Raw genomic sequence first — 57671 nt, forward strand, 5'->3', positions numbered from 1 at the left:
TTGCTCCGGAAGATGTAATCTTCGGGGATACCGCATTGATCTTTTCGTTCACATAATACAAAATTTCGGCGTGGGTCGGGTTGTCCGACAGCACCGTGGCAATCGCGGCCGAAAAATTGTCCGGGATGATGATGCTTGCATAGTAATCCCCGTGCCGAACGCCTCTCATGGCATCCGCCTCGGAGACGAACCTCCATCCCAGCTTATGATTGTCCTTCAGCGAGGCGACGACCTCCTTGCCGAGATTCAGCGACTGTCCCTTCATCGTCGTCCCTTTGTCGTTGTTCGCGACGGCAATCGCAATATCACCGGTATTGCCGTAGGGATCCCAGGATGCCTTGATGTTGAACCAGGCGTACAGGGAAGGAAGCATAACAAGACCGGCGATGATGACGAGCGCGGCCCAGTTCGTGACAATGTTTTTCACATCTCTGCCGTAGATGGACAAGATTTTACTCATGAGAACACCTGCCTCAATCATACCATTTTGGTTAGTATTTCATTTGAGGAAGGGCGTCATACCGAAGAACTTGAATCCCGCCTTACCAGCCCATTCGTTCTTTGAGGGTCGTGATGTGCGCAAGATGGTGGTTGCCATGCCAAGCATAAGTGCATAGATGCTCGTTCAAATTGGTTTCTCCGTTCGCCGGATGGATGTATGTTCTGAGCCACTGGTCGCTGTTCAAGCTTTCCAGAACTAGCACAAACCGTACATGCAGCGCCTCCAGCAGATTCAGGGAAATCTCCGGATCAGGCAGCGCGGAATCGGCAAGTTCAGCCCATAATTGCTCCTCATAAGGTTTTATCACCGGATTATCCTCGGTTAAAGCAAGTTTAAGCCGAATCAGGCTGTTCATGTGGCTGTCTCCGATATGGTGCACGACTTGACGGACGGTCCAGCCGCCCGGCCGATAAGGCGTGTCCAGCTGCTCCTTGGACCATCCGCTGACGGCTTGCCGCAGCTTCGAAGGCAGGCTGCGGATTTCGCCGATCAATGCTGTCCGCTCATCTCCGTTCAGTTCTTTTTTCGTTACGCAAAGTCCGATAGGATATTTCAAATCATCGCTCATAGCTAATTCCTCCGTTTGCTCAGTAATATGTATTCGAGAAACCGCTGCATTCCAATATGATATAAGCCGGTTTCCCTTGTAACATTTTCGCTAAGGGCTCCTTGTCTTCCTCCAAGCCAGCTTTATGTATGCGCGGAAGCGATCTCGCTGAATTTGATCCACAGCCATTCGTCTTCAGCTCTAAACTTGATCTCTTCCAGATAGGTGTTAATCACGGTGACGAAGCCCCGGATTTCTTGTTCGGGTCCGGCACCGGCAAGGTACAGGGTTACTTTCAGGTGACGGCGGAGGGATTCCTCCAGCAAGCGGCTGGTCTGTGTCCAAGCAGCCTCTTTCATGGTAGAATTGAAACTCGCCGACGGTTCACAGGTTCGGTTGATCATCATTTCACCTCATTTATTAAAAGAGCTATGCATTGTATTATAGGCGAATATATGTTCGGTTTCAACCGTGATTGTTCAGAAAAATAAAACTGCTTGGAGGAAAGCATATGGAGACCGACCGAATGATTATGGAAGCAAGGGAATACGTGAAGGATCGTTTAAAGTCTGAGCCGTCCGGCCACGACTGGTGGCATATTTACCGGGTGGCGGAGTGGGCGAAGAGGCTGGCGGAGCAGGAAGGGGCCGACCTGGTCGTCTGCCAGCTGGCGGCCCTTTTTCATGACCTGGCCGACGAGAAAATCGTAGCTTCGAAAGAGGAGGGCATGGCAGCTATTTCCTCTTGGCTCACGGACCATGGGGCGGATGCGGCGCTCGTGGATCATGTGCTGGAGATCATCGGGACAATGTCTTATGGCGGCGGAGGCGGCAGGCCCATGTCGACTTTGGAGGGGCGGGTCGTGCAGGACGCAGACCGTCTGGACGCCATCGGAGCGATCGGTATTGCCCGCACGTTTGCCTTTGGCGGATCACGGGGAAGACTCATGTATGACCCTGACGAGCCGCCGCGGACTAGCATGACCCAGGAGGAATACCGCAGCCGGCAGGGGACGACGGTGAACCATTTTTACGAGAAGCTGCTGAAGCTGAAAGATCTGATGAATACGCCGGCGGCCCAGGAGGAGGCTGCTGCCCGCCACGCATTTATGGAGCAGTTTCTTGCGCAATTCCAACGCGAATGGCCCGGGGAGGAAGCACCAAAAAAGGGGCGCGTGTAAACGCCCCTCAAGGAATGTTGTACTCTACCAACTCCGATACGGTAACGAAGCGATATCCGCGCTTCTGCAATTCAGGCAGGATTTGTTTTAACGCGTCGACCGTTTGAGACTTGCCCTCCACGTGGTCATGCATCAGGACGATGTCGCCGTTGCGCGCGTTGTTCAGCACCTTGTTCACGATCTTGGCGACGCCCGGCCGATTCCAGTCCCAAGTGTCCTGATGCCAGGACCACATGACGACGAGATAACCCTCCTTCTTGCAAATTTGGATCATACGGTCGCTATAATATCCTCCTGGAGGGCGAAACAGGTAAGTTTTTTTACCGGTAACCTGGTATATGGCTTCCTGGGTTTCCCGCAGCTCCCGCACGATGACCTCCGGTGAGCTCCGGCGGTTAAAATACATATGGTCGAAGGTGTGGTTGGCAAGCTCATGGCCTTCGGCCACCTGCCGCTTGGCCAGCTCCGGGTGCTTCTGAACCTGTTTGCCGACGACAAAAAACGTTGCCTTTGCGTGATACTGCTTCAGCAGGTCGAGAATCTGCGGCGTATCCTCAGGATCCGGCCCGTCATCGAAGGTCAGTGCTATAATCTTTTCCCGATTCGGAATCTCCCAGATGACGTCTCCCCTTTGTTCATAGTACTCTCTGCCTTGGTTTACGGGAGAAGCCCCCGCCGCCGGAGCAGCCGTCACCGAAATCGTCAAAAGCAGCATGGATAGCGTTGCATAAAGCCTTGTGCGCATAAGGTCCTCCCGGTTGTTCGTTGTCGATGCTTCCATCCAAACGTCCAAACAAAGACAAGTTCGCTTCGTAGTATGTGACACGAACCGTTCTAACATACGCCGGGCGGGCCGTGATACAATAGAGACAAGTCTGAATATGCCGGGAGTACCCGGGGAAGGTGCGGATCAAGGCATGTCCTATAAACAAATCAAGTGGATGATATTGATTATTCCTACACTGGCTGTAGGGATATGGGAATATGCGAGGCATGCGTTTCTGATGCCTTATATATCGATGAAGGTGGGTAATTTTCTTACGCCGGTGTTTCTGTTTTTTATCAGCATGACCCTGCTCAGCATGCTGTTCCGGAGGCTGGAACAGGTGCAGGAGGAGCTGAACCGGGAGCGGGCGGAAAAAGCAGCCCTGGAAGAACGGGATCTGCTTGCCAGGGAACTGCATGACGGCATCGCGCAGTCCCTGTTTCTGCTGTCTGTCAAGATGGACCGGGCGGAGTCGCGCGGCCGGGGAGCCCGGGAATCGGCGGACTTCCAGGAGCTGCGCAAATCGGTTCATGAGGTGAACCGGTACGTGCGGCAGGCGATCGCCAATCTTCGCTATCCGGAATCGCCGGAGGAGCGGGAATATCAGGCTTCAATGCGTTCAAGGATCGAACATACAGCCAAGGAAACGCTGATCCAGCCCTGGATCGATTGGTCCATTCCGGATGCGGCCTTGAGCGCCAAGGAAAAAGTGGAGCTTCTGGCCTGCATCCGGGAAGCGCTGCTGAACATTCACAAGCATGCCCATGCCACCAAGGTGACGATCAAAGGCACGCTGGACGTCCGGGGCTGGACGGTTTTCGTCGATGACAACGGGCGAGGGATTCATACGGATCCATTTCATTTGAAGGACCGGTACGGCCTTCGGATCATGAAGGAGCGCGCCGAGGAGCTTGGCTGGAAAATGCTGATTCTGCCGATGCAGCGGGGCAGCCGGGTGGAGATCAGAAAGGAGGCCCATAACCATTGAATACGTTCAGAGTGCTGGTTGCCGATGATTCCGCTCATGCGCGCGAAGCGGTGACCGAAATCCTGTCGGCTGACCCGGCGTTTGAAGTGGTCGGCATGGCCCACAGCGGCGAGGAAGCCGTAAGTATGACCGAGTTATTGATGCCCGACCTGATCCTGATGGACATCCAAATGCAGGGCATTGGCGGGTTAGAGGCGACAAGGCAGATCAAGCTGCAGTATCCTTACGTCAAAATCGTTATGATCACGGTGTCGGACGATGTGACGCATTTGTTCGAGGCATTAAAGCAGGGAGCGCAGGGCTATCTGCTCAAAAATTTATCCCCGTCGACATGGCTTGAGTATTTACGGGGGATCATGAGCGACGAAGCGCCGCTCAGCCGGGAACTTGCCACGCAAATTTTAAGGGAATTTCCGCTTGCCCCCAAGAGTCCGGAGCATCATGAGACGTTGACTGCGCGGGAGCGCGAAATTTTAAATTGGGTGGCTTCGGGGCTCACCAACAAGGAAATTGCCGCCGAGCTCAAGATTTCTGACCAGACGGTTAAAAACCACCTGAAAAACATATTGCAGAAGCTTCATTTGGAGAACCGGGTTCAGCTGACGCGTTATGCCTTGGAGAAAGGCTTAGTAAGCCGGCGGCAGGGTTTGTTCCAGAAATTGAAAAAAGAGTAGTTGCCGTTTTTAAGCAGCGCAGGGTGTAAACCCTGCGTTTTTTTGTGCTTGCAAGGAAACCGATTTGGATGAAATTACCCTGACTTGGAAAGTATAAGCATCATAAATGGACAAGGTGGAGACCCGGATGGTTGGCAAAAAGAAATCCCGCAATGCTTCAACACAACAGCAGCCTTCAAACCAGGCTGGGAAGAACGGCTCACCGTATCAGGAATCCGTGGGGACGGATCCGCCAGAGCTGCACCCGGACAGGCTGTACCGCGAGTTGAAAAGTAATCTGGACCGGCTAAACAAGGACATGGGCGGCAGCAATGACCTGGTCATCCGCAACATTGTTGCCCGGAATTTAGGCCGGAAAGTCGCCTTTGTATATATCGACGGGCTCGTCGACACGTCATCGGTTTCAGAATTTGCGATCGAAACCGTCTTGAATGAAATCAAGCAGTTCGCATCGGAAGCAGAGCTTAACGAGGCGTGGGAACTGGAACAGAACGTCAAGGAAGGAATAGAAGGCGAAGACCCTGAAAAGGGCAGGTTCAGTGAAGATATCAATGAGGATGAGCCGGGTGCAGCGTCGGAAGAGGACGAGAGATTTTTGCGTCTGTTCAAGGAAAAGGCGCTGGCCGTCGGCGAAATCTACGAAATCTCTGAGTGGAGTAAGCTGTATATTCATCTGATGTCCGGAGATACGATTCTTTTTATTGACCGGATTGGCATTGCGGTTATCGCCAGCACCAAAGGGGGAGAACGGCGGAGCGTCAGCGAGCCGGAGTCCCAGACGGTCATCCGCGGCCCGCGGGAAGGCTTTACGGAATCGATTCGCACCAACACGGCGCTGCTCAGAAGGAAGATCAAAAGTCCGAATCTGTGGCTGGAAGAAATGCAGCTGGGAAGAGTCACGCAGACCGACGTAGGCATCATGTATATTCACGGCATCGTGGACGAAAAAAATGTGGATGAGGTCCGGAAGCGTCTCTCGGTCATTGATATCGACGGTGTCCTGGAGTCGGGGTATATTGAGGAGCTCATCGAAAATACGAACAAGACGATTTTTCCAACTATCTATCACAGTGAACGTCCTGACGTGATCGCCGCCAGCCTTCTGGAAGGCCGCATTGCTATCTTGGTGGATGGAACCCCATTTGTGCTGCTCCTTCCGACTACCTTCAACATGTTTTTCCAGGCCTCGGAGGATTACTACAACCGGTTTGATGTTGGCAGTTTGATCCGGATCCTGCGCTTCTCCTCGTTCCTTATTGGCCTGCTGCTTCCTTCTTTTTACGTGGCGATCATCGGATTTCACCAGGAAATGATTCCGACCTCTTGGCTGCTGAAGCTGGCGGTGCAGCGGGAGGGAGTTCCTTTTCCCGCCTTTGTCGAGGCCTTTATCATGGAAACGGTATTTGAAATTTTGCGGGAGGCTGGCGTGCGGATGCCCCGGTCGGTCGGGAACACCATTTCGATCGTGGGAGGCCTCGTTTTGGGGCAGGCTGCGGTCGAAGCGGGGATCGTATCCCCCGTCGTCGTCATCGTCGTGTCGCTGACGGCCATTGCGAGTTTCGTGTCCCCGGCCTATAACATCGGAATTGCCGCACGGATGCTCCGTTTTATTATGCTGATCGCGGCATCGCTATTCGGCATCTATGGGATTGCCTGTACGCTGCTTATGATGGTACTGCATTTGTGCAGCCTAAAATCCCTAAACGTGCCTTATATGACACCCTATTCGCCGATTATTCTTTCTGAGCTGAAGGATTCAATGATCCGGGCGCCTCTGGATCATATGAAGAAACGGCCAAAGCTGACTAGCAGAAATGATCCGGTCCGGTTCCGGGAAGGCACGATGGGCAATCAACAGGCGGATAGGGACGAGAATGAGCCGCATCAAACGCAGGATCCGAAAGAAGTATAACCGGATGTCATGCGAGATTCCAAAAACGGTATTCGAGATTCTGTCATGAAGGGAGAGAGCGATGATATGTTTCAACGAATCTGTCATATCACTTTATGTCTGATGCTCTTGCTTCCCCTGTCAGGCTGCTGGGATATCAAGTTTTTGGACCAGCTCTCCATCGTTTTGGGCATGGGGCTGGACGTAGATCCGGACAATCCGGATAACATTCTCGTGTCTCTGCAGGTTGTGGTGCCAAGCCAGGCTTCGGAGAGCAGTCCGGGCGGCGGAGGGGGAACCAGCGGAATTCCGGTGACGAAATATATCGGAAGGGGCAAGACGATACTGGACGCATTGCAGAATATGGACAATGTCGCGCCGCGCCGCTTTTACTTCGCCCACAACCAAATGATGATTATTGGTGAAGATTTGGCGAAGAAAGGGGTTGATGGCTTATTCGATTTAATTGACCGGGACCCGGAGATCCGGATCGATTTTTCTTTACTTGTCGCGAAACACGGAACAGCGGCCCAAGTATTGGAAACCTTGACCAATATGGAAAAATTACCGGTCAAGCAGATGTACAAAACGCTAGAAAGCTACAACAAGCGGGCGAGCGCAGCCTATCCCGTTAGTATGAAGGATTTTATTCTTAAATTGAATGACCCCGGGGAAATGGCCGTTACCGGGAGCGTTGAGTTCATCGGTGATTCGGAAAAGGCGGGAACAAAGGAAAATGTCGAGAAGATTTCGCCTGACGGCTATTTGCGGATCGGAAATATGGCCGTGTTCAAAAATGGGAAGCTAACGGGTTATTTGAACCCATTCGATTCCAAGGGGCTTGCCATTATCAAAAATAAAGTGCAGCGGCTTGTCGTGCCGATTCCCGTTGAGGAAGGAAAGGTACATATCGCGGTCCTGCACAGTAAGGCTTCGGTGAAAGCCCGGTTCAGCCGTGGAAAGCCGGAAGTCGTTGTTCGGATCAAACAAAGGGCAAGCGTGTTTGACGTTGACAGCCGCAAAATCAGGGTAGACAAAAAGGAAACGATCAGCTGGCTGGAAAAAGAAGCCGAGCAGCAGGTCAACAAGATGGTAAACGGCACCATTTCCACCCTTCAGCATGAACTGGACAGCGATGCGCTGGGTTACGGGAACCTGGTATATAAGGCCAGCCCTTCATACTGGAAGGTTCATAAGGAAGAATGGGAAACGCTATTCCCTGAAATCCGGACGGTCGTCAGTAGCGACGTGGAGATCTATTCGACGGGAGTACGCAATCAATCCTATCTGCAAAATATGAAGTGAGGTGTTTTTCGTGGGTCCCGATTATATCATTACTGCAGCAATCTTTGTGGCTGTGATCCTGAATTTTATTGCGCTCCGCCGGCAGGCGTCCAAAAAGGATCTATGGAGTTCGACGACAATCTTGCTGGTCGGAGGGTTTCTGTATATGCTGCTGATCACGGACATCCCCCTGCCGTCTTTCGTGATCGTGATGGGCCATATTTTCGGACCTCTCGCCAAGCCAGTCATGAATTGGGTGACGGAGGGCAGGGTGGTCCATGGATAAGGGTAAAATTTCGGCTCAACAGTTTGCTTTGATCATGTATTTGTATATTATCGGCACGGCCGCGCTCGTTCAGCCGCATACGCTTGTGTCCATTGCTGGACAAGACGCCTGGTTCAGCGTCATTATCGTCGGAATCATTCAGCTTGGTCTCATCACGCTCTATATGAAACTCGGCTTTCGGTATCCGCAGCAGACGATTATCCAGTACGGCCGCTTACTGACGGGAAAGTGGTTCGGATCAGCTATAGCCGTTGTATACATGTTCTATTTTTTGATTTTGACCGCATATGTGTTACGGAACATCGGTAATTTTATCGGCTCGGTTGTGCTCCCCCAAACGCCATTGGTTGTTAATATGGCGGTGATCTTGATCCCCGCGATTTACGGCTGCTTTTTAGGGATTGAAGTTATTGGAAGGACGGGGGAAATTTTGTTTCCGTGGGCGATGTCCGTTTTTATTATTACAGCGCTGCTCTTGATCCCTAAAATGCATCCTGGAGAGTTGTTTCCGATGTTTCCCGAAGGGATAACGCCATCGATTAAGGCAGGCTACCCACTGCTGGGGTTTCCCTCGCTAGAAATTGTTATCTGTCTTATGCTGATCCCGTTTGTACAAAACCAGCAAAAAATAAAAAAATATTTTTATATCACCAGCGTGGGTACCCTGATTTCAGGTACACTGCTCAGCTTGATCACGATCATGGTGCTTGGCGTGGACCTGACGGCTCGATCCCCTTATGCAGTCTATGACGTGGCACGTGAGATCCGGATTGAGCGGGTGCTGGAACGGGCAGAGGTCATTGTGGGGATTATTTGGCTGATTACATCGTTCATGAAGCTCCTGATCTGCTTGTATGTCACCGTGATTGTAACCGTGCAGTGCTTTAACGTGATTAGCTACAAGAACTTGGTGATTCCCTTTTCCTTTTTGCTGCTGCCGTTGTCCCTTTGGGTTCTTCGCAACACGGCGGAGCTGGAATGGTCCGGAATTGTTTACCCGATGATGGCGGTGTTCCCGGGATTCGTTATACCGGCAGTGCTGTTGATCGTTGGGAATTTCCGCAGTCGGAATAAGCAAGGTTCGGAGGCACAGACACAACCGCCTTCGCAGCCGCAGTCAGAGGCGCATTTACAACCACAACCACAACCTGAGTAACATTCCAGAATAAGAGCTTATCGACCAGGATACAAAATTGAATAGATTGGCTATTGACGTATCGCTGTATCTTGTTTTAATATAGGCACATAAGTGAATACTTGAAATTGGCGTGTTACCTTAACATTGGGCATGAGCCAAGAATCGATTCCTGCGTGGAGTCTATTCTTGGCTTTTTTTGTTGGTCTTTTGGGGAGGAGTGTGTGGCATTGGAGGGAGCTCCCAACGTTTTGAAATCGCTTCCGTTTCAAAGGTTGCGTTCTCAGGCAGCTTCCAACCGCAAGCATATAACAGGTTCCCACATAGTTCATCCGTTCCTGGACATAATGGAAAAGATCCTTTTTTCATAGCCCGGATGATGACAACCGATCGGAGATTCACGCAGATTTCGTCAAGGAGGAATATTCATGTTTTCAAAATGGAAATCCAAAAAACAGCAAACGCTAGAGATTACGTCCCCGCTTACAGGTACGGCTGTACCGCTTGATCAGGTCCCGGATGAAGCTTTTGCAGGCGGACATATGGGCAAAGGGCTCGCCATTGAGCCTGCCGACGGCAAGCTGATCGCTCCGTTTGACGGCGTCGTTGCTCACGTGATCAAGTCCAAGCATGCGGTCATTGTAGAGCATGAGAACGGCCTGCAGTTCCTGTTTCATATCGGCATTAACACAGTAGGGCTGAAAGGCAGCGGATTTACAAGCCATGTCAACACGGGAGACAAGGTGAAGGCGGGGCAAACGCTGATCGAATTCGACATCGAGGCGATTCGCGCGGCAGGTCTGCCGACCGTAACGCCGGTCATTATCACGAACAGCGAAGACAAAGTGGAGCAGATGGAAACGAAGCTGGGGGCCGTAACCGCCGGACAGACCGAAATCCTGAGCGTTACGCTTAAATCCTAAAGCTACTTTCGACGAGAAAGGGATGACAGAACATGCTAGCATTTCTGCAAAAAATCGGGAAGTCGCTGATGCTTCCGGTGGCGACGCTGCCGGCGGCGGCGATTCTGATGCGTTTTGGCAACATCGACTATATTAAGGACTTCCACTTGGGCAACCAGGTGGGATGGTTCCTGAACCACTACATTGCACCGTTTCTGGATGCCGGCGGATCGACGATCTTCGATAACCTGCCGCTCATCTTTGCCGTCGGGGTGGCTATCGGATTGACGGGTGACGCCGTCGCCGCGCTTTCTGCCGTCATCGGCCACATTATTCTCTTAAAGGTGCTGGTTAAGGTACCGCTTGCGTTTACGACCGTTATGGATAAAGGCGCGGAGCTTAACACAGGGGTTCTCGGAGGCATCATCGTCGGTCTGATTTCCGCCTATTTATACAACCGTTTTCATAAAATCAAGCTGCCGGACTGGCTCGGATTTTTCGGCGGCAAACGCTTTGTGCCGATTATTACGTCCGTCACGATGGTATTCGTCGGCATCATTCTCGGCCTCATCTGGGGGCCTGTCCAGGACGTGCTGGATACGTTCGGCCGCTGGATCGTCAGCCTCGGCGGAATCGGCAGTGCGGTATACTTGATCGCAAACCGACTGCTCGTTCCGTTCGGCCTGCACCATATTATCAACTCGATCGTCTGGTTCCAGATCGGGGATTATACCGACGCGGCAGGCAAGGTCGTTCACGGCGACCTGTACCGGTTCTTTGCGGGAGACAAATCCGCGGGCATGTTCATGACCGGTTTCTTCCCGATTATGATGTTCGGCCTGCCGGCAGCGGCACTGGCTATTATTCATACCGCCAAGAAGGAGAAGCGCAAGGCGGTGGCCTCGATCTTTATCGGTGCCGCAGTCGCTTCATTCCTGACAGGGATTACGGAACCGCTTGAATTTGCATTCATGTTCGTCGCTCCTGTACTATATGGTATACATGCAGTGCTGGCGGGGGTGGCCGGTTACGTGATGTATGCGCTGGGCGTGAAGCTCGGATTCGGATTCTCGGCCGGTTTTATCGATTATGCGCTGAACTATCCGCTGTCCACCAAGCCGCTGCTGCTCATTCCGGTAGGTCTGGTCTTCGCGGTCGTGTACTACGTCCTGTTCCGGGTGCTGATCGTGAAGCTCAACCTGAAAACGCCGGGTCGGGAGGATGATGTTCAGGTGGCGGACGAAGCAATAGAAGGCGGCGCAGCAGATGCGGGCGTTGCGGCATCGGACAGCAAGGCAGCCAGAGTGCTCGCGAATATCGGGGGCACGGACAACATCGAGAGTATCGATGCATGCATTACCCGTCTGCGTCTTGTCGTTAAAGACGAGTCGGTCGTCAACGATCAAGGACTGAAGCAGCTCGGTGCTTCCGGCGTCATGCGGCTCGGCAAAGGCGCCGTCCAGGTGGTGTTCGGGCCGCAGTCCGAGGTGCTGAAGGATGAAATCCAGAAGCTGATGTAAAGACGTCGGCGGTATGACAAAGAGGCTCCCCATGAAGGGGAGCCTCTTTTGGCATTCGGCAGTGCATCAGGATGTCGCCCATTTTTCTTTCAGATCGTCATAAGCGGTGCTCCAGTGATACGGCTGAATTTCCGACAACGTTTTGAAGACGAGCTCGCCGCCCGGGACCGTGACGGCGCATTTCACGTCTGGACCCCAATAAAATAAACGTTCCTGGCACACCCCGCAAGGAGAAAGCACCTTGTACGGCGACATCTCGTCATCCCGTGCCAAGCAGATGGAATGCGTTACCTTCTTGTTCAGCTTGTGGGCCTCCAATATAGCCCCCGTCTCCATACATAGATGAGTGGAGTCGTTGATGACTTCGGGAGCCACGCTGGTGAGGATCGTTCCGTCTATAAGCCGGACGGCTGCAGCGCCGCCCCAGCCTGTCGGATACCTTTTTCTGATAAGTTCAATAACTTCATCATACATTTGTTGCTCAATACTCATATCGACAGCCTCATTTCAAAAAATTGCAATCCCCGCATAAGTTGAGACTCACAACGGGTTTAACCGATAATGATTTTCCCTTCCGGATGATTGTACGGCTCCTTCTTGTTGTCCCGGGTCAGCGCGTACGCAAGGGTAAGCGGACCCAATCGGCCCAGGTACATCAGGCAGATCACCCATACCTTGCCGAAGGGGCTGAGCTCGGTGGTCAGTCCCATGGAGATGCCTGTCGTGCCGAAGGCCGAAGCCGATTCAAACAGGATTGACATAAAATCATGGTCTTCCGTCACCGACAGCAGCATGGCAAACAGGATGATCAGCAGAATGGAAAGGAGCGTCAGCGTGATGGCTTTGTACACCACATCCTTGGCGATCCGTTTGCGGAACAGGACGACATCCTCCCGGCCGCGGATCATCGCATGCACGGCACCCAGGAGCAGCACAAACGTCGTAATCTTGATGCCGCCGCCGGTCGAGCCGGGCGCCGCGCCGATGAACATCAACAGGATCATGAAGAACTGCGTTGACTGGTGAAGGCCGCCGATATCGACCGTATTGACACCGCCGGAGCGGGTCGTCACCGATTGGAACAGCGAAGCCCAAATCTTGCCGCCTGTATTAAGCGGACCCAACGTTCGCGGATTGTTGACCTCCATCAAGAAAATGACGAGGCCGCCGACGAAGACAAGCACCGCGGTCGCGCTGAGCACAACCTTGCTGTGCAGTGAGATTTTGCGGACCTTCGGGTATTCCAGCAGGTCTGACAGCACGATGAAGCCGATCCCGCCCAGAAAAATAAGTGCCATCAGGACGATATTCATATACGGGTCGCTCACGAAGGAGGCCATACCGCTGAACGGTCCCTGCACGCTTCCCATCAAATCGAATCCAGCGTTGTTAAACAGCGAGATGCTGTGATAGACACCGAAATAGACGGCCTTGCCCAGCGGCAGAGAAAGGGAAAAGACATAATGGACCGCAAGCAGCAGCGCTCCCACCACTTCGATCAGCAGGGAATACAGGATAACCTTCTTGACCAGCCGGACAACGCCGTCAATGGTGCCGTGGTTCAGCGCTTCCTGCAAAACCAGCCGCTCTCTCAGCGAAATCCGCTTGTTCAGCACGAGCGCGATCAGCGTTGCCATCGTCATGAAGCCGATGCCGCCGATTTGGACCAATAGCAGAATGACGGTTTGTCCGAACACGGAAAAAGCCGTTCCCGTGTCGACGACTGTAAGGCCGGTCACGCAGGCGGCTGAAGTTGCCGTGAACAGCGCGTTCAGGGGCCCGATCGAGATACCGGTAGCCGACGCTGCCGGCAGCGTCAGAAGCAGGGTCCCGGCAGCGATCATGATCAGAAACCCGAACACCAGAATTTTAGGGGGCGTGAGCAGCCGTTTGGACCAATGCCCCCGGGTCATACTTTTTTGTAAAATGAAACTCACCTCTTGCTGTGACTTAGATAGGTTTGGCAGACGAGCGGATCACCAGCTCCGACGGCAGGATCACCTTACGGGACTCCGGAACCGAGCTGCCCCGGATCCGCTCCACCAGCAGCTGGATGCCCATGGCGCCAAACTGGTAAGCCGGCTGTGCCGCCACCGTCAGAAACGGGTCCAGCGCCGACGAGAGATCGAGGTCGTCGAAGCAAACGACGGAGATGTCCTCCGGCACCCGGATGCCGCGCTCGCGCAGATCGCGGATTACACCGACCGCCAATACGTTGTTGGCCGCAAAAATCGCGGTCGGAGGAGAAGGCTGCTCGAGCAGCTGCTCCAGATGATCATCCGCATGGTAATCGCGGTAGTTCTGGTGGATGATGAGCGTCTCATCCAGCGGGATGCCCTGAAGCGCCAACGCCTCCGCGTATCCCTCATAACGGAGCCGGGCCGTGGAGACGTCCAGGGAACCGTTGACGAGCGCGATGCGGCGATGGCCCAGCCCGATCAGGTAATCGACAAGCTTCCGGGCGCCTTCCTTGCTGTCCCCGCAGATCATATCCGACTCGATTCCGGGCACTGCCCGGTCCATAATGACGAATGGGATGTTGTGAGCCCGCAGCTTCTCGAGATTTTTCAGCGACAGGTCCCCGGCCGGAGCAAACAGCACGCCATCGACCCGCGTGGACAGGATCATGTCGACATAATCCTTTTCCTTCACGTAATCCTCGTCGCTGTTGCCGAACAGAAGGCGATAGCCGTACTGTTTGGCACCGTCTTCGGCACCGCGGGCCAGGCTCGTATAGAACGGGTTGGTGATGTCCGTGATGAGCAGGGACAGAATTTGGGTCTGCTGCAGGACAAGGCTCCGGGCATTTGAATTCGGTATGTAATTAAGCTCTTCCATCACTTTTTTGACTTTGCGGCGTGTCTCCTCACTGATCCGCCCGGTATTGTTGATGACCTTGGAGACCGTCATGGCCGAGACGTTGGCCTTTTGCGCTATATCGTAAATCGTTACCAATGTAAACCCCTCTTTGCTGTATATTCTATCAGAACCGCCCGGATAAAAGAAAATACGGATTGACAGTAATCGCTTTCATTGTTATTTTAAAGTTACCGATAACTCATTATACATTTTTTTGAGCATTTGACCCAGCATCAATGCAGCAGATTCCAATTCAAGCAATCATGCAAGGCGTTTTGTACCTGGAGCTTAGGACGATCTAAAGAGCGGACGAGGCAGCGGGACCGGTATGTTATATAGAGCAGCAGCGTTGAAATTTCAGGAAAGCACCCTTCTTTTTTAAGAGAGCAGCACGTGTTCCGGTTTGGTGACGGTGCTCCGATCGAACCATGTCGCTTTCTTCCAGGCTTGTTCTGTATTCCCAAAATGCATGCCGATTGACGTTTTTCATAGGAACGACGGATTGGAAGGCTGTATATTTTTTTATTTTAGGGTTACCGGTAACCCCAATCGTAAGCAATGAAAAATGATAAGAAAAGCTGAGGAGGAAACAAACGATGTCTAACCAGAACGAAAGATGGAAGCACGGGTTCCCCAAGATCGGCATCCGGCCGACGATCGACGGCAGACGGAAGGGAGTTCGGGAGTCCCTGGAGGATATGACCATGAATCTGGCGAAGTCGGTCGCTGCTTTTCTGGGCGAACAGCTTCGCTACCCTGACGGCTCCCCGGTAGAATGCGTCATTGCCGACACCTGCATCGGAGGCGTGGCGGAAGCGGCGGCTTGCGCCGACAAATTTGCCAAAGCCGGCGTAGGCGTATCCATCACTGTGACGCCGTGCTGGTGCTACGGAACGGAAACGATGGACATGGATCCTTCGATTCCGAAGGCGGTATGGGGATTCAACGGTACGGAAAGACCGGGCGCGGTCTATTTGGCCGCTGTATTATCTGCCCATGCGCAGAAGGGACTCCCGGCGTTCGGCATCTACGGCCGGGACGTGCAGGATCTGAACGATCCATCGATTCCTGCCGACGTGCAGGAGAAGCTGCTGCGTTTTGCCAGAGCCGGTCTGGCCGCTGCAACGATGAAGGGCAAATCCTACCTGGCCATCGGCTCGGTGTCGATGGGCATCGCCGGCTCAATGATCGATCCGGACTTCTTCCAGGAATATTTGGGCATGCGCAACGAGTACGTGGACATGTCGGAAATTACGCGGCGGATCGAAGAAGAAATTTACGATCCGGAAGAGTTCAAGCTCGCCATGGCTTGGGTGAAGGAGAACTGCAATGAAGGGCCGGACAACAACCCTGAAGCGATCCGGACTTCGCGCGAGAAGAAGGACAAGGACTGGGAGACCGTTGTCAAAATGACGCAGATCGTACGCGACCTGATGGTGGGCAATCCGCGGCTGGCGGAGCTCGGCTTTGAAGAAGAGGCCATGGGCCATCATGCGATCGTATCCGGCTTCCAGGGACAGCGGCAGTGGACGGACCACTTCCCGAACGGTGACTTTCATGAAGCGATTCTGAATTCCTCGTTCGACTGGAACGGCATCCGGGCGCCTTATTTGGTGGCCACCGAAAATGACAGCCTGAACGGCGTATCGATGCTGTTCGGATACCTGCTGACCAATACCGCCCAAATCTTTGCTGACGTCCGTACATACTGGAGTCCCGACGCGGTGAAGCGGGTGACCGGTCATGAGCTCGGCGGAGCCGCGGCGAACGGCCTCTTGCATTTGATTAACTCCGGACCGGCGGCGCTGGATGGTACCGGGGAGCAGCTGAAGGACGGCAAGCCTGCCTTGAAGCCGTTCTGGGAAATTACGCAGGAGGACGCGGACAACTGCCTTAAAGCGACGTCCTGGCGCCCGGCGGCAGTGGAATATTTCCGCGGGGGAGGCTTCTCGTCCGACTTCCTGACGCGCGGCGGCATGCCGGTAACGATGTCCAGGCTGAACCTGGTCAAAGGGCTTGGTCCTGTCCTGCAAATTGCCGAAGGATATACGGTCGACCTGCCCGAGGAAGTGCATGACAAGCTGGATCAGCGGACCGACCCGACGTGGCCGACCACCTGGTTTGCCCCGAACCTGACGGGCGAGGGAGCGTTCAAAGACGTGTATTCCGTGATGGATCACTGGGGAGCCAACCACGGTGCGATCAGCTACGGCCATATCGGCGCGGACCTGATCACACTGGCTTCGATCCTGCGCATTCCGGTGAGCATGCACAACGTTGCAGAGGAGCAGGTATTCCGTCCGAGAGCCTGGGGGCTGTTCGGAACAAGCGATCCGGAGGGAGCGGACTTCCGGGCCTGCCAAAACTTCGGACCGCTGTACAAGTAAGCATTTTCTACGGGTGAGGTGGGCTAATGGGTTCGCAATCCTTACACATGCTGGCGGTGGATTTCGGGGCAAGCAGCGGACGCGCCGTGACGGGTGCATTCAATGGCCGAACGCTGACCGTAAACGAGGTGCATCGTTTCAGTAACGAACCGGTTCGTCTCGGGAACCATTTTCACTGGGATTTTCTGCGGCTGTTCCATGAGCTGAAGCAGGGCATTCACGCTTCCCGGCGGATGGCTGGCGGTGCCCCGGTATCGGTGGCGGTGGACACCTGGGGCGTTGATTACGGCTTGGTGGATGCCAAGGGGAGACTTGCCGGCAACCCTTATCATTATCGTGACCTGCGGACAGAGGAGGTCATGCCGGAAGTGTTCTCAGCGATTCCGGAAAAAGAATTGTTCCGGCTGACCGGCATCCGCTCCTCCTCGATCAACACGATTTACCAGCTGTATGCCGAGGAGAAGGTCCGCTCCGGCTATGGAGCGGGCGGGCTAAAAATGCTGATGATGCCGGATCTGTTTCATTACTATTTGTCTGGCGTCATGGCCAATGAATATACGATCGCCAGCACGAGCGGACTGCTCGATCCGCGCAGCCGTACATGGCATAGCGGCATTCTGAACACGCTGTCCATTCCGGAATCGCTGTTCTCGGAGATCGTGATGCCGGGAACGCTGCTGGGACAGCTGCGGCAGGACATCCGCGAGGAGCTGCAGGTGCCGGACATGGCGGTAATCGCCGCGGCGGGCCACGACACGGCGGCTGCGGTAGCGTCCGTTCCGGCGGGGGCTGCCCCGTATGCCTTCATCAGCTCCGGAACCTGGTCGCTGATGGGCATCGAGCTCGATCAGCCGGCGCTCAGCGATTTCAGCCGGGACAGCCTCTTCAGCAATGAAGGGGGAGCGGGCGGCAAAATCCGGCTGCTCAAGAACATCATGGGGCTGTGGCTGCTGCAGGAGTGCCGGCGCACGTGGGCGCTGGAAGGAACGCCGCTCACGTATGACGAGCTGACCGAGCTGGCGCTGTCGGCGCCGGAGAACGGCAGCTATATCGACGCTGCCGACGCCGTCTTCCTGCCGCCGGGCGGCATGCCGCAGCGGATCCGCGAATACTGCCGGGACAGCGGGCAGAAGGTGCCGGAGTCCCGCGCGGCCATCGTGCGCTGCATTGTCGAAAGCCTGGCGCTTCAATACCGCCAGACGCTGGACGAAATCGAGAAGCTCGCCGGAGAGCGGATGGAGCATATTCATATCGTCGGCGGCGGCATCCAGAACCGGCTGCTGTGCCAGCTGACGGCCAACGTTACCGGTCGTCCGGTGATTGCCGGGCCGGTGGAAGCCACGGCCATCGGCAATCTGATGATGCAGGCGCTGGCCCACGGCGAAGTGAAGAACCTTGCCGAGATCCGGCAGGTCGTTCTTGAGTCCTTTCCGCCGGAAACCTACTTGCCGGAGGATGCGGCGATGTGGGAGGAGCGCTATCAGCAGTACGTGAAGCTTTTTAAACGTCAAGAGACGGTATAATTACTTGTTCAAAAAGGTCGGTTTTCAGTACCGAGAAGATTGGATGAAGCTAGGGACTGAGGAGCAGAGCGTACGTGTGGGTACGTGAGCACCGGAAGGCCCGGCTGAATTCAAGATTCGATGCCGAATCAGCTTCACGATTTACTTCGTGATCAAAAGCGGACTTTTTGAACAACCTCTATAAGGAGAGTGGAGAGAAATGACTGTGCAGCTTGAACAGCAAGTCAGGGAAGAGTTGACCCGGTATGCCCGGAAAACCGTAGCCAAAGGGCTGGTAGTGGGACCGGGCGGGAACATTAGCGCGAAAGCGGGTAACATCATGCTGCTGTCTCCGAGCGGGTTTGCACTCGAAGACATTGAGCCGGAGCAGTGGATCCGGGTGGAGATCGACTCCGGTAACGTGCTGGATCAAGAGGTGCGGCCGTCATCAGAGGTACTGATGCATCTGTTTGCCTACCGGGTCAATCCGGATATCCAGGCGATCGTGCATACCCATCCGGCCCACTGCATCGCGTTGACGCTGGTCTCGAAGGAGCTGCCGATGCTGTTCCCGGACCAGGCCGCGCTTGTCGGCGACATCGCCTTTGTGCCCTACGTGCTGCCGACGACCGATCTGCTGGCCAATGCGGTCGCGGAGAAAGTCGGGGATCACAACTCGATTTTGCTCGAAAATCATGGACTCGTGACGACCGGGAAAAATCTGCGCGAAGCGTACTACCGGACCGAGGTGGTGGAGGAAAGCGCGAAGGTGTACCTCGCCGCCAAGGCGGTGGGCGAGCCGAAAGTGCTGACCGACGCCGAGTACAAAGAGATTCAGTCGCTCGAAAGCGAAGCCTACCGGGTGCAGCTCCTGCAGAAAATGAAGTGATATCCGGCTCTTGACATCGGTCCTGATCATCCTGTAAAGTATGGAAAAAACAAACCATGGTTTGTCAAATTTCCAAAGCGATGATCAAGAGTAACAGTTCATGAGGACCGGCGTTTTCCAGAGAAGAAACCCCTGGCTGAAAGGTTTCCGCGCACGGACATGAGCTTCCCGTCTTGTAGCTGCCGTGATGAAAGAATCTGCAGGTTCGAGTATTCATAGCCGGGTGATCCCGTTATATTGCCAATTAAGGACTGCCGTACATGCGGCGGTTGAATACAGGGTGGTACCACGAACACATTCGTCCCTTCAGGACGGATGTGTTTTTTGTTGTTTGAGTTTGTGTTTGTCACGAATATGTGCTGCATTAAAAGATACGAGGAGGCTGATCGGCGATGAGCCGTTATATTATCAAGCAAACGTCCCTGCTAATCCCAACGCTGCGCGAAGCGCCTGCCGAAGCGGAAGCGCGAAGCCACCAGCTGCTGCTACGGGCGGGCTTTATCCGGCAGCTGGCTGCGGGAATTTACAGTTACCTGCCGCTTGGCTGGCGCGTGCTGCGCCGGATCGAGACAATCCTCCGTGAAGAAATGGACCAGGCCGGGTTCCAGGAGCTGCACCTGCCGGCGATGCAGCCGGCCGAGCTGTGGGAGCGCTCCGGACGGTACGGGGCCTACGGGGCGGAGCTGATCCGCCTGCAGGACAGGCATGAGCGCGAGTTTGTGCTCGGACCGACGCATGAGGAGGTCATCACGGCGCTTGCCGCGAGCGAGGTGAATACGTACCGCAAGCTCCCGCTTCGCCTGTACCAAATCCAGACGAAGTTCCGGGATGAGCGGCGTCCGCGCTTCGGATTGCTCCGGGGGCGCGAGTTCCTGATGAAGGATGCGTATTCGTTTGACCGCAGCTGGGAGGAGCTGGACCGGACCTATCAGGCGGTCCGGGATGCTTACCGCCGCATCTTCACCCGCTGCGGCCTGAAGTTCAGCATGGTGGAAGCGGAGGCGGGAGCCATCGGCGGTGAAGGGGAAACGCATGAGTTCATGGCGCCCGCGGAAATCGGTGAGGATACGATCGTCAGCTGCCTGGCCTGCGGGTATGCGGCCAATCTGGAGAAGGCCACTGCTGCTGCTGCCGGAGAACATTCGGCGGATGAAGCGGAACGCCAAGCTCCCGCCATCGAAAAAGTCGCCACGCCGAATACAAGGACGATCGAAGAAGTGGGCGCCTTCCTTGGGGTGCCTTCATCACATATTTTGAAGACGATGATTTATATGGCTGACGATAAGCCAGTCGCTGCCGTCGTACGGGGAGATCATGAAGTCAACGAGAATAAGCTGACCGCAGCGATTGGGTGCGTGACGCTTGAACTCGCCGACCCGCAGGAGGTGCTGAAGGTGACGGGAGCGCCTCACGGTTATGCTGGACCTGTCGGCCTTGATATTCCTGTATATTTGGACCGCGATGCCGTGCTGCACGGCGGCGCGGTAGCCGGAGCGGGAGAGGAACATGCGCACGTGCGGAACGTGGTGCCGTTCCGGGATTTTCAGCCGGCGCATATCGGCAATTACCGCAGCGTGCAGGAGGGGGACCGCTGTCCGAACTGCGGGGAGACGCTGCATTTTGCCAAAGGCATCGAAGTAGGCCACGTCTTCAAGCTGGGCACCAAATACAGCAGCGTTCTCGATGCCAGATATACGGACGAAGCCGGCAGGGAGCAGACGATGATCATGGGCTGCTATGGCATCGGCGTATCCCGCCTCCTTTCGGCAGTGGCCGAGCAATCGTCCGCGGAACAAGGGATGTGCTGGCCGCTCGGCATTGCCCCGTATTCTGTGCATCTGATTCCCGTCTCCCCCCAGGATCCGGATCAGGCGGCGGTTGTGGACCAGATTGCCAAGGAGCTTGCGCGGCAGGGCGTGGAATGCCTCGTCGATGACAGGGAGGAGCGACCGGGCGTGAAGTTCAAGGATGCCGACTTGATCGGCCTGCCGCTTCGCATTGTCGTAGGCAAACGGGCCGGGGAAGGCGTCGTCGAGTGGACAGACCGCAGGGCCGGTGGACGGACTGAGGTAGCGTGGCAGGAGGCTGCGCGGCTGGCTGCGGAAATTTGTTCCGCGTCGTGGGAAACTCTATAATAGAAGGGATTGTGCCTGACACGGGAATGGGATTCCCTGGGCAGACCAACGCAATGTAATGCTATGATGGAGGAAGCTATGACGATCAGACCCGCAAAACGAGAAGACGCGCATCATGCCGCCCGGCTGCTGTACGATGCGCTGCACGATGTTGCGCAACAATTAACCGGAGAGGACAGCGAGGAGGCCGTGCTGGCCGCGCTTGAAGCCTATTTTGCTGCCGAGGAAGGCCGCCTTAGCTACAAGCAGACGCTGGTGAAGGAACTGGATGAACGGCCGGTAGGCCTTGTGGTGGCATACGGAGGCGACCAGGCAGCGGAGCTGGACCGGCCGATCCTTGCGAGGCTGCGATCCATGAAGCAGAACCCGGATTTGCAGCTGGATAAAGAAGCGGATCTCGACGAATATTACATCGACACGCTTTCGGTCTCACCGGAATATGGCGGACGGGGGATCGGCACGTCCCTGATTCGCGCAGCCGAGGAACGGGCAAGTGCATACGGATACCGTAAAATCGCCATGGCGGTTGTAACGGATAACACGAAGGCCCATTCGCTGTACCTGAAGCTCGGATACCAGACCGACAAAAACATTATGATTAACGGCCATGTGTATTATCATATGGTCAAGTTGGGCTGAAGGCAGCCTGCGAAAAATGAACAGAAAAAGGACAGCCGGCGGGCTGTCCTTTGCTGTATTTATATACTGGCGGCGGTCATTTCTGGCCCATCAAGCCTTCGTTTCCCGGATCGGTTCAAAAATCGCCACCTGCCGCTTGCCGATCTTGAAATGCTGAAGCCGCTTATAACGGGCGTGCCCCAGCTTTTGGCTTTTGTCCGCGATCATCGCGACGACCGCACCTTCGCTGCTGAGCAGCGGATAGATATGCTCGAATAAAGCGGACACCGGGTCGGCGTCGCCGCTTTCCCAGCTGACGAGATCCCCGTAGGGAAGGTCGGTCAGCACCAGATGAATCGGCTGATCGACGTGATCCAGGTGATGCGGCTCCGTAATGTTGTCCTGAAAAACGACGCTTGCGTCCAAAGTCAGGCCCGAGACTGCAGACTCAAGCCGGGCCAAACTCTCCAGCGCTTCCTTATGCGAAGGTTTGCCGTAGTTTTCGTACAGCTCCCGCAGCTGGAGCTCCCGTTCGCTGAGCCCCTGCTTCGTCAGGAGCGCCAAATTTTTGCCCGCGACGGACAGGGCGTTCGGATCGACATCCGAAGCATACATCCGCCGGACCCTTGATCCGTGAAGAAGACCGGTTATGGTCAGCAGGTAGGCTCCGCCGCTGCAGGGATCGTAAAGGGTATAAGGGCCGGAAATTCCCCGCTCCTCCAGGATGCCGAAGCACCGCTGGACGATTTCGCTTCCGAGCCGCACCGGGAAGGAGGTCACGCCGGGGGCATTATAGAGTACCCTGCCGCTTGCGTAGTCCTCGTAGCTGCCCGGTTTTGTTTCATACAAGTATTCCATATCGTTTACCTTTCAGCCGTTGGTGTGTTTGCGTTTTTTAAGAGATCAGAAAGTATAGTAGTTCTTTCTATAGAACTGGTAACATTGTAGCACGGGAAGGGTCTCCGCCCAAACAGCCACACAAAAGAAGCGCGAAAAAGTCTCACGAAAGCCCCCGAGAGCTTCACGAATCCCTCCCAAATGCCTCATGAATGCCTCACAAATACCTTGCGAAACTCTATGGATAACCTTATCTAGAGTCTCGCGAAGGACTCAAGATCGTCCGGCAAATCGCAAGACTTCCTTTTAAGATAGCTCTCCGCTATTCCGCCACCAGCTCGAGTCCCGGCCATTCTTCCGCCGTCACGGCAAGCAGAACATGATCCTCCCACACGCCGTTGATTTGCAAATACCGCTCCGCAAGGCCTTCCCGGCGGAAGCCTGCTTTTTCAAGCACGCGCAGCGACCGCAGGTTCCGCGGCATGACGCCGGCCTGCACCCGGTGCAGCCCGAGGCTTCGAAACGCATGATCCACGCTCATGCGGACGGCCGCGGTCATATAACCTTTTCCGTTCTGATCCTGGGCCATAAAGTAGCCGATGTTGGCGTTTTGAAATACCCCCCGCGCAAATGCCGTCAAGGCAACCCGACCGATCAGCCGGTCCGATTCCTTTAAAAAGATGCCCAGTACACAAGCCTGATCCAGCTCAGCGCCCGTGATGCCGTTCCACACGTCCTTGACCTGTCCTTCCAGCGTCCAGAACGACTCGGGACGAATCGGTTCGAAGGGCTGAAGAAAGTCGCGGTTATTTCGGCGCAGCGTAAAAAGCGCCTCTGCATCCTCTTCCACCAGTTCTCTTAAATAAATGGCCTCATGCTGATCCAGCAGCATTACAATCCCTCCTTAATATAATATCGGTCGATGGCATTCCAACTATATTTCCGGCCGCTTCATACCGGCAGTCTGGATGCCTGCTTACAGTAATATAAGTCTAATTTCCAGGCCTGTCCATGGAAAATGCTGTCGTATCTTCCCGTTTTCATCCCACTTTATTTTGATATTTTTTATACCATATCTACCAATATTTAGCGATCAAATCGTCCGCATCTTTTTGATAGGATAAGAGTAAGCACTCTATGAAAGAAAATCTATTCTATGAAAAGTGAGGCACCCTCCCTTGATTAAACCGCAAAAGTTAGTAACCTTATTTGCAGCATTCATGCTGGCCGCAAGCACTGGACCGGTATATGCCGCATCCGGCAGCTCGAGTCTGCCTTTTCATGACATTTCGGGGAGCTTCGCCCGGGATGAAATCGTCGACCTCGTTCACGAGGGCGTTGTTGAAGGAACGGGAGGGGGAGCGTTTGAACCGCGCAAAACGGTGACGCGTGCCGAGTTTACCGCCATGGCAGACCGATTGCTTAAATTGAAGGAAGTGGACGGGGACATCCCGGCTTTTAGTGATGTTCCGCGCACATCCTGGTATTACGGCTGGGTGCAGGCCGGACTGAACCTTGGCATCGTTCAGGGGAAAAGCGCCAGCACCTTTGAGCCGAAGGCGAATATTACCCGGGAGGAAGCCGCAGTCCTGATCGTTCGCGCGCTGAAAAAGGAACCGGCTGCGGTCAGTGCTGGGCAGCTGCCGTATCAGGATGCCGCGAGTATTTCCTCATGGGCCCGACCATATGTCAAAGCCGCGGCTTCACTTGGCCTGATGGAAGGAGCGGACGGAAAATTCCGCCCCAAAGCCAACATGACCCGCGAAGAAACCGCGGCCGTGCTTGACCGCGTGCTGCAAATTTCGTCATGGGATCAGGCGATCCATTCCACGCCAGCGTCCTCTCTGCAGGTCGGATGGCAGAACGGATTGACCATCTCCCAGTTTATCGCCAAGGTGAAGGCATCCAACGTCAATACGATCGTACCCCGCTGGTTTTTTCTGGAGGAGGGGAGCGGCTCCTTGTCCAACCACGTGGACGCCAGCCTGCTGAACTGGGCGAAGCAGAATCATAAAAAAGTGTGGGCGCTCCTCGGCAATCATTCGGATCCCGAGCTGACGGACGATATTTTGACCGATCCTGCGAAGAAAAACAGCGTGATCAAACAGCTGACCGCTTATGTCAAATCGTACGGGCTGAACGGCATCAACGTCGATTTTGAAAATGTCAGCCCTCAGGACCGTGAAGCACTGACGGCGTTCGTGACAGAGCTGGACCAAAGCCTGCGTACCGTGGGCGGCGTCGTATCGATCGACGTGTCGCCGGACCTTGGAACCGACTGGACGGAAGCCTTTGATTACAAGGCGCTGGGACAGGCGGCGGATTATATCATTCTGATGGGTTACGATGAGCATTGGGGCGGCGACCCGATCGCCGGGTCCGTATCTTCTTACCCTTGGGTGGAAAGCGCGCTGGACAAGCTTCTTCGCTCCGTGCCATCGTCCAAGACGATCCTGGCCCTGCCATTCTACACCCGGGACTGGACGCTGAAAGAAGGAGGAGCCACTTCGGAAGAATTGAACCTGGCACAGCAGGGCGTCCGTACGCGTTCCGTGGCCTATAACCGCACCTGGGACGACAACCTGGGGCAGTACGTTTTCAAATATCAAAAACAGGGATATACCCATAAAATATGGATTGAGGACAGCAGATCCATCACGAAAAAATATGTTATGGCAGCCGACCGGGGAGTAGCCGGTTACGCTTTCTGGTATATGGGAGCGGAGACGCCTGACGTATGGACGGCGATGTCCAATGCGGAAAGGTATGCTTCCTACTAATCATGACCAGTAAGATAAGTGGAGTCTGATCTTTATAGATCAGGCTCTATTTTTATATTAACGTTCAATAAAATTAGAATTAAATGTTCTATAGTTATTGAATATCTTAAACTGATCGATTAGAATAAAAACATATTAGTCCAGATTTTGGAATCCACCGGTATCGATACCATGGAATTTTGGAAGGAGAATAGGGATGAACTTGCTGGATCTTTCCTTTAAAAGAACGAGCTATGAGGCCAAAGTGCAAACCTCCATCTGGTATGAGTGCGCGCTGGGTGCAGCCGTGCTGACCTACCCGAAGCTTCACGGGTCGCTGGACAAGCCCGGCGAATATTATGCCCAGCTGCGCCAAAGAGCCAGCAGCCGGCTCGAAGCCGAGCTTCAGTTCTGCCAGGAGCATAACACCTGGAAAATGCTGCTCCAGCTGCTTCATTCCTTGAGCTGCGAGACGATTGAAAGCTTTGCAATGGAGACTCATGCTCTAAGCATGGAGGAGTTCCGCTATCTTGTGCTCCCGTACCTGGAGACAGCTTTGGAGCCAGCCCGCAGACGGGCGGCGGAAGGAGACGCTGCTGGTGTGGAAGAGATGATGGATGCCTGCCGAGGACACCGTTTTTTTCCACAATTGATTCATGATGTGATGACGACGGATACCGATACGCTTAGGGACCATCTGATTGCTCTGCTGCAGCTGTGGGACGCGGAGTTTATGGAACGCGAGCGGGAGATAACGGCGGCCGTACTGAAGCGGGATGCGGAGGAGAAGGCGGCCTGGCTTCGGACGCTTTCACCAGAGGAGACTGTCCTGAGGGCAACCGGTGTGGAGTATACCCCCGAGCCGGGGGTTCAGCAGGTGCTGCTCATTCCTCATATCATTTATAGGCCGTTTACGGTCGAGGCTTCGCTGCCGCAAACGAAGGTATTCTATTATCCTGTCAGCGAGACCAGCCTGCCGGGGCTCCGGGATCCTTACGAGCCGCCAGCCAGGCTGGTGCAGATCTACAAGGCGCTGGGAGATGACAAAAGGCTCCGCGCCTTGAAGCTGATCGCCGGGAAGGACCAGACGCTGAAGGAGCTGACCGACGCCTTGGGGCTGGGGAAAACGACGGTGCATCATCATCTGGCCGTTCTGCGCGCAGCCGGGCTCATCCGGGTGAAGGGCGGCAGCTATGCCTGGAATCCGCAGTCACTTCACCATCATGAACGAGAGCTGAACGAATTTTTGACTGGCAGCCATGATTAATAGGCAGAGCCCGGAACAAGCGGAGGGTGATTCCGCACAGCTGAGGCGGTGGCCGCCAAATTTCGCATGGCTGTATGCGGACCAGCTGCTGTCCATGTTCGCCGGCACTTGCGGTACGTTTATCCTCTCCTGGCTGCTGTATGAGGTGACAGGCTCCACAGTGGCGATGGGAGGGCTGTGGCTGATCAGCTTCGCTTCCCAATGGGGCGTTCAGCTGCTTGCCGGTCCCCTGATCGACCGGTGGAAAAGAACGGCGTTCATGAAGCTGTCGGAAGCCGTCCGGGCTGTGGTTTATCTTGCCGCGGGTCTGATGTGGATAGCCGGGGAAAGACAGTCATATATATTGTATACGGCATCTTGGATCAGCTCGTTTGTCATGTACGACCTTGCTTCCGGTGCCCTGCTTCCGAAGCTGGTAAGGCCGGAAGAACTGACCTGCAAAAATGCATGGATGTCGGGAAGCGTGCAGCTGATGCGGACCTTAGCCTTCCCGCTGGCGGGTCTTGGCGTGCAGGTCCTTGAACCGGGAACACTCCTTCTGATCCTGTCTTTGCTGTTCGCCGGCTCTTTCCTGTGTATCTGCTGCATTCGGGAGGGGCCACCTGCCTACGCTGCTTCTCCTGGACAAGGCCGATCAGGCGCGGGAGCGGCTTGGTTCGGTCAGATCCGCGCCGGATGGAGGGTGTTTTCGGGCAACCGCCTGCTGGTGGCGCTCGCTTTGTTCGTCTCTGTTACCAGCTTTGGCGTAGCGGCTACGCAGGCGATGTATATCCCTTACGTCTCGGAGGTGCTTGGCGGCGGCTCGGCCGAATATGGCTGGTTTACGGCCGCATTTCCCTGCGGGTATGTGCTGGGCAGCTGGGCAGCCGGCAGAATAAGGGGAACCTCTCCGATGCTTGGCACCATGCTCACCGCTCTCCTGATCGGCGGGGCGACTTACGTCGGGCTGTCGCTCGTTCGCAGCCTGCCTGCTGCCTTGATGATCGAGCTGGCCGCGGGGATCGCGATGCCGTTCTGGAATGTCTTCAGCAGCAATGTTTTCTACAGACTGGTCCCCGAGCAGGTCCTTGGGCAGGTTTTATCGATGCGGCTGCTGCTCGTCAAATCTGCCGGGCCGCTTGGTATCCTCTACGGTACTTTTTGTACCGCGGCGTACGGAATTCCCGGGCTGTTCCTGACGGTCGGCCTGCTGATTATGGCTGTGACGGGAACCGGTGTGGCCTGGACGATGATTTTCAGACATAATCCGGCGGGTGATTTGAGAAAATATCCATAGGAAAACAACCGTTTTACATACCACATGAAGGAAAAGAGGTTGACTATGGAGAAAGGTACCGATCAAGAGCTGTCTTACGGATCAGACTATCATTATATTCCTGCCACCTCGGCGGCCAGCGGTGAGGGCGTAGAGGTTCGTCCGGACGTTTACAGCTACACGGTGCAAATCGTAAATATTGTACTGGCCGGTAACCCGCAGGCAGGATCGTTCGTATTGATCGATGCAGGTATGCCGGGTTCGGCGGACGACATCATTCGGTCGGTGGAAGAGCGCTTCGGGTCCGGACGCCGTCCGGAAGCGATTATATTGACCCATGCCCATTTTGACCACGTGGGCGCACTGATCGATTTGGTGAAGCACTGGGAAGTCCCGGTATATGCCCATAAGCTGGAGATGCCATACCTGACGGGACAGGAGAGCTATCCGAAGCCCGATCCGACCGTGGAGGGCGGAATGCTCGCGAAGCTGTCCTTTGCGTTTCCGAACGAACCGGTCAACGTGGGACCATGGGTCAAGCCGCTGCCGGATAACGGAAGCGTACCGGGCATGCCGGAATACAGGTGGATTCCTACGCCGGGACATTCGCCCGGGCATGTATCCCTGTTCCGGGAGAGGGACAGGACTTTGATTGCTGGGGATGCCTTTACGACCGTCCGGCAGGATGAGCTCTACAAAGTGCTGACCCAGAAGGTGGAAATTAGCGGACCACCACGGTATTTTACGCCGGATTGGTTTGCGGCCTGGCAGTCGGTCAAACGGCTGGAGGCTCTGCACCCGGATGCAGCCGTCACCGGGCACGGAGAGCCCGTAACCGGCGAGATGCTTGCGGCGGGATTGAAGAGGCTGGCGGAACAATTCGACAGCCTGGCCATTCCGGATCACGGGACCTACGTGAAACGGTACGAACATTAATCGCAGCTTAGAACGATCAGCCGTACAACGGGGGCCATACTCCTGGATTACAGCTTTTTTTATCAAAATACAACGTTTGAAGAAGAAAGGAAGTGAACCGCACTCTTGTCCGTAAAATCGGTGAAATGGTATGCCGTGCTTGTACTGCTGTGCGTACTCCTCGTGTATCTCGTCGACCTGACGACCTTTCGTTACAACGGGAGGACAATATCCGCCGGCAACGGTAATCCCGGACTGCTGTTTTTGTTTCCGGCCTGGACGGCCGCGCTGATGCTGATGATCGCGACCTTTATTATGGCCGTCAAATATTTTGACGATCTCAGCGACCATATCGTAAAGAAGGCTTACCGGTTCTGGTTACCGCTTTTTTCCCTGTTAGCCCTGCTCCTGTCCGTTTATTTCCAATACCGCAAAATCATGCAGTGGATGGATACCTACCGTCAGATGACGGAGAGGCTTGGCTCGCCGCTATTCCTTGGCACTCTAAATCCGTATAATAATTCGCTCTATTACAATGCCCATATTTTGTTATTTTGTGTATCGGCGGCCATGCTATGCGGATGGTGGGTCGTATCCAGGCGTCCGTACTAAACTTTCGGCATGACGGGGCGGAGAAGGCGTGCTACAATAACATGTTGTAACGCACCCTATGTCAGTTGAAAGGAACATCCATGAGAAAAACATCCGCACCCCTACCTACATTCATTCCATTACTGATCGGCATTACGGCGATATCGTTCTCTTCCATCTTCGTAAAATGGTCGTCCGCGCCTGCGTCGGTGCAGGGCATGTACCGTCTGTTGTTCACCGCGATTTTGATGCTTCCCTTCCTGAAGCCCCATTGGAAGGAATTACGGGCGCTTTCCATAAAAAATTGGCTGCTCCTCGGGACGTCCGGCTTTTTCCTCGCGCTTCACTTCCTGCTCTGGATGGGGTCACTCAAGCTGACGAGCGTCTCCAGCTCAACGATTATATTAGCGCTCGAGCCGGTTTTTATCGTCATCGGGGCGTTCTTCTTTTATAAGGAAAAAACGTCGGCTGCCGCCATTTCGGGCATGGTGGTCGCCATTGCCGGAGCCGTTCTGATCGGACTCGGCGATATCGGCGTTTCCCGTGACAATCTGCTTGGCGATCTGCTGTCCGTCCTCGGCACGCTCGCGGTGTCCGTGCACATGCTGATCGGGCAAAAAATGGTCGCCCGCGTGCCTTCCTTTGTATACAGCTTTGTCGTGTTTCTTTCGGCTGCGGTCGTGTTTGCCGTATATAACGCGGCAGCCGGGGTGTCTTTTACGGCATACCCGGGACGGGACTGGGGAATATTCCTGCTGCTGGCCGTCGTGCCGACAGTGTTCGGCCATCTGCTGTTTAACTGGCTGCTGCAGTACGTGCCCGCATCGACGATTTCGATGAGCATCCTGGGAGAACCGGTTGGCGCGAGCCTGCTCGCGTTCCTGATCCTTGGCGAAGCGATCACGCTGTTTCAGCTGGCGGGGGGCCTGCTGGCGATTGCCGGGCTGATCGTATTTCTGAACGCCGGAAAGTTCAAAACCCGGCCGAAAAGCGATATTCCCGTCGAGCCGGTCCATCCGGCCCCATGAATTGACGAACAACGAAGCGGCTCCGACCTATGGTTGGAGCCGCTTTTTTTTGCGATGAAAACACTTTATGCAGAAAAACTAATAGTAATTATTACGATTTACTTGCCAGCTCGGGTGTTTTATGGTTTAATCGTTAAAGCGTAATAATTACGATTAATAGCTCATATACTGTACCGATTTGAATATTTGCCATCATGTTCCCCGAAAAGATCGGACTGAATGGATGATAAGCAAGATTATAAGCAAGTTACAGGAATGGCAGTCGCTTTGAAACTCTATAAGCTGCAGAAAGGGAAAAAATTTTTGTCTGAAATTAATCGTAATATTTACGAATAAATCCGAGAGGGAATGATTCATCCCTTGACGATGAGGAGGGAGAAAACGGGATGAATATCGCAGCAATGAACAACGTTGTATACGGTTATGATGGGGTGCCCGTCATACATAACGTCTCGCTTCGGATTGAATCCGGCGAGTTTATCGCGGTCAGCGGGCCGAATGGTGCAGCCAAGTCGACGCTGCTGAGGCTGCTGCTCGGCTTGGTGAAGCCGTGGAGCGGCGAGGTCAGCTACGCACCGGATTTTAACCGGAAGGCCATCGGGTATTTGCCGCAGCAGGCAGCCTCGTTCAACAGCGGATTTCCGAGCAAGGTGATCGAGCTGGTCCGTTCCGGCTGCTATCCGAAGCTTGGATTGTTCCGCCGCTTCGGCGCCGAGCAGCATGCGCTCGTGGAATGGAGCCTCCGACGGGCGGGAATGTGGGAATACCGCAGCAGAAAAATCGGCGGGTTATCCGGCGGTCAGAAACAGAAGGCATGTATCGCCCGCGTCATGGCCCAGCAGCCCGACCTGGTCGTCCTGGACGAGCCGGTAACTGGCATGGATGCAGGCAGCAGGCTGCAATTTTACCAATGGATGAGGGACTATGTATCCGCGGATGCCAGACGCACCGTGCTCATGGTGACGCATGGACTGGATGAAGCCCGTCCCTATTTAGACCGGGTCATCCGGCTGGAAGGAAAGGAGGAGGACTGCCAATGCTTCACTTCGAATTCATGCAGCGCGCCTTTTGGGCAGGAGGTCTTATTGCATTAATCGCCCCGATCCTCGGCGTGTTTCTCGTCCTGCGGCGGCAGTCGCTTATGGCGGACACCCTGTCGCATGTATCCATGGCGGGCGTGGCGCTTGGGAGCGTCCTGCATATGAGCCCTGTACTGGCGGGATTCCTGTTCGCGGTGATCGGCGGGATTGCGATTGAACAGCTCAGGAGGTCCTACCGCGCTTACAGTGAGGTTCCGGTCGCGATCATTATGACGTCCGGGCTGGCGTTGGCGATGGTGCTGATGAGCATGAAGAGCAACCTGAGCAAAAGCTTCAGCAGCTACCTGTTCGGCTCCATCGTGGCCGTGAATCCGCTGCAGCTGATGATCATCGCCGCGGTGACGGCGGGTGGACTGATCTTCTTCGCCGTCTTTCGGCGCCACCTCTATACGCTGACATTCGATGAGGAGACGGCTGCCGTGGGCGGCGTACAGGTCAAGCTGCTGACGTTCGCATTCGCGGTCATGTCGGGACTGATCGTGGCTGCGGCGATGCCCATCGTCGGCGTCCTGCTGGTTTCGGCACTGATCGTGCTGCCTTCCGCATTTGCGCTGCGCTTTGCCGGCGGCTTTCTGCAGGCGTGCATCCTTGCGGTTTGTGCCGGCCTGACCGGCGTGTTCGGCGGCCTGACGGCTTCCTATTACACGGATACTCCGCCAGGCGGCACGATTGCGCTGACGCTGCTGCTGATCCTACTTGCGGGCATTGCCGTCCAGAAGGTCGGCCAGCGCCGCAGACAGCGCCACTTGGGAGAAGCGGTCAGGGCCGTCCCGTCCGCATCCCGGCAGGTAATGAGCACATCCTATCAAGAAGAGGAGACAAACGTATCATGAATAAAAGAACACCCTTTCTATCTGCACTTATCGTAAGTTCGATGATCCTGGTCCTGGCCGGATGTGGATCGCCAGCGAAGAATGATAGCGCGGAGCCGGCTGCGGCGACCGTGGCCGGCAAGGACAAACTTAAAATCGAAACGAGCTTCTACCCGATGTATGAATTTACCCGCCAGGTTGCCGGCGATTTGGCGGACGTGCATCTGCTCGTTCCTGCAGGTACCGAGCCCCACGACTGGGAACCGACGCCGAAGGATATGGCCGCGATCGAGCAGGCGGACATGCTGGTCTATAACGGAGCCGGCTTGGAAAGCTGGGTGGATCAGGTGCTTTCCGGCTCGGACAGCAAGGGGATGACAGCGGTAGAAGCGAGCAAGGGCTTGGAGCTGATCCCGGGAACGGAAGAAGAAGACCACGATCATGACCATGACGCTGCAGATGGAGACGCGCATGCGACTGAAGCGGAAACTGGGCACGAAGAGGAACCTGCCCATGAGCATGAACACGAGCACGATCACGGCGCTTTCGATCCCCATGTTTGGCTGTCGCCGAAACTTGCCATCGGAGAAGTCCGCACAATCGAAGCGGCGCTGTCCGCAAAGGCGCCGGAGCACAAGGCACAGTTTGAAAAAAATGCCGCTGCCTACATAGCCAAGCTGCAGCAGCTGGACGAGCAGTACACGAAAGAGCTGTCGGGCACGAAGCGCAAAGATTTTATTACGCAGCATGCAGCTTTTGGATACCTGGCCCACACTTATGGACTGACGCAGGTACCGATTGCCGGTCTTTCTCCCGAACAGGAACCGTCGGCGCAGGCGATGGCGGAGGTCGTGAAGTTCGCCAAGGCTCATCAGGTGAAGACGATTTTCTTCGAGACGCTGGTATCCTCCAGTGTAGCGGATACGATCGCCAAAGAGGTCGGGGCGAAGTCGGCCGTGCTGAACCCGATCGAGGGGCTAACCGCCGAAGATGAGGCCAACAATCTCGACTATCTCAAAATTATGCAGGCCAATTTAACGGCGCTGGTCAAGGCGCTGAATGAATAATTCCACCTCAGGAGGATTTGCCCAAATGAACCAACCATCCGTCATTCCAGTCACCGTTTTGAGCGGTTATCTTGGATCAGGCAAAACGACGGTTTTAAACCATGTGCTGAACAACCGCGAAGGCGTCAAGGTTGCCGTCATCGTGAACGATATGAGCGAGATTAACGTGGACGCGCGTCTCGTCCAATCGGAGACTTCCTTGTCCCGCACGGATGAGAAGCTGGTCGAAATGTCCAACGGCTGCATCTGCTGCACGCTGCGGGACGACCTGCTGCAGGAAGTCCGCAAGCTGGCGGAGGAGCGGAGGTTTGACTACATTCTGATCGAATCGACAGGGATTTCCGAGCCGATCCCCGTCGCGCAAACTTTTAATTACCAGGACGAAGCTACCGGGATCGATCTGACGAAGTACGCACGGCTGGATTGCATGGTCACCGTGGTGGACGCGTACCGATTCTGGCTTGACTTTGCCTCCGGGGAAACGCTGCTGGACCGGAAGCAAGGCTCCGGGGAGGAGGATGACCGCGATGTGGCCGATCTGCTTATCGATCAGATCGAAACCTGTGACGTGCTGCTCCTCAACAAATGCGACCTGGTGGAAGAAGAGGCGTTAAACCAGCTGGAGGGATTGATCCGGAAGCTGCAGCCCTCAGCCAAAATCATCCGGACCGTGAACGGGGAGGTCGCACCGGGTGAAATCATGAACACGGGCTTGTTCGATTTTGATGCGGCGAGCCAGTCTTCCGGCTGGATTCAGGAGCTGCAGCGCGAACATCATACGCCCGAAACGGAGGAATACGGCATCGGCTCCTTCGTGTACCGCCGGCGGGTCCCGGTTCATCCGGAGCGGCTTGCCGCGCTGCTGTCGGACTGGCCGGAGGAGATCGTCCGCGCCAAGGGATTGGTCTGGCTTGCTGTCCGCGGCGACATGGCGGCGAGCATCAGCCAGGCCGGGCCGTCGATCCAATTCGGCCCGGCAGGCTATTGGGTCGCTTCGCTTCCGGAGGCGGAGCAGCGCGAATGGCTGGCACAGGAGCCGGATCTCCCGCGTAGATGGGACGAAACCTGGGGTGACCGGATGAACGAGATTGTGCTGATCGGGATCGGTATGGACCGGGAAGGCATTACCCGCCGCCTCGATGAGTGCCTGCTGACCGGCGGTGAGATGGAAATGAACTGGGCGGAGTTTCGCAATCCGCTGCCTTGGATCGAAATCCAGTAACATACGTTCCGTAGAGAGCTTGGCCGTCCGAAAAAGGGTTCATTCGGGCGGTTTTTTTTCGTAAATCGCCAAGTTACGCCTTCCGAGGCTCTATGGAGCATCCCATGCCCGTCCCGCGTTTGAATTTGCCGGATTGCGTGTAAAGGATAAGGGACTTCACCCCGCCGCCCATGCGTGAAAACGCAGGTTCGGGAGACACTACGGTCAAATCCAAGGAGGGACGATGCTGGCATGAAAGCTGTAACCTATCAGGGCAAAAAGAAGGTGGAAGTGAAGGAGGTCGGCGACGCGAAACTTGTCAAGCGGGATGACATTCTCGTCCGGGTGACGAGCACCGCGATCTGCGGTTCGGATCTTCACATTTACCACGGGCTGATTCCGGGGATGTACGACGATTATGTCATCGGTCATGAGCCGATGGGGATCGTCGAAGAGACTTGACCGGACGTTACCCGCGTCAAAAAAGGCGACAGGGTTATCATTCCGTTCAATGTTGCGTGCGGAGAGTGCTTTTTCTGCCAAAACCAGATGGAAAGCCAGTGCGACAACGCCAATGACGCCAAGGATACGGGCGGTTATTTCGGCTACTCGGAGACGTACGGCGGTTACATGGGCGGGCAGGCGGAGCTGCTCCGGGTCCCCTTCGGCAATTTTGTACCGTTCAAGGTACCTGATGATGCGGAGGTGGAGGACGAGAAAATCCTGTTCCTCTCCGATATTCTTCCTACCGCCTATTGGGGCGTGGACAATGCCGGCGTGAAGCCCGGCGATACGGTCATTATTCTCGGCTGCGGCCCGGTCGGTCTGCTGGCGCAAAAATTCGCCTGGCAAAAAGGGGCCAAGCGCGTCATCGCGGTCGACCATGTGGATTATCGGCTGGAGCATGCCAAAAGAACAAACAACGTGGAGACGTACAACTTCGAGAAGACTCATGACATCGACCAAACGCTGCTTGAGGCGACAAAGGGCGGAGCGGACGTTGTCATTGACTGCGTGGGGCTGGATGCCAAACGGACGGCGATGGAGAAGGTGGAAACGGCCCTGATGCTGCAGGGAGGATCGCTTGGTGCCTTTAATACAGCCGCCAATGTCGTCCGCAAGTTCGGAACGATTCAGGTGATCGGGGTGTACGGCCTGAAATACAACATGTTTCCATTCGGTCATCTGTTCGAGCGCAACGTGCAGGTGAAAATGGGACAGGCTCCCGTCATTCATTACATGCCTGAGCTGTTCCGGCAGATCCAAACCGGGAAAATCGACCCGACCGACATCATTACGCATCGGCTGCATATTAGCGATGCGCCGCGGGCTTACGAAATTTTCGATAACAAGGATGAGAGCTGCATCAAGGTCGTGCTGAAGCCCTAGGAAGATATCAAGCGGGTTCAGAAGCACATGCCGCGATATAAGCAATCCACTGAATCACAAATCCAAAAAGGAGCGGTGTGCAGGAATGATCCTGCCGCCCTCCTTTTTTTCGTATACCTGTACAGCACCTGACGCAGCATGGAGAGCCACCTCTTGCTTTCAAGTTTTTTTGCCGACGTTATAAATTCTTTAGAATTGCCTCCTATACTTCTTGGCAGGAGGAGATCATATGAACGAAATGAACGAGACTAACGTACTGGAAGTATTGAACGTATCGAAAAAAGCGGGGGCGCGTACCTTGGTGGACCACGTGTCCTTTTCCATACAGGCGGGCGATGTATGCGGTTTTGTCGGTCCGAACGGAGCCGGGAAAACGACGCTGATCCGGATGATGACAGGACTGATCAAGCCGGGGGGCGGGAGCATTCGTATTGACGGAACCGATGTGGGGCGCGAGCGGGTCAAGGCGCTGTCACGGGTCGGGGCGATTGTGGAATCGCCGATCTTTTTTCCTTATATGTCCGGCAGGGACAACCTGCTGAACCTGGCAAGGCTGCATCCGAATGTGCCGGGGACAGAGCGGAAAGCGCGTGTGGAGGAGGCTCTGTCGATTGTTGGACTGAGCGAACGGGGCTCGGACAAAGTAAAAACCTACTCGCTCGGCATGAAGCAGCGGCTCGGCATCGCCCAGGCTTTGCTTGGGGATCCGCGGCTGATCATTCTGGATGAACCGGCGAACGGCCTTGACCCGATGGGCATCCGCGAGCTGCGCCAGCTGATCCAGCGGCTGAACCAGGAGCGCGGGATTACGTTTCTGGTTTCGAGCCACCTGCTGGACGAGCTGCAGCGGATTTGCAGCCGCTTCGTCATCATCAAGGAAGGTAAGCTGGTCTGGGAGGGCACAAGCCGCGAGTGGCAGGAGGCAGCCGGGACGAAGGGGATCGAAGAGCACTTTGTGGAGATGATGACCTCATGAACAAATCCTTATTTCTAAGCGAGTGGGAACGGATGTGGAGGCGGAAAATCACCTGGCTGTTCCTGATCGCCATGCCTGCCGTCGTCGCGGCTACCGCCAAATATTATGCCGGCCACAATCGGGGAATTTCACCCGCGAGTGCGGAGTATACCTGGGCCGGGAATTTTCCGGTGATGGCCTTGATCGAGCAGCTGATCGTTGTGTTCAATGTAATGTCTCTGATCCTGCTCACGCTTTCCGTCACGGAGGAATACCGCAGCGGGCAGATCCGGATGGTCATGCTCCGTTCGTTCACGGCAGGGCAGCTGCTGCGCGCCAAATGGCTGGCCCATATGGCGGTGATGGCGCTGTATTTTACCGTATACCTGCTGTTGTCGGTGGCAGCCGGCCTGCTGTTCTTCGAGCCTCATGAACACATTCAGCTGTTTTACCATGACCATACCGTTCCCTTAAAAGGAATGATCGGCTACACCTTGTTGTATTATGGACTTGCGTTTCTGAGCGTGCTGGCGATCGGGAGCGTCTTCATGGCGGCGGCCGTCATTTCGCGAACAACGACGGGCGCCGTCGGTTTGGGGCTCGGATTTCTGCTGTGCTCACTCGGATTTCCGCTGATTTATGAGCTGGCCAACCGGGTTGGCGGCCTGGGTCTGCCGGGGATGCTCAAGTATTTGTCGTTGACCGAAATCCAGTACAGCGGAATCGCGGTTATGCTGGGTCAGGCGCAGGCGGTGAGTTCGGAAGCCGCAGCCCTGACCGCGCTGCTTGTGGGCTTAGGATATGCCGCGGTTTTCGGCGTGGGATCGCTGCTTGTATTTTCAAAATCGGACCGGTGGATGTAAGGGGGATAAATGATGCTTGCTATGATGTTAAGCGACTGGGAACGGATGTGGAAAAGGAAAAAGACGCTCGTCAGTCTGCTGATCTTTGTTTTCATCGTGGGATTTGACTGCTTGTTTTTGAGCATGCAGAAGTTGGGGGCGTTCGATAACGTATCGACCGTTCCGCTTGTGTCGGAAAATTTCGCTTTGTTTTTGTTGAAAGAGGTGTCGTTCTTCCTCGTACTCATTATCGGACCAATGCTGATTATTGACAGCATGAACGGGGAGTACACATCAGGACAGCTGCGGATGGTGCTGATTCGCCCGGTATCCTTCGCCAAGCTGTTCCTGGCTAAATGGATGAACCTGGCGGGAATGCTGCTGCTGTTCACGGCTGTAACGTTTGCCGTCGGCGAAGCCTTCGGCTATGCTTTTCTGCCCGGCGCGGATACCGTGGTGTTTTTGAATCCGGAACAGCAATACGGCCCGACTGGGGCGTTCTTCTACTGCTTGAAGTCTTACGGCCTTTTTTATCTGATCCTGCTGGCGCAGCTGAGTCTGACCAGCCTGATCTGCACGCTGCTGCCGGGCGTTGTGCTCAGTTATTTGGGGTGGATTGCGGTCGCAGCCGGGTCTTTGTATGTCTCTGACTCACTCGGGTTTCTTCTGATGGGAATGAGTACGATCTTTAAATTGACAACGGGATTATATCATCATCCTTTTTATTTGCCGCTTCTGGTGTGTCTTGGATTCGGTTTTGCCGTTACAATGGGATTATGGCAGCGGAGAGGCTGGACCAAATAGAGAGAGAAGAAAGAGGTACATGGAATGAGCGACAAAATACTGATCGTGGATGACGAAGCCGAAATTGCCGCCCTGCTGGAGCAGGCGCTGACGATGGAGGGTTACGAAGTGACTACCGCCGCAGACGGGCGTGAAGCGCTGGAACGGATCCACGACCGGCCGGATCTGATTATTCTGGACGTCATGATGCCGCACGTCAACGGCTTTGAGCTGTGCCAAATGATCCGTGAGGAAGTAGGCTGCCCGATATTGTTCGTAAGCGCGAGGCAGGCCGAAGCAGACCGGATCCAGGGGCTGTCCATCGGCGGCGATGACTATATTACGAAGCCGTTCAGCATCCGGGAGCTAAAGGCCCGCGTCGCGGCCCATCTCCGGGGGAGCCGGCGGGCTGCCGGCCAGCAGGCACAGCGGTCCACCTTGCGGTACGGGCTGCTGCACATCGATCTGAAGGGGCGGAGCGTCGCCTACAAGCAGACCGAGATTCCGCTGACTGCGAAGGAATTCGACATTATCGAGCTGCTTGCGCTGCACCCCGGCCAGGTTTTTTCCAAGGAGCAGATCTATGACAAAGTGTGGGGGCTTGAGGCGATGGGCGATGCCAGCACGGTAACGGAGCATGTGAAGAAAATCCGGGCGAAGCTGACCGGTACAGATCCGGATACCCCATACATCACGACAGTTTGGGGGGTCGGCTATAAATGGGAAAAATCGGCTTTATAGAGCGGCTTTCCATTAAAAAGCAGCTGATCTCTACGTTCATCCTGATCATGCTGCTCAGTCTGGTGCTGACGGCGGTAACCTATATTGTTGGCTTCTGGTGGCTCACGAGCAGCAGCTGGTTCAATCCGGCCAATCACTACGAACAGAAGATTCCGGCGATTGCCGCATACTCTCGCAGCTTGGGAGAAGCGGTGCTGGATCCGGCCAGCCGGCCGAAACTGGAGGAGAAGATTCCCGGAGAAGGGATCAAGTATCAAGTGATGGACGCCCGGGGCAAGTCGTTATACGGAACGCTGACCGGACCGGTTTTTAAGCAAAAAGGGGATTTGGTCCGACGCTTAAATACCTCTTTTTCGCGGCAGCCCAGCATCGGGTTCGGCGGCGTCATTACGAAGATCGTCCCGGTGACGTCTTCCTCAGGAGAACTGCGCGGGGCCATCGCGCTGGAGTACAAGCTTGAGGTGACTTCCAACGGTGGCCCAGGGTCAGCGGATATTCTCAAGTTCGCCATGAATATTTGTTTTCTTGCGGCGCCTTTTATTTACATTGCGCTCTTTACTTATATATTTGCAGCCCGGTTTGGAAGGCGGATCAGCCGTCCCGTTCACGAACTTATCGATGCATCCGAGCGGATCCGCAGGCAGGATCTTGATTTTACGATCACTTACAAGGCGGCCAATGAGCTGGGGCTGCTCACCGATTCTTTTGAAAAGATGCGGGCTGCTCTAAAAGACTCCCTGCTCCGGGAATGGAAGCTCGAGCAGGAGCGCCGGGATATGATGGACGCCATCGCCCACGACCTCCGGACACCGATGACGATTATTCAGGGCAACGTAGAAATGCTGACGGATACCGCGGGAGTGATTCCGCGTGACAAGCTGGAAGAACGACTGCGCGTGGTGGAGGGCAACATTCAACGGGTCAACCGGCTGATTCAGGATATTCAGGTGGCTTCCGAGAAGGACATGGAGTATTTTCCGCTGTATGTGAAGGAAACGGATGTCGCGGAGTTTGCAGGCGCCAAAGAACGGGAGATCCGCTATCTGTGTGCGGGCAAGCAGATCCGGCTGGAATATACGGTGACCGATGAGCGGCCGGAGCCGTATCCCGTCTATATGGACGTTCAGCGCGTCGGGCAGGTTCTGGATAACGTCATCACGAACAGCCTCCGGTATGTTCCGGAGAAGGGGAGCCTCAGCGTATCCCTCACCATTCGCGAGAAGGACATCCGGTACGAAATCTGTGATACGGGGCCCGGATTCAACGAAGCGGACATTCCGAATCTGTTCCGAAAATTTTACAAAGGCGACAAGGGACAAACCGGGCTTGGCCTGTATACAGCCCGCGTCATTTGCGATAAGCATGGGGGAGGCATTCAGGCTTCCAACCGGCCGGAGGGCGGGGCCTGCATTACGTTTACGGTTCGGACGGACATGCATAACCGTGAATCGGGGCAATGAACGGAAAGCGTCTATAAGGCACCGGCAAAGACAGGATGCGTTCATCCTGTCTTTTGTTTTGTCGGCGGCGGGTCTCACAACGAAACGGTTGAATGAGATCCCCTAACCGATGTTTATGCGAAAGGATGCTTCCCCTTTTTTCGTCTTAACAGGCTTGAAGTGATGGCGAGCATCCAACGCGTGTTTTTTTGGGATTTGACGGACTTATAACGATCGGCCGATTCCGTAGATTCTGATACGCCGGCATGTTTGCGGTGATGCTCAGCTTGGCGGTATTCCATCAACTTTTCTTGTACATAATGATGTTCCAGCATGTGTTCTCCTCCTCGAATAAATGTTCCGGTATTGGATGAATCTGTCTTTTCTCTGTCTAATGCCATTATGATCTATTCAAAAGGGGATAAAAAGTGTATACTTGCGCAAAAGGATTTCCTCTTTTATTTGGGACGTCAAGCAAGGAGGGCTGAGTATGCTGTTGGATGAAAGGTATTTGCTGCTGCATGAGCGCTTTGGCGGCGGCACGGAGCTGGGGATACCTATCGAAGTGACGCTGGATGAGCTGGCCGATGCGCTGTATTGCACCAGCCGTAACGCCAAGCTGATTTTAAGAAAACTTGAAAGCGAGCATTTGATCGAGTGGCTGCCCGGGCTGGGCCGGGGGAACCGGTCGAGGATCGTGTTCAAAGCCGACAAGGAAGCCTATTTGATCGAATATTCCCAGCATCTCGTGGAGAACGGCGATTACAAACGCGCCTTCGACCTGATCGGGGGATTTGGAAACGGAACGTACGCCAAGCCGAAATTTCTCGAATGGCTGGATAACCACTTCGGCTACAAAAAAGGGGAAGAAGGCGGCCCTGATGACACGCTGATCTTTCCCGTGCTGAAATCTCCGCATACGCTGGATCCCGCCGATTTGCTGTACGCGTTCGATTCGCATTTGATCCGGCAAATTTTTGACCGGCTGCTGAGGTTTGATGAACAAACCGGCACGATTGCGCCAATGATCGCTCATACCTGGTCATCGAACGACAGCGCCACGGAATGGACGTTTTATTTGCGCAAGGGGGTTCGCTTCCATAACGGACAGGAGCTGACCTCACGCGATGTGCAGTTCACGCTCGAACGCCTTAAGGACGGGACGGCCAACGGATGGCTGATGCGAGGCGTGGACCGTGTTGAGACGATCGGAACCCGGGTTCTGCGGGTCAAGCTGAACCGGCCTAACCGGATGTTTGACCGGTTCATGTGCTCGGCGGCGGCTTCGATTTTGCCCTTCGGCTTTGCAGGCATGGAAGAGGACAGCTATTGGAGCCATCCGCTCGGAACGGGACCGTTCCGTCTGGTCACCTGGACCAGCGGCCGGATCGGGATGGCGGCGTTTGACGCCTATTTTCAGGGGAGGCCGTATCTGGACGGCGTCGACATCGTGATCATGCCGGAAGACTGCAGCACGGAAGTGGACGGAATCGCCAAGGTTCACCACAGCCTGGATACGATGCGTATGGACCGGAGTACGCCGGAGGATACCTGGCAGGAGATCGAGAAACTGTGCCAGGGCTGTACGCTGCTTACCTGGAACGTGTCACGTGAAGGTGTGCAGCAGTCGGAGGCGTTCCGGCGGGCCGTGCGGATGATCCTGCATCCCGGTGATATGGTGGCGGAGCTGGGCGGCGAACGGGCGCTGCCGGCTTTTGGGTTCCGCCCAGACGCGAGCCGTTCCCACGCGGTGGAACCGACGCGTCCCGATCGCGTCCGGAGGGCGCTGGAAGAATCGGGTTATAACGGAGAGGTCCTCCGCTTTGCATGCCACCAAAAATATGGGGAAGACGGCATGTGGGTCGTAAACCGGCTGGCTGCCTGGGGAATCCAAATCGAGACCGTGGATTATGACCAGTGGCCGGAATCGGATTTCGTCATCTCCGGCCTGGTATTTCCCGAAGACGAGGTATGCGAAATTGAAGCTTATGAACACCGGGATTGCGTTATGCAGGCTTATTTTGACCATGAACGGAAGGAATGGATTACCGGCCGGATCGATGCAGCCGTGGCGGCCGAATCCACGGACCAGCGGCGGATGTTCCTGAAGGAGATCGAGGAACATCTCCGCGATGAGGCGACGGTCATTTTTCTGCACCACCGGAGGCTGAGCACCTTTTTACATCCCTCGGTACGCGGTGTCAGCCTGAATCCCCTCGGGTGGATCGACTTTAAGGACGTATGGCTGGAACAGGCATGACGAAAGACTGCAAAAGCGAAGCTCGTGCTCAAGTATGAAACATTTGTGAGGCGTAGGACATCATCTGTTGCTTAATAATAAAAGCAGGCATACGGCGGGGTTCATCCCGCTGTATGCCTGCTTTATTCATGTATGCCGATTAGAATTTAAAAATCTGAATCGTCTTTTGCAGCTGGAACACGGCCTGTCTCATTGCTTCGGTCTCATCGACGACCGCCTCGATCGACTTCATCTGCTCGTTCATGGCGGCGGACACCTGCTCCGTACCGGCAGAGGACTGCTCGGTGATGGCCGAAATATTCTGGATGGCCGCCGATATTTTACGGGCACTGTCCAGCATCAGGTCACTTTCATTTGAGAATGAAGTGATTTGCTCGGTTATGTATTGTACGCTTTCGACGATGTGGGCAAAGATCTGCTCGGCCTCGCGGATCCGTTCATTTTGCTGCTGCACCACATCCTCGTTGATCTTGATGTTGTCAATCGCCTGGTGAATGCTCTGCTCAATGCTTTTAACGAGGCTGAATACTTCCTGCGTAGACGCAGTTGATTCCTCCGCAAGCTTGCGGACTTCCTGGGCCACCACGGCAAAGCCAAGCCCATGCTCGCCTGCCCGCGCCGCCTCGATCGAAGCGTTTAAGGACAAGAGGTTGGTCTGTTCGGCAAGTTCGGAAATCGTCTTGGTGATCTTCGTGATGCCTTGGGCATTTTTGGACAGCGTGTCAATGGTCTTGGCCACATTTTCTGTTGCTTCGACGTTCTGTCGCATCCCTTCCGCTTGCTTCTCCACAGACTGGCGTCCTTTCTCTACGAGGCTGAAGGTAATTTCGGACTGCTGCTTCATTTCCTTGGTAGAGGCCGCATAGTTGCCGACTTTGAGCTCGATGGCCTGGATGGATTCGGTCATGCCGGCGACGTCCGAGGAAATTTCGTTCGCGCCGACGGCCAGCTCGTTGGCCGAAGTGGCGACTGTCGCCATGACGGTTTTAAGCTCCTGATTTTTATCCGCGATACCGCGGCTCGAATCCATCACCTGGCGGGTGATACTTGACGCGTCGTTCAAAATTTTCTTCAGCTTGTCCACCATGCTGTTAAACGATCGGCTGACGTCGCCCATAGAACCCGATTCATCCACACGGTTCGTAAAATCGCCTTTGGCAATGCTGGCGGTGGCGTTAGCGATGCTGTCAAACGAAGATGTAAGCGTTTTCTCGATGTAGCGGGCTAAAGGGTAAGTCAGTGCGGCAAAGATGATGACGAACGCCGCGCCGATGAGGATTTCCCCGATCAGAATAAAAATAATCAGGGCTGGGAGTGCGAACAATGCGGCCACCAAGTAACATCCGGCCAGGACCCGCTGGGACAGAGGAAGATTCTTCAGCCAAGACATAGGAAAATAGACCTCCTTCAATTGAGCAAATTTTACCATATTATAACATCGATATGAGCAAAAGGTCTATATATGAATATTTTTGTCGATTCACTACATGAAAGTGGTTCCATGAAGCCATAATAAACCAAAAAAGTGAGTTTTCAGGAGGTTGTTACCCGATGCGTATAGTGTTGATGATTTGGATGATGGTTCTGGCGGCAGCGGCTGCTCCGGCAGGAGCTGCATCAGCAAAGCCAGCCGATGTTTGCAAAATCGAGAAGAGTCTTTTTAAATCAAACGTCCAGCAGGAAGGAAACGTCTGCGACGTGCATATCAAACGCAGCGACCTGAACGTGTCGCTCATGGGTCGTCACCTTTCGCCGGAGCTGATGGATCTTGCCCTGGGTGCCACATTCGAGCACACAGACCCCCAAGGGGCGAAGGGAGCGGTGACCGGCGAATTCGCGCTGCTGGAGGACGAAGTCAATCCGGTCATTGATGCGCTCCGCAAAGGCAAGATCAACATCTCGGCTGTGCATAACCATTGGATGCAGCAGGAGCCGGAGGTGCTGTACCTTCATTTTCAGGCGGAAGGAGACCTCGCCTCCCTCAGTCATACGGTATACCACGCCATGGAAGCGGTGAAACACCAAGGCACGGTCCATTAAAACGGTTTATTTACGGCTCCAGATCAGTGAAGGACGGAACAGCAGGGGCGAAGCGCGGCTTTAACAACTCGGTGCCCGCAGCGGCTGCAATGGATGCCAGGCATAGAAGCAATCCGGCGGCCGCCACGACGGGAAGCGCTGACCACTCGAAAATGGTGCGGCCCGCGGCGGTCTGAATAGCGACCGCGGCAACGGATGCGATCCAAGCGGCGCTGCCAGTATGCAGAAGCAGCTGTGCGCGCCGGGCTTCGGCCCGAGAGCGCTCCAACAACCAGCCGAGCAGCGGCAGAACCTGCAGCGCATGAAAACCGAGGCCGTGCAGGACGATGATATTGCCGCTTGCTCCCGTAAAGCGCCCGTTCAGGGCGATCATCCACAAGCCGGCCGCAAAGCTAAGCGTCACCGACACAAATGAATAGCGGATGCCGAGGATCAGCAGCGGCCGTGTGGCCAAGAGCTTGCGGCGGAAAAAGGCAGCGGCAACAACGGTCGTCACGATAATAAGGATGAAGGATGCAAGGCCAAACGCAGTTCCGGCGATCGTATCGATGATTGAACCGGATTGCGAGAACCGCGGGTTCACGCCCCGAAAATGTTGGATCGTCTCCACGGCGTATGCATAGACGACGATCGGAACGAATACCCGGCGGATGGCCGTCCGCGCCCTTGCCTTAAAGCCGGACAGCGGCAGCAGCATGGCAATCGACAGCATAAATACGCCGATCGCCGCATTGAACGAAAAGGCACTGGCGACATTGCCCCCCGGCGGTACAATCGGGCCGAACATGCCGATATATGCAGCGATGCCCGCGGCAAGGACAAACCCCACAACACCGAGCCAAGCGAGCAGCTTCTCCTCCGCAAAGAGGCGTCCGGCGCCCCGCAAAGCCAAACGAATATAGTTTTCCATCAATCCTCAAACCTCCTGTTTTTTATTTATTGATAAATAAATATATAGGCTACAAAAAAGGCAGTCTGTAACTGCCTTTTTGTATTCTCTGTTTTGCTCCAGACCGGCTGGAATTTGAACCATCTAGAAGCGTTTAGCGTTTAGTCTCCATGCTCAAATAAGCACCACTCTAACAGTCCTTGAAGCAAAGCATCTGCGGTAAATCCAGCACTTCAGCTACCGTGATCAGATACCCCATGCCCATAAACTGGCTTGCCGCGGCTTCAGGCTCCGGCAAACCGGCGGCGGTAAATTTCTCCAGCACCGAACTGAATATATTGGAAAAAAGCCCGCGCACATGCTCGCGAATCGCCGGTTCCGGGATCGTATGCGCCTGCATGACGAGCAGCGTTTCTGCCCGGTAGCTGCTCATAACGTCATCAAATACTTGCCCCATGGTTTCCATCAGCTGATCGGCCGGCGCTTCGACCCGTGAAAAGGCATCGGCGATCCGCCCGATAGCCCGGTCGATGACAGCGATAAACAGCTCTTCCTTGTTGCTGAAAAAATGAAACACATACGGCTGCGTAACGCCAGCTTCCTTGGCTACCCGCGCCGTTGTTGCTTTGTAATACCCGAGTTCGGCAAATACGTCGACTGCTTTGGCTAAAATTTGTTCTTTACGATCCTGCCGGATGACCATCTTCGTTGCTCCCTTATTTATTGATAAATAAATAATAGCTCCACCATCACATGCTGTCAACATTTTCTATCTCCGACTTGTCTTTGACGAGTATGTCCGCTTTTACGTTCGCAGTCCGGACGCAGCCTGTTCAGCAGCATACGGGAAAAGGAACAGGGCTGACTGGAAGGCGCGCTATTTGCGTCCTTCCAGGTCAGCCCTGTCACGGGTGCCTTGCATTATTTATTGGAACCCGCATCTACTTACTTTATTTTCTGCCGGGCAGCACCTTATTTAATACGATCGCTGCAATCGATGCAGCCAAAATCGGCGACCCCAGCAAATATTGCACGAACGTAGGCAGCGAGTGCAGGAAATCCTGCGGGATCATGACTAATGCCAAAGTCAGGATCATCGGGATTGCGATGATGTACATTTCTTTTTCGGCGATGCTGACGTTTTTCATCACCTGCACGCCGTTAATGGCGATGATGCCGCAGACGATGGTGAAAACGCCGCCGATGACAGCCGTAGGGATGGAAGAGATCAACGCGGCCAGTTTACCCGAGCAGCCGAAGATGACAAACCATACACCTACGGCCAGGAAGACGCGGCGGCTCGCGATGCCCGTGATGGAAATGATGCCTGCATTGGTGGAATAACCCGTAACCGGCGTCGAACCGAGCAATGAAGCGATAAGACAGCTGATGCCTTCCCCGATGACACCCCGGTTTAAGTTTTTATCGGTTAACGGTTTATCGATGACGTTGCTGACGGCAAACCATGTGCCTGTCGTTTCGGCCAACAGGACGAAATAAATAATGACCATGGTAATGATCGCCGAAATGTTGAACGAAAAGCCGAAATCGGCAAAGGGGAGCTGCGGCATACTGAACCATTTGGCATCGTTCACCGCAGAGAAATGAAGCACACCCATAAAATTCGCCGAAATACACCCGACGACCAACGCGACCATGACCGAAATGATGCGGAAGATGGAGCCTTTACCGCGGAACAAGGAACCCAGGATGACAAAAATGATGAGTACAGCGCCCGATATGAGGGCCAGCAGCACGTTTTGGTTGATGGTCGCATCTGTCGCACCGTAGATATTATCCCGGATGGCCACAGGCAGTAAAGAAAGACCGACGATGAAAATGATCGTGCCGCCAACGATCGGCGGAATAAACGATTTTACGATTTTATTGAAAATGCCGGTAAAGCCCAAAACAATGACCAAAACCGCGCCAATCAAACCCGCGCCTAAAACGGAGTTCCAGCCTAACTGCCCACCGCCGCTGGCGGCATAAATGCTGACGATAGCGCCAAGCGGAACGTAGGAAGGGCCTTGGGCGACAGGCAGCTTCATGCAAAAATACGTTTGTACGATCGTAGCCAGACCGGCCGCAATAAAGGTCGCTTGAATCAAAGCGCTGGACTGGCCGGACGATAAGCCGATCAGCATCGCGATCAGAAATGGCACGACATAGACGTCCATGGCGACGACGTGCTGTAAGCCCAGAATGATCGATTTGTAGACCGGAATTTTATCGTCAGGTGAAACAGTCAATTGAGGAGCTTGTTCTTGAATCTCGGAATGCATAGCTGTTTGTGCCGCTGTTTGTGTGTTCACTCAGGAGTACACCTCGAATATTTTTGGATTTTTCTAGGAATAGCGAATGGTTTAACGTAGAAAAAGTATGCCAATCATTGCACTGGACGTCTACTTTTAACGCGAATGGACTTTTTCGCCCTGTACCCAAACTTCGCGGATGTTTTCGGGCCGGGTCAGGTACAGCATTTTTTGGAACACGTCGTTCAAATCTTCATTTGGATCAAAGATCGGCAGTTTGGCGGTTGGCAGCTTCGTATCGATGATCTGCACATCCCAGGCATAGTTTTCCTGGATGCGGCCGATCGGCAAGCTTAAGCTTTCGCCTCCCCCGGCTGTAGCGAGGTAAAACGCTTCGTTCACCGTAATGCGCGATCCCGGCATACCGCGGTCTTTGGCAGGTAGGGCAGGGTTCACGCCATCCTCCAGCATTCTGGAGGACATGACGGCTTGTCTGATATTATCGAACAGGCTTGGAGAAAAACCTCCCGAAATGTCGGTCCCCAGGCCGATCTCTACTCCTTTTTCGTGAAGATGGGCGACGGGGATAACGCTGTTGGCAAAATAGGCGTTAGATATCGGGCAGTGGGCGACAGCCGTTCCGGTTTCGGCAAATAAGTTCGCGTCATCGTCGCTCAGGAAATTGCAGTGGGCCATGACGGACTTGTCGCGCAGCAGCCCAAAATCATGCAGGGCATAGGCATCGTTTTTCCGGAACCGGTCCCGAACATAACCATGAGCCCAGTCGCTTTCGCTGCAATGCGATTGCACGTAGGCGTCGTATTTTTCGGCCAGCTCTCCCAAGCCGTGCAGCGCCTCATCCGTGCAGCTTGGAATGAACCTTGGCGTCACGACGGGAAATACGCCTTGTTTTACTGTTTTGGACAATGCTTTGACGGCGAGAATAAACTCTTCCGTGTCTGCAAGTGCCGCCTGGGTGTCCGCGTCGCGGTAATTTTCCGGATTTTGCTCCGGGTCATCCATGACGACTTTTCCGACGAGTCCGCGCTGGCCCCTTTCGGCGCAAATTCGAGCTAACAATAAACTGGATTCTTTATGTATGGTGGCAAAATATAGGGCCGTCGTGGTGCCGTTGGCGAGCAGGGTGCGGACCAAATCGTCGTAGACCTCATGGGCAAAATCGAGATCTGAGAACTTGGATTCCAGCGGGAAAGTATAGGTGTTGAGCCAATCATAGAGCGGGATGTCCAGTGCCGTTCCGGATTGGGCCCATTGCGGAGCGTGAACATGCAGATCGATGAATCCGGGCAGGATGTACTGGCCTTCAGTTAACGAATAAAAGTTGTCTTTTCCTTGATAAGCGTCCAGCAGAACCTGATAATCGGCATCCTCAGGAGCCACGATTTTTTCGATTTTCCCGTCATCATGGATACAGAAGAGATGGTCTTTTAGGATTTCAATTTCTTTGGATGATTTACTGGAAAATGCCGTTCCTCGAAACAATTGCTTATATTTACTCATAGTTACCGCCTTAATGTTCGTTATTTGATGATACTTTTGTTATTATATGCGCTGAAAAATGATTAGTCTATATTAAAAAGCGAATGATTGTGAAAGTGAAAAACCGCCTTCTACAGAAGGCGGTTACCTATATTAACCTTAAATCATCATGTACATGTCTAGACTTAATTCTGCCCCAGTATAGACCAAAGGGCCGTTGCGCTGCAGACTTAATAGCGAAGATAGACCCGGCTGCCGATCCGGGAAGCGGTGATGCCGTTCTCCCTGTAGGGCTGCTGCTGCCAGTTGGTGGGGGCCGGTGGCCCGCCAGCGGCGAATCCCGACAAATACAGAAAATCCGGATGGATGATCTGGTCGGTCAAATAGGCGGAACGGCTGCTGCCCGGAATCCGGTACCGGTTGAGCGTACTGATGATTTCGCCTGAAGTGACAATACCGACTCCGTGACCGTAGTACAGGTCGTCGTCCATTTGGATCGTATTTTCACCCTGCCACTCGATCCGATGGGGATTGACATCCGGATTTTTAAAATACCGGACGTCGCCCGGATAGGAATCCCGGGAACCCGTTTTTTCAATCAATCCCAGGTCGCTGTCGTAATGCCAGTCGTACAGGAGCAGATTCGCGAACAGACGGTTGAAGTCGTCTTCCCGAATACAATCGAGCACACCCTTGTACAATACGATCACGATCCCCGTCGCGCATTCGAAGCCATACGCCCAGCCATTCACGAAGATGTCCTGGATTCCCTGGGCAGGCGTAACATGGGGCTTGAGCTCGAAGCCGCCGCGCCGGTTCAAGTACCAGTACGCTTCGTTGCAGTGGGAATTTTTGAAGGTTTCAAACTGCACTCCGCTCCGGTTTAAGTCGGCTGCCGCTCTGACGATCGCTTCACGGAGCCTAAGTTCAAAGACCAGATGGGCCGGCGATTCGTAATGATATGCGGTCGTGCTCCTCATCTTCCTGTCGTAAATTTGCCTCCACAAATCCGGCCATCCTGACGGGTTCACCGTTTCCCCGCCGCTTCCAATCGTAATCACCCCGTTCATCCCTCCTTGCCGTTTATTGATGATCGAAAAAGCCCGCGGCATATATCAGCATATGAGCAGGCCGGGCCCGGAAATAACCCCGATTGTCAGATCCAAGCGATTAAGGCTGTCCTTTGTCAAAAATACGGTTTACGTTTGCTTCGGAAGGATGTTCTAATATAATAGGTTGAGAAGGTAACTTTTAAGGATCAGACTGGAGCTTCCATCATGAAAAAATTCAAAAAGTTTTACGTCGAACTGACGAGCAAATGCAATCTGGCCTGTACGTTTTGTCCGCCGACGCACCGGGCGACCAATTATATTACGATTGAGCAATTTACGCATACTCTGGATGAGATCAAACCCCACACGGAATATATTTATTTTCATGTCAAAGGCGAACCGCTGCTTCATCCGCATATCGACCAGCTGCTGGATATCGCCCATGAGAAAGGGTTTAAAGTGAACATCACGTCCAACGGCACGCTGCTGCACAAGGCAGGTCGGAAGCTGCTGAACAAGCCGGCGCTGCGGCAGATGAATTTCTCCCTGCACAGCTTTGACGGGCATGTCGGTTCCCAGGACAAGAACGGCTATATCTCCAAAGTGCTCTCCTTTGTCAAAGAGGCGGTGTCCCAATCGGGCATGATCGTATCGCTGCGGCTGTGGAATCTCGACCCGGACAACGCAACGAACTTGGAGCGGAGCCGCAATCGGGAAATGCTGGAGTACATTGAGAAGGAGTTTAACCTGGATTACAAAATCGAGGAAAAAATCGTTCCCGGCAAAGGCATCAAAATTGCGGACCGGATCTACATCAATATGGACCATGAATTTAAATGGCCGGACCTGACGGAGGAGGAGGACCTCAGCCGGGGCTTCTGCCATGGTCTCCGTAATCAGGCGGGCGTCCTGGTGGATGGAACGGTGATCCCCTGCTGCCTTGACGGGGAAGGTGTCATTAATCTCGGCAACATCCACAAGACCCCATTTTCCGAAATTATTGAAAGCGAGCGGGCAAACCGGATCGTCGACGGTTTTTCCCGGCGCGAGGTCGTGGAGGAGCTGTGCAGAAAATGCGGCTACCGCCAGCGCTTTAACTATAAAGCGAACGGCATCGCTTCTGACGAGCCGCAGCCTGCCCGCTCTGAATTACAGGAGGCGACTGGACTGTGAAACATTCATTTATGTTAAAGGCCGGCTGGAACGGCGGACGGAACAGCGATGGACAGATCGAAGCAGGCAATCTCCGTACGCAAATTTCCATCCCGAAAGAGATGGGAGGCCCGGGCGTCGGGACGAATCCCGACGAAATGCTGCTCGGCGCCGCCGCTACCTGCTACTTAATCACACTGGCGGCCATGATGGAGCGTTCGCACCTTCCGGTTCACGAGCTTTCGCTGGAGTCCGAAGGCATCGTGGACGTGACGGACAACATTTTTACGTACGTCAGCATTACGCACAAGCCGCATATCGTGCTGGCCCGTGATGCAACAGCCAAAGACGTGGAGACGGCGGACAGGCTGGCGCATAAAGCGGAAGGCTCCTGCATGATTTCCCGGGCGGTATCCGGGAATGTGGCCCTCGCAACTGAGCCGAAGATCGAAACCGTTACGGAATAGCGGCGTTAAAGCCTTGGTGAGAGGCGAGCGCCAAACCGCTGAATGTATGAACAGACCGCTTGGGCAGGCTGCCCGGCGGTCTTTCTGTTTGCTTGGACAAACTCAGGAAAGCGCCCAGATCACAAATGAATGAAAGCGGGTGAGTCGGCCTCCGGCTTTCGGGCATCCTGAGAAGGAGGACAGCCGAAGCGGTTCGGCGAGAGCCGGTATCATGGCCTATGGACAAACTAAACCACGCCGGGCCGGAAAACGCCGTCCGGTGGATCTTTTATCAGGCAGCGGTTTGTGTGAAGATAGGTACGGGGGGAATAACGTCATGTTTACGGATTTTAAAATTACAGAAGGCCGGCCGCTGACGGTGCAGGTCAAAGAATACTTGAAGCAGTGGATCACCAAGGGCAAGGGAAGGGTGGACCAGAAGCTGCCGTCGACTCGGGAGCTCAGCACGATGCTGAATATCAGCCGCAACACGCTGGTGGCGGTGTACACCGAGCTCGAGGAGGAAGGGTACATTTATACCGTCCGCTCCAAAGGAACTTTCGTCTCCAAAGTGGGCATCGCTTCGGTGCCTTCCTGGCATGTGGATTGGCAGCAGCATTTGAGCCCGGTGGCACAAGCGGCCACGGATCTGGATTTGATGAAGCGCGACCTGCGCGGGGAGAAGGGGATGATTAACTTCGCGAGCATCGCCCCCGACGAGAAGCTCTTCGACCTGGCCAACGTGAAGCGCGCTTTTCTGGACCGGATGGCGATCGAAGGGGAGATTTTGCTCAACTACGGCTACGCCAAAGGATACAAACCGTTGATCGAATATTTGACGGGTTATATGGAAACGAAAGGCGTCGACATGGACGGTAAAGATATTCTGATCACGAACGGGTTCACGGAAGCTTATGATATCATCCTGTCCTCGCTGAACGTGAAAGAAAAGCATATTTTGTGCGAAAACCCGACTCATCATACAGCCATCAAAATTTCCCGGCTTCAAGGATATGACATTACCGGGATCGGGATGGAGCAGGACGGGATCGATATCGGCGAGATGGAGCGGGCGCTGACCGAAAACTCCTTCGGTCTGGCGTTCCTCACCCCGTCGTATCACAATCCAACCGGGATCGTAATGTCGGCCGAGAAGCGGGTCGAGGTGCTGCGCCTGCTGGCAAAGCACCAGGTTCCATTGATCGAGGACGGTTTCAATGAGGAGCTGCGCTATTCGGGCTCGCACATGGCCCCGCTGGCGGCCTTCGGCGGGGATGGAAACAGCGTCATTTACCTCGGGAGCTTTTCCAAAATATTGTTCCCGGGCATCCGCATCGGCTGGATCGCGGCGGACAGGGAGCTGATCGATGCGCTGGTCAGCGTCAAGCGGGCGAGAAACATCCACACCTCCACGCTGGATCAGGCGGTGCTGTATCAATATTTTCATAACGGCAATTTTGAAAAGTATTTGAAGCGGGCGAAATCTGAATATAAGCATAAGCATGAGCTGGCTGTAGAGTGCTGCCGCAAGTATATACCGCACAAAAGGTTAACCGGAACCGGCGGGCTCCATCTGTTCCTTGAGCTGCAGGACGGCATCCGCTCAAGGGATATTTTGCGGGATTGTTACGAACAAGGCGTGGTGTTTACCGCAGGAGATGTGTTCTATACGGACGGTCAGGGCGAGGGAACGCTGCGGATCGGTTTTTCACGGGTGAGCGATGAAGACCTTGTGCACGGCATCCAGGTGATCGGAAAGGCGGTCCAAAGACGAATGGAGGAGAACGGATGTTAAGAGTAGGCGTAATTATGGGCGGAGATTCCTCCGAACGGGAGGTGTCGTTGATGACGGGCAGGGAGATCATCTCGCATCTGGATCCCGCCAAATACGAAGTCCGGCCGATCGAAATTACGAGGAAACGGGATTTGCCGCAGCAGCTGGCCGGTATCGATATGGCCGTGATCGCCCTGCACGGCAAATATGGGGAAGACGGAACGATCCAGGGTACGCTCGAGACGCTCGGTGTTCCATACACCGGCAGCGGCGTTTTGGCGAGCAGCCTGTGCATGGACAAAAATACGGCTAAGAAGCTGCTCCGTTACGAGGGTGTAGAGACACCCGACTGGACGCTGCTGACGAGTCCGGATGAGCTGGAGAACGTGCTCGCCTCGGAACCGCTCTATCCGCTTGTCGTCAAACCGAACAGCGGCGGTTCCAGCGTCGGCGTTACGCTGGCGCGGGATGAGCAGAGCTTGCGGGAAGCGGTGGAGCGCGCTTTCCACTGGGACGATGAAGTGATCCTCGAGCAGTACATCGCGGGTGAGGAAATCACGTGCAGCCTGCTGAACGGCGAGTACCTTCCGGTTCTGGCGATCAAGCCGAACGGGGAGTTTTTCGATTACACTTCCAAATACGAGGAAGGGGAGTGCGAAGAAGCCGTCGCGAGCCTGAATCCGGATACCGCCGAACGGGTCCGCCGGGCCGCCGAGCTCAGCTGCCGCGTGCTCAAATGCAGCGTGTACGCGAGGGTGGATGTCATGCTTCACCAGGGCATTCCTTACGTGATGGAGGTCAACACGCTGCCTGGTATGACCCGGACCAGTCTGCTGCCCAAGAGCGCGCAGGCCGCTGGGCTGTCCTTCTCCGCCCTGCTGGACCGGATCATCGAGGGGTCATTGGCTGAACGGCGGCGGGAATACGGGCTCGTTGTGTAATCGATGGTTGACAGCAAAAGAGCTGCTTTTAGGGCGGATCGCCCTGAAAGCAGCTCCTTTTGTTGAAGAGATCAAAAAATATATACATCCGATGCCAGATAGGCCGCGTCTTTCCCGCAGATTCGGCTCATCCGCCGACGGTCCCCGCGGATTATTTAAAGATACCGCTGATCTCTTCGACTTCAGCATCCGTTAATTGAACGTCCAGTGTCTTCAGGTTTTCCTTCACCTGCTCCGGTTTTTTCGCTCCCGGAATCAGGGCGTCAATGGCCGGCTGCTTCAGGTACCAGGCCAGCACCACATGAGCCACTTCGACGTTCTTTTGCGAAGCGATCGGCCGCAGTCGATCCACCTTGTCCAGGTTCCGGGCGAAAGCTTCACCTTGAAAGCGCGGATTGTTCGCGCGGAAATCGCTGAACGTGGTGTCCTTCGTATATTTGCCGCCTAGCAGGCCGGAAGCCAGCGGGAAATAAGGGACAAATGAGATGCCGTTCGCTTCACAGTATGGAAGCAGCTCCTTTTCCGCGTCCCGGGCAAAAAGGTTGTATTCCGATTGGAGCACATCCACATAGCCGTTCACGTTTGCCTCTTTCAGCTGGTCGATGCTGAAATTCGATACGCCGATGGCCCGGATTTTGCCCTGTTCCTTCAGCCTCTGCAGCGCTCCGACGGCTTCAGCCTTCGGCGTCTGCTCATCGGGAAAATGGATGTAGAACAGGTCGATGTAATCCGTCTGCAGGCGTCTTAGACTGTCTTCGACCGATTGCTCCAAAAAGGCGGGCGAATTGTCCATCACGACTTTGCCATCCACAAACTTGTGCGCGCCTTTGGTCGCGAGGACGGCTTTCGCTCTGCCTTTCTCTTTCAACACCTCGCCGATCAGCTCTTCGGAGCGGCCGGGACCGTAGATGAACGCGGTATCCAGGAAATTCACCCCGAGGTCGAGGGCGGTCCGGACCACGTCCCTGCCTGTCTCTTCATTCAGATTCGGATACAGATTATGCCCGCCGACAGCGTTGGCTCCGAGCCCAATCGGATTAATGTGCAGATCGCTTTTGCCTAAACGAATCGTAGCCATGGTGATCTCTCCTTCTCTACATTCATTGATGGTAATCCTTCATTATCATATCAAATTGCGAACTGTTTATACAATATGTACAGTTAAACGGGGGACGTGAGAGAGACGCTCCACTGAAAATGAATCGAAAAAACCGGGCACGGATCATTTCCGTGCCCGGCTGTGCGGGAGTGCCTGCCAAACCACTAAAAGGTAACAGTCATGTATGAGTTCCAACACGTGCATATCTCAAATGCTCTTAACACAAATGTTTTTATGAGCCCGGTTATTTAGTTCCGACGGCATTCGTAATCAGCGATGCCAGAAGTTTGGCTCCATCCTTCTTGAGATGGACCCCGTCGGGTGTAAAGAAGGACTTTCCGCTGCTCGCTTCGTACCAATCGAGCAGCGTCGCATTGTCATGGGCATCGGCTGCCTTTCGGAGCGCCGTATTGACCGTGCTTTCCCAGTTTCTCGGCACCCGGGTGTTCACGAGCACGACCTGCCGGACGTCCTTCAGCGAGTCGAGAAGCCGGGAAAGCTGCTTGGAGTTGAAGGCGCCATTGGTTCCGAGCTCGATCACCACGTAGTCGCCGAGCTTGCCTTCCGCCCGGAGCCGCTCCACGATGTCAGGCGCTTCCGACATTTGCCGGCCGATCTCGGCATCGACGACGATGCCGGGAAGGTACTGCTGCAAATATGGAGTGGCGTCCAGCAGGATGGAATCGCCGATGGCGCTCACCGCCAGATTCCGCTTGACCGGTGGAGGGGCGTTCGTTCCAGCTGCGCCGGCCCCTTGCCCGGACGCCTTGCCCGAACTCCCTCCCGGCTCGCCGGATTTGGCGGGAGGCGTGCCGGCCACGCCTACGGGATTCGCGGACGATGTTGCTTTGCCGCCGGCGGAAGGCGGGCCTTCGGCCTGGCCTGTAGTACCCGAAGCTGCATCATCCGTCTCCTGCTGGCCCTGGGATGCAGGAGGCGTTTGCACGTCGGCGGGACTGCCGGCGGAGGTCTTCGCCGGGCCGGCGTCGTGACGATCGCCGCCTTTTGCGGTTTGCTGGCCGGAAGCATCGGCATCCGCGTTTCCTGTGCCGTCCCCGGCAGCGGAAACCTCCTGTGACACCGGGCTGGAGCCGTCAGCTCCGGAAGCGGCCGGGCCGAGCGCCTGGACGGTGGATGCCACCGCCGGTGTCCGGGCGATGCCTGTGCAGGAGATAATGACCAGCAGCAGTAAGGTAGCCCCGGTAATCCAGCCCTTC

General features: G+C 54.8%; 53 protein-coding genes and 1 pseudogene (2 of these 54 cut by a window edge). 36 read left to right on the plus strand and 18 right to left on the minus strand.

Annotated features, from left to right (window positions below; genetic code table 11):
• The 3 genes from GCU45_RS29170 to GCU45_RS29180 form a co-directional block, all read right to left on the minus strand.
• On the minus strand, positions 1-460 hold the start of the coding sequence (locus GCU45_RS29170; protein WP_152402467.1) for a YhgE/Pip domain-containing protein. The gene continues 1694 nt to the left of window position 1, outside the view; only the first 460 of its 2154 coding nucleotides appear in the window; the start codon lies at positions 458-460; the stop codon falls past the left edge of the window.
• Between the two features lie 82 nt (positions 461-542).
• The gene (locus GCU45_RS29175) at positions 543-1070 is read right to left on the minus strand and encodes a YfiT family bacillithiol transferase (protein ID WP_152402469.1); all 528 of its coding nucleotides are present in this window, start codon (positions 1068-1070) and stop codon (positions 543-545) included.
• A 122-nt stretch (positions 1071-1192) separates the two neighbouring features.
• Positions 1193-1456 carry a YolD-like family protein gene (locus GCU45_RS29180; RefSeq protein ID WP_152402471.1) on the minus strand — a complete coding sequence of 88 codons (264 nt, stop codon included), beginning with the start codon at positions 1454-1456 and terminating at the stop codon, positions 1193-1195.
• Between the two features lie 104 nt (positions 1457-1560).
• Between GCU45_RS29180 and GCU45_RS29185 the strand changes: the two genes are divergently transcribed.
• Positions 1561-2229, plus strand: coding sequence for an HD domain-containing protein (locus GCU45_RS29185; RefSeq protein ID WP_152402473.1), 669 nt, complete (start codon positions 1561-1563; stop codon positions 2227-2229).
• Positions 2230-2236: 7 nt separating this feature from the next.
• Here the strand turns inward: GCU45_RS29185 and GCU45_RS29190 are convergent, their stop codons facing one another.
• Positions 2237-2974, minus strand: a complete 738-nt coding sequence (locus GCU45_RS29190; RefSeq protein WP_152402475.1) for a polysaccharide deacetylase family protein — start codon at positions 2972-2974, stop codon at positions 2237-2239.
• Positions 2975-3146: 172 nt separating this feature from the next.
• Between GCU45_RS29190 and GCU45_RS29195 the strand changes: the two genes are divergently transcribed.
• The 8 genes from GCU45_RS29195 (at position 3147) to nagE (ending at position 11675) form a co-directional block, all read left to right on the plus strand.
• Positions 3147-3983, plus strand: coding sequence for a sensor histidine kinase (locus tag GCU45_RS29195; RefSeq protein WP_152402477.1), 837 nt, complete (start codon positions 3147-3149; stop codon positions 3981-3983).
• On the plus strand, positions 3980-4657 hold the full coding sequence (locus tag GCU45_RS29200; protein WP_116231118.1) for a response regulator: 678 nt from the start codon (positions 3980-3982) through the stop codon (positions 4655-4657). Before GCU45_RS29195 ends, GCU45_RS29200 begins: the two co-directional genes overlap by 4 nt.
• Before the next feature lie 127 nt (positions 4658-4784).
• Positions 4785-6569 (plus strand): spore germination protein, encoded by a 1785-nt coding sequence (locus GCU45_RS29205; protein ID WP_244364323.1) that lies wholly within the window; start codon positions 4785-4787, stop codon positions 6567-6569.
• A 66-nt stretch (positions 6570-6635) separates the two neighbouring features.
• On the plus strand, positions 6636-7853 hold the full coding sequence (locus tag GCU45_RS29210; protein WP_167527261.1) for a Ger(x)C family spore germination protein: 1218 nt from the start codon (positions 6636-6638) through the stop codon (positions 7851-7853).
• Between the two features lie 10 nt (positions 7854-7863).
• The gene (locus tag GCU45_RS29215; protein WP_152402481.1) at positions 7864-8118 is read left to right on the plus strand and encodes a hypothetical protein; all 255 of its coding nucleotides are present in this window, start codon (positions 7864-7866) and stop codon (positions 8116-8118) included.
• Complete coding sequence (locus GCU45_RS29220) at positions 8111-9274, plus strand: GerAB/ArcD/ProY family transporter (RefSeq protein ID WP_152402483.1); 1164 nt, start codon at positions 8111-8113, stop codon at positions 9272-9274. Before GCU45_RS29215 ends, GCU45_RS29220 begins: the two co-directional genes overlap by 8 nt.
• 407 nt (positions 9275-9681) lie before the next feature.
• Entirely contained in the window at positions 9682-10176 is a 495-nt protein-coding gene (locus GCU45_RS29225; RefSeq protein WP_145134720.1) for a PTS sugar transporter subunit IIA, read from the plus strand.
• Between the two features lie 32 nt (positions 10177-10208).
• Positions 10209-11675 carry an N-acetylglucosamine-specific PTS transporter subunit IIBC gene (gene nagE, locus GCU45_RS29230; protein ID WP_152402485.1) on the plus strand — a complete coding sequence of 489 codons (1467 nt, stop codon included), beginning with the start codon at positions 10209-10211 and terminating at the stop codon, positions 11673-11675.
• Positions 11676-11741: 66 nt separating this feature from the next.
• On the opposite strand, the gene GCU45_RS29235 is transcribed toward nagE, so the two are convergent.
• From GCU45_RS29235 to GCU45_RS29245, 3 genes are read right to left on the minus strand one after another with little or no spacing between them, the layout of a single operon-like run.
• Complete coding sequence (locus GCU45_RS29235) at positions 11742-12167, minus strand: cytidine deaminase (RefSeq protein WP_152402487.1); 426 nt, start codon at positions 12165-12167, stop codon at positions 11742-11744.
• A 59-nt stretch (positions 12168-12226) separates the two neighbouring features.
• Positions 12227-13588 carry a TrkH family potassium uptake protein gene (locus GCU45_RS29240; protein ID WP_152403419.1) on the minus strand — a complete coding sequence of 454 codons (1362 nt, stop codon included), beginning with the start codon at positions 13586-13588 and terminating at the stop codon, positions 12227-12229.
• Positions 13589-13625: 37 nt separating this feature from the next.
• Positions 13626-14630, minus strand: coding sequence for a LacI family DNA-binding transcriptional regulator (locus GCU45_RS29245; protein ID WP_152402489.1), 1005 nt, complete (start codon positions 14628-14630; stop codon positions 13626-13628).
• Between the two features lie 500 nt (positions 14631-15130).
• Here GCU45_RS29245 and GCU45_RS29250 point away from each other — a divergent pair, with 500 nt between their 5' ends.
• The 5 genes from GCU45_RS29250 (at position 15131) to GCU45_RS29270 (ending at position 22086) form a co-directional block, all read left to right on the plus strand.
• Positions 15131-16921 carry an L-fucose isomerase gene (locus tag GCU45_RS29250; protein WP_152402491.1) on the plus strand — a complete coding sequence of 597 codons (1791 nt, stop codon included), beginning with the start codon at positions 15131-15133 and terminating at the stop codon, positions 16919-16921.
• 26 nt (positions 16922-16947) lie between these two features.
• Complete coding sequence (locus tag GCU45_RS29255) at positions 16948-18444, plus strand: rhamnulokinase (RefSeq protein ID WP_152402493.1); 1497 nt, start codon at positions 16948-16950, stop codon at positions 18442-18444.
• A gap of 199 nt (positions 18445-18643) precedes the next feature.
• The gene (locus GCU45_RS29260; protein WP_152402494.1) at positions 18644-19312 is read left to right on the plus strand and encodes a class II aldolase/adducin family protein; all 669 of its coding nucleotides are present in this window, start codon (positions 18644-18646) and stop codon (positions 19310-19312) included.
• A 407-nt stretch (positions 19313-19719) separates the two neighbouring features.
• The gene (locus GCU45_RS29265) at positions 19720-21447 is read left to right on the plus strand and encodes a proline--tRNA ligase (RefSeq protein WP_152403420.1); all 1728 of its coding nucleotides are present in this window, start codon (positions 19720-19722) and stop codon (positions 21445-21447) included.
• A gap of 78 nt (positions 21448-21525) precedes the next feature.
• Complete coding sequence (locus GCU45_RS29270; protein ID WP_152402496.1) at positions 21526-22086, plus strand: GNAT family N-acetyltransferase; 561 nt, start codon at positions 21526-21528, stop codon at positions 22084-22086.
• A gap of 90 nt (positions 22087-22176) precedes the next feature.
• On the opposite strand, the gene GCU45_RS29275 is transcribed toward GCU45_RS29270, so the two are convergent.
• Positions 22177-22923, minus strand: a complete 747-nt coding sequence (locus GCU45_RS29275) for a hypothetical protein (RefSeq protein WP_152402498.1) — start codon at positions 22921-22923, stop codon at positions 22177-22179.
• A gap of 301 nt (positions 22924-23224) precedes the next feature.
• A complete protein-coding gene (locus GCU45_RS29280) occupies positions 23225-23794 on the minus strand; it encodes a GNAT family N-acetyltransferase (RefSeq protein WP_152402500.1) in 570 nt (189 codons plus the stop codon).
• 286 nt (positions 23795-24080) lie between these two features.
• Between GCU45_RS29280 and GCU45_RS29285 the strand changes: the two genes are divergently transcribed.
• The 16 genes and pseudogenes from GCU45_RS29285 (at position 24081) to GCU45_RS29360 (ending at position 41067) form a co-directional block, all read left to right on the plus strand.
• Entirely contained in the window at positions 24081-25682 is a 1602-nt protein-coding gene (locus GCU45_RS29285; RefSeq protein ID WP_244364325.1) for an S-layer homology domain-containing protein, read from the plus strand.
• Positions 25683-25878: 196 nt separating this feature from the next.
• Positions 25879-26928: an ArsR/SmtB family transcription factor gene (locus GCU45_RS29290; RefSeq protein WP_152402502.1), complete on the plus strand. Its 1050-nt coding sequence runs from the start codon at positions 25879-25881 to the stop codon at positions 26926-26928.
• A complete protein-coding gene (locus GCU45_RS29295; protein WP_152402503.1) occupies positions 26921-28204 on the plus strand; it encodes an MFS transporter in 1284 nt (427 codons plus the stop codon). Before GCU45_RS29290 ends, GCU45_RS29295 begins: the two co-directional genes overlap by 8 nt.
• Positions 28205-28249: 45 nt before the next feature.
• Positions 28250-29119 (plus strand): MBL fold metallo-hydrolase, encoded by an 870-nt coding sequence (locus GCU45_RS29300; RefSeq protein ID WP_244364327.1) that lies wholly within the window; start codon positions 28250-28252, stop codon positions 29117-29119.
• Between the two features lie 105 nt (positions 29120-29224).
• Positions 29225-29710, plus strand: coding sequence for a hypothetical protein (locus tag GCU45_RS29305; protein ID WP_152402507.1), 486 nt, complete (start codon positions 29225-29227; stop codon positions 29708-29710).
• 80 nt (positions 29711-29790) lie between these two features.
• A complete protein-coding gene (locus tag GCU45_RS29310; protein WP_152402509.1) occupies positions 29791-30717 on the plus strand; it encodes a DMT family transporter in 927 nt (308 codons plus the stop codon).
• Between the two features lie 386 nt (positions 30718-31103).
• On the plus strand, positions 31104-31811 hold the full coding sequence (locus GCU45_RS29315) for a metal ABC transporter ATP-binding protein (protein ID WP_152402511.1): 708 nt from the start codon (positions 31104-31106) through the stop codon (positions 31809-31811).
• Entirely contained in the window at positions 31748-32650 is a 903-nt protein-coding gene (locus GCU45_RS29320) for a metal ABC transporter permease (protein ID WP_152402513.1), read from the plus strand. The genes GCU45_RS29315 and GCU45_RS29320 overlap by 64 nt, the downstream gene beginning before the upstream one ends.
• The gene (locus GCU45_RS29325) at positions 32647-33696 is read left to right on the plus strand and encodes a metal ABC transporter substrate-binding protein (protein ID WP_152402516.1); all 1050 of its coding nucleotides are present in this window, start codon (positions 32647-32649) and stop codon (positions 33694-33696) included. The genes GCU45_RS29320 and GCU45_RS29325 overlap by 4 nt, the downstream gene beginning before the upstream one ends.
• Before the next feature lie 25 nt (positions 33697-33721).
• Positions 33722-34918 (plus strand): GTP-binding protein, encoded by a 1197-nt coding sequence (locus tag GCU45_RS29330; RefSeq protein WP_152402518.1) that lies wholly within the window; start codon positions 33722-33724, stop codon positions 34916-34918.
• Positions 34919-35149: 231 nt separating this feature from the next.
• Positions 35150-36286 (plus strand): annotated as a pseudogene (locus GCU45_RS29335) (zinc-dependent alcohol dehydrogenase).
• 238 nt (positions 36287-36524) lie between these two features.
• Positions 36525-37262, plus strand: a complete 738-nt coding sequence (locus tag GCU45_RS29340; RefSeq protein WP_152403424.1) for an ABC transporter ATP-binding protein — start codon at positions 36525-36527, stop codon at positions 37260-37262.
• Positions 37259-38104 (plus strand): ABC transporter permease, encoded by an 846-nt coding sequence (locus GCU45_RS29345; RefSeq protein WP_152402520.1) that lies wholly within the window; start codon positions 37259-37261, stop codon positions 38102-38104. Before GCU45_RS29340 ends, GCU45_RS29345 begins: the two co-directional genes overlap by 4 nt.
• A 9-nt stretch (positions 38105-38113) precedes the next feature.
• Positions 38114-38887, plus strand: coding sequence for a DUF2705 family protein (locus tag GCU45_RS29350; RefSeq protein ID WP_152402522.1), 774 nt, complete (start codon positions 38114-38116; stop codon positions 38885-38887).
• A 24-nt stretch (positions 38888-38911) separates the two neighbouring features.
• The gene (locus GCU45_RS29355; RefSeq protein WP_152402524.1) at positions 38912-39607 is read left to right on the plus strand and encodes a response regulator transcription factor; all 696 of its coding nucleotides are present in this window, start codon (positions 38912-38914) and stop codon (positions 39605-39607) included.
• Positions 39586-41067, plus strand: coding sequence for a sensor histidine kinase (locus GCU45_RS29360; RefSeq protein WP_152402525.1), 1482 nt, complete (start codon positions 39586-39588; stop codon positions 41065-41067). The genes GCU45_RS29355 and GCU45_RS29360 overlap by 22 nt, the downstream gene beginning before the upstream one ends.
• A 113-nt stretch (positions 41068-41180) precedes the next feature.
• Here GCU45_RS29360 and GCU45_RS29365 read toward each other — a convergent pair whose 3' ends face one another.
• A complete protein-coding gene (locus GCU45_RS29365) occupies positions 41181-41381 on the minus strand; it encodes a hypothetical protein (RefSeq protein ID WP_152402527.1) in 201 nt (66 codons plus the stop codon).
• Positions 41382-41536: 155 nt separating this feature from the next.
• On the opposite strand from GCU45_RS29365, the gene GCU45_RS29370 reads away from it, so the two are divergent.
• Positions 41537-43306: an SgrR family transcriptional regulator gene (locus GCU45_RS29370; protein ID WP_152402529.1), complete on the plus strand. Its 1770-nt coding sequence runs from the start codon at positions 41537-41539 to the stop codon at positions 43304-43306.
• Positions 43307-43445: 139 nt separating this feature from the next.
• Here the strand turns inward: GCU45_RS29370 and GCU45_RS29375 are convergent, their stop codons facing one another.
• Positions 43446-44696, minus strand: coding sequence for a methyl-accepting chemotaxis protein (locus GCU45_RS29375; RefSeq protein ID WP_116231090.1), 1251 nt, complete (start codon positions 44694-44696; stop codon positions 43446-43448).
• Between the two features lie 161 nt (positions 44697-44857).
• Between GCU45_RS29375 and GCU45_RS29380 the strand changes: the two genes are divergently transcribed.
• Positions 44858-45346 carry a DUF1259 domain-containing protein gene (locus GCU45_RS29380; protein ID WP_152402531.1) on the plus strand — a complete coding sequence of 163 codons (489 nt, stop codon included), beginning with the start codon at positions 44858-44860 and terminating at the stop codon, positions 45344-45346.
• 10 nt (positions 45347-45356) lie between these two features.
• Here GCU45_RS29380 and GCU45_RS29385 read toward each other — a convergent pair whose 3' ends face one another.
• The 5 genes from GCU45_RS29385 to GCU45_RS29405 form a co-directional block, all read right to left on the minus strand.
• Positions 45357-46256 carry a hypothetical protein gene (locus GCU45_RS29385; RefSeq protein ID WP_152402533.1) on the minus strand — a complete coding sequence of 300 codons (900 nt, stop codon included), beginning with the start codon at positions 46254-46256 and terminating at the stop codon, positions 45357-45359.
• Between the two features lie 169 nt (positions 46257-46425).
• The gene (locus tag GCU45_RS29390) at positions 46426-46938 is read right to left on the minus strand and encodes a TetR/AcrR family transcriptional regulator (RefSeq protein ID WP_105443494.1); all 513 of its coding nucleotides are present in this window, start codon (positions 46936-46938) and stop codon (positions 46426-46428) included.
• A gap of 247 nt (positions 46939-47185) precedes the next feature.
• Positions 47186-48520: a uracil-xanthine permease family protein gene (locus tag GCU45_RS29395; protein WP_076169481.1), complete on the minus strand. Its 1335-nt coding sequence runs from the start codon at positions 48518-48520 to the stop codon at positions 47186-47188.
• A gap of 126 nt (positions 48521-48646) precedes the next feature.
• A complete protein-coding gene (gene guaD / locus GCU45_RS29400) occupies positions 48647-50011 on the minus strand; it encodes a guanine deaminase (protein ID WP_152402535.1) in 1365 nt (454 codons plus the stop codon).
• Positions 50012-50220: 209 nt separating this feature from the next.
• Positions 50221-51051 (minus strand): protein-glutamine gamma-glutamyltransferase, encoded by an 831-nt coding sequence (locus GCU45_RS29405; protein WP_244364329.1) that lies wholly within the window; start codon positions 51049-51051, stop codon positions 50221-50223.
• Positions 51052-51267: 216 nt separating this feature from the next.
• On the opposite strand from GCU45_RS29405, the gene GCU45_RS29410 reads away from it, so the two are divergent.
• The 4 genes from GCU45_RS29410 to GCU45_RS29425 all read left to right on the plus strand — a co-directional run bounded on the left by GCU45_RS29410 (position 51268) and on the right by GCU45_RS29425 (position 55355).
• Positions 51268-52215, plus strand: a complete 948-nt coding sequence (locus GCU45_RS29410; RefSeq protein ID WP_152402537.1) for a radical SAM/SPASM domain-containing protein — start codon at positions 51268-51270, stop codon at positions 52213-52215.
• Positions 52212-52661, plus strand: coding sequence for an OsmC family protein (locus GCU45_RS29415; RefSeq protein WP_152402539.1), 450 nt, complete (start codon positions 52212-52214; stop codon positions 52659-52661). The genes GCU45_RS29410 and GCU45_RS29415 overlap by 4 nt, the downstream gene beginning before the upstream one ends.
• Before the next feature lie 316 nt (positions 52662-52977).
• The gene (locus GCU45_RS29420) at positions 52978-54435 is read left to right on the plus strand and encodes a MocR-like pyridoxine biosynthesis transcription factor PdxR (RefSeq protein WP_152402541.1); all 1458 of its coding nucleotides are present in this window, start codon (positions 52978-52980) and stop codon (positions 54433-54435) included.
• The gene (locus GCU45_RS29425; protein ID WP_152402543.1) at positions 54429-55355 is read left to right on the plus strand and encodes a D-alanine--D-alanine ligase; all 927 of its coding nucleotides are present in this window, start codon (positions 54429-54431) and stop codon (positions 55353-55355) included. The genes GCU45_RS29420 and GCU45_RS29425 overlap by 7 nt, the downstream gene beginning before the upstream one ends.
• Positions 55356-55506: 151 nt before the next feature.
• On the opposite strand, the gene GCU45_RS29430 is transcribed toward GCU45_RS29425, so the two are convergent.
• Together GCU45_RS29430 and GCU45_RS29435 are read right to left on the minus strand one after the other, a co-directional pair.
• Positions 55507-56433 (minus strand): aldo/keto reductase, encoded by a 927-nt coding sequence (locus GCU45_RS29430; protein WP_152402545.1) that lies wholly within the window; start codon positions 56431-56433, stop codon positions 55507-55509.
• Positions 56434-56698: 265 nt separating this feature from the next.
• Positions 56699-57671, minus strand: the end of a protein-coding gene (locus GCU45_RS29435; protein ID WP_152402547.1) for an acyltransferase family protein. The gene runs 1136 nt beyond the window's last position; only the last 973 of its 2109 coding nucleotides appear in the window; its start codon lies off the right edge, out of view; its stop codon occupies positions 56699-56701.

Origin of the sequence: Paenibacillus cellulositrophicus, from assembly GCF_009363095.1 — a bacterium.
Classification (GTDB): domain Bacteria; phylum Bacillota; class Bacilli; order Paenibacillales; family Paenibacillaceae; genus Paenibacillus_AQ; species Paenibacillus_AQ favisporus.

Excerpts from the sequence above, each read along its gene's own strand:
- GCU45_RS29330 (WP_152402518.1), top strand. The coding sequence starts at position 33,722 with ATGAACCAACCATCCGTCATTCCAGTCACCGTTTTGAGCGGTTATCTT.
- GCU45_RS29365 (WP_152402527.1), bottom strand. The coding sequence starts at position 41,381 with ATGCTGGAACATCATTATGTACAAGAAAAGTTGATGGAATACCGCCAA.
- GCU45_RS29395 (WP_076169481.1), bottom strand. The coding sequence starts at position 48,520 with ATGCATTCCGAGATTCAAGAACAAGCTCCTCAATTGACTGTTTCACCT.
- GCU45_RS29190 (WP_152402475.1), bottom strand. The coding sequence starts at position 2,974 with ATGCGCACAAGGCTTTATGCAACGCTATCCATGCTGCTTTTGACGATT.
- GCU45_RS29370 (WP_152402529.1), top strand. The coding sequence starts at position 41,537 with ATGCTGTTGGATGAAAGGTATTTGCTGCTGCATGAGCGCTTTGGCGGC.
- GCU45_RS29340 (WP_152403424.1), top strand. The coding sequence starts at position 36,525 with ATGAACGAGACTAACGTACTGGAAGTATTGAACGTATCGAAAAAAGCG.
- GCU45_RS29390 (WP_105443494.1), bottom strand. The coding sequence starts at position 46,938 with ATGGTCATCCGGCAGGATCGTAAAGAACAAATTTTAGCCAAAGCAGTC.
- GCU45_RS29175 (WP_152402469.1), bottom strand. The coding sequence starts at position 1,070 with ATGAGCGATGATTTGAAATATCCTATCGGACTTTGCGTAACGAAAAAA.
- GCU45_RS29270 (WP_152402496.1), top strand. The coding sequence starts at position 21,526 with ATGACGATCAGACCCGCAAAACGAGAAGACGCGCATCATGCCGCCCGG.
- GCU45_RS29295 (WP_152402503.1), top strand. The coding sequence starts at position 26,921 with ATGATTAATAGGCAGAGCCCGGAACAAGCGGAGGGTGATTCCGCACAG.
- GCU45_RS29420 (WP_152402541.1), top strand. The coding sequence starts at position 52,978 with ATGTTTACGGATTTTAAAATTACAGAAGGCCGGCCGCTGACGGTGCAG.
- GCU45_RS29290 (WP_152402502.1), top strand. The coding sequence starts at position 25,879 with ATGAACTTGCTGGATCTTTCCTTTAAAAGAACGAGCTATGAGGCCAAA.
- GCU45_RS29225 (WP_145134720.1), top strand. The coding sequence starts at position 9,682 with ATGTTTTCAAAATGGAAATCCAAAAAACAGCAAACGCTAGAGATTACG.
- GCU45_RS29210 (WP_167527261.1), top strand. The coding sequence starts at position 6,636 with ATGTTTCAACGAATCTGTCATATCACTTTATGTCTGATGCTCTTGCTT.
- GCU45_RS29260 (WP_152402494.1), top strand. The coding sequence starts at position 18,644 with ATGACTGTGCAGCTTGAACAGCAAGTCAGGGAAGAGTTGACCCGGTAT.
- GCU45_RS29350 (WP_152402522.1), top strand. The coding sequence starts at position 38,114 with ATGATGCTTGCTATGATGTTAAGCGACTGGGAACGGATGTGGAAAAGG.
- GCU45_RS29310 (WP_152402509.1), top strand. The coding sequence starts at position 29,791 with ATGAGAAAAACATCCGCACCCCTACCTACATTCATTCCATTACTGATC.
- GCU45_RS29220 (WP_152402483.1), top strand. The coding sequence starts at position 8,111 with ATGGATAAGGGTAAAATTTCGGCTCAACAGTTTGCTTTGATCATGTAT.
- GCU45_RS29410 (WP_152402537.1), top strand. The coding sequence starts at position 51,268 with ATGAAAAAATTCAAAAAGTTTTACGTCGAACTGACGAGCAAATGCAAT.
- GCU45_RS29325 (WP_152402516.1), top strand. The coding sequence starts at position 32,647 with ATGAATAAAAGAACACCCTTTCTATCTGCACTTATCGTAAGTTCGATG.
- GCU45_RS29375 (WP_116231090.1), bottom strand. The coding sequence starts at position 44,696 with ATGTCTTGGCTGAAGAATCTTCCTCTGTCCCAGCGGGTCCTGGCCGGA.
- guaD (WP_152402535.1), bottom strand. The coding sequence starts at position 50,011 with ATGAGTAAATATAAGCAATTGTTTCGAGGAACGGCATTTTCCAGTAAA.
- GCU45_RS29275 (WP_152402498.1), bottom strand. The coding sequence starts at position 22,923 with ATGGAATACTTGTATGAAACAAAACCGGGCAGCTACGAGGACTACGCA.
- GCU45_RS29240 (WP_152403419.1), bottom strand. The coding sequence starts at position 13,588 with ATGACCCGGGGGCATTGGTCCAAACGGCTGCTCACGCCCCCTAAAATT.
- GCU45_RS29185 (WP_152402473.1), top strand. The coding sequence starts at position 1,561 with ATGGAGACCGACCGAATGATTATGGAAGCAAGGGAATACGTGAAGGAT.
- nagE (WP_152402485.1), top strand. The coding sequence starts at position 10,209 with ATGCTAGCATTTCTGCAAAAAATCGGGAAGTCGCTGATGCTTCCGGTG.
- GCU45_RS29205 (WP_244364323.1), top strand. The coding sequence starts at position 4,785 with ATGGTTGGCAAAAAGAAATCCCGCAATGCTTCAACACAACAGCAGCCT.
- GCU45_RS29195 (WP_152402477.1), top strand. The coding sequence starts at position 3,147 with ATGTCCTATAAACAAATCAAGTGGATGATATTGATTATTCCTACACTG.
- GCU45_RS29345 (WP_152402520.1), top strand. The coding sequence starts at position 37,259 with ATGAACAAATCCTTATTTCTAAGCGAGTGGGAACGGATGTGGAGGCGG.
- GCU45_RS29380 (WP_152402531.1), top strand. The coding sequence starts at position 44,858 with ATGCGTATAGTGTTGATGATTTGGATGATGGTTCTGGCGGCAGCGGCT.
- GCU45_RS29385 (WP_152402533.1), bottom strand. The coding sequence starts at position 46,256 with ATGGAAAACTATATTCGTTTGGCTTTGCGGGGCGCCGGACGCCTCTTT.
- GCU45_RS29360 (WP_152402525.1), top strand. The coding sequence starts at position 39,586 with ATGGGAAAAATCGGCTTTATAGAGCGGCTTTCCATTAAAAAGCAGCTG.
- GCU45_RS29425 (WP_152402543.1), top strand. The coding sequence starts at position 54,429 with ATGTTAAGAGTAGGCGTAATTATGGGCGGAGATTCCTCCGAACGGGAG.
- GCU45_RS29280 (WP_152402500.1), bottom strand. The coding sequence starts at position 23,794 with ATGCTGCTGGATCAGCATGAGGCCATTTATTTAAGAGAACTGGTGGAA.
- GCU45_RS29250 (WP_152402491.1), top strand. The coding sequence starts at position 15,131 with ATGTCTAACCAGAACGAAAGATGGAAGCACGGGTTCCCCAAGATCGGC.
- GCU45_RS29355 (WP_152402524.1), top strand. The coding sequence starts at position 38,912 with ATGAGCGACAAAATACTGATCGTGGATGACGAAGCCGAAATTGCCGCC.
- GCU45_RS29235 (WP_152402487.1), bottom strand. The coding sequence starts at position 12,167 with ATGAGTATTGAGCAACAAATGTATGATGAAGTTATTGAACTTATCAGA.
- GCU45_RS29180 (WP_152402471.1), bottom strand. The coding sequence starts at position 1,456 with ATGATGATCAACCGAACCTGTGAACCGTCGGCGAGTTTCAATTCTACC.
- GCU45_RS29255 (WP_152402493.1), top strand. The coding sequence starts at position 16,948 with ATGGGTTCGCAATCCTTACACATGCTGGCGGTGGATTTCGGGGCAAGC.
- GCU45_RS29430 (WP_152402545.1), bottom strand. The coding sequence starts at position 56,433 with ATGGCTACGATTCGTTTAGGCAAAAGCGATCTGCACATTAATCCGATT.
- GCU45_RS29315 (WP_152402511.1), top strand. The coding sequence starts at position 31,104 with ATGAATATCGCAGCAATGAACAACGTTGTATACGGTTATGATGGGGTG.
- GCU45_RS29300 (WP_244364327.1), top strand. The coding sequence starts at position 28,250 with ATGGAGAAAGGTACCGATCAAGAGCTGTCTTACGGATCAGACTATCAT.